Source organism: Streptomyces sp. NPDC001770 (genome assembly GCF_053596135.1).
In genome coordinates, this window is record NZ_JBSFFN010000045.1 from 1 (window position 1) to 51603 (window position 51603).

General features: G+C 71.7%; 44 protein-coding genes and 1 riboswitch. Of the genes, 9 read left to right on the top strand and 35 right to left on the bottom strand.

Features of this window, described 5'->3' with window-relative positions; all coding sequences use genetic code 11:
• The 6 genes from ACWCSV_RS30195 to ACWCSV_RS30220 all read right to left on the bottom strand — a co-directional run.
• A partial coding sequence (locus ACWCSV_RS30195) for an HAD-IC family P-type ATPase (protein WP_451147694.1) occupies positions 1-869 on the bottom strand: 869 nt, incomplete at its 3' end.
• Between the two features lie 26 nt (positions 870-895).
• Positions 896-2560, bottom strand: coding sequence for a potassium-transporting ATPase subunit KdpA (gene kdpA / locus ACWCSV_RS30200; RefSeq protein WP_451147611.1), 1665 nt, complete (start codon positions 2558-2560; stop codon positions 896-898).
• 6 nt (positions 2561-2566) lie between these two features.
• A complete protein-coding gene (gene kdpF / locus ACWCSV_RS30205; protein ID WP_078075662.1) occupies positions 2567-2656 on the bottom strand; it encodes a K(+)-transporting ATPase subunit F in 90 nt (29 codons plus the stop codon).
• Positions 2657-3026: 370 nt separating this feature from the next.
• On the bottom strand, positions 3027-3797 hold the full coding sequence (locus ACWCSV_RS30210; protein ID WP_390958132.1) for a DUF3710 domain-containing protein: 771 nt from the start codon (positions 3795-3797) through the stop codon (positions 3027-3029).
• 1 nt (position 3798) lies between these two features.
• A complete protein-coding gene (gene dut / locus ACWCSV_RS30215) occupies positions 3799-4329 on the bottom strand; it encodes a dUTP diphosphatase (protein ID WP_451147613.1) in 531 nt (176 codons plus the stop codon).
• Positions 4326-4910 carry a PaaI family thioesterase gene (locus tag ACWCSV_RS30220; protein WP_451147615.1) on the bottom strand — a complete coding sequence of 195 codons (585 nt, stop codon included), beginning with the start codon at positions 4908-4910 and terminating at the stop codon, positions 4326-4328. The genes dut and ACWCSV_RS30220 overlap by 4 nt, the downstream gene beginning before the upstream one ends.
• A 58-nt stretch (positions 4911-4968) precedes the next feature.
• Here ACWCSV_RS30220 and ACWCSV_RS30225 point away from each other — a divergent pair, with 58 nt between their 5' ends.
• Positions 4969-5436, top strand: a complete 468-nt coding sequence (locus ACWCSV_RS30225) for a DUF3093 domain-containing protein (protein ID WP_451147617.1) — start codon at positions 4969-4971, stop codon at positions 5434-5436.
• A gap of 53 nt (positions 5437-5489) precedes the next feature.
• On the opposite strand, the gene ACWCSV_RS30230 is transcribed toward ACWCSV_RS30225, so the two are convergent.
• The 4 genes from ACWCSV_RS30230 to ACWCSV_RS30245 all read right to left on the bottom strand — a co-directional run bounded on the left by ACWCSV_RS30230 (position 5490) and on the right by ACWCSV_RS30245 (position 9077).
• On the bottom strand, positions 5490-6458 hold the full coding sequence (locus tag ACWCSV_RS30230) for a hypothetical protein (protein WP_451147619.1): 969 nt from the start codon (positions 6456-6458) through the stop codon (positions 5490-5492).
• Positions 6459-6470: 12 nt separating this feature from the next.
• The gene (locus ACWCSV_RS30235) at positions 6471-6767 is read right to left on the bottom strand and encodes a DUF4193 domain-containing protein (RefSeq protein ID WP_003965732.1); all 297 of its coding nucleotides are present in this window, start codon (positions 6765-6767) and stop codon (positions 6471-6473) included.
• A gap of 406 nt (positions 6768-7173) precedes the next feature.
• Positions 7174-8415, bottom strand: coding sequence for a sensor histidine kinase (locus tag ACWCSV_RS30240; protein ID WP_451147621.1), 1242 nt, complete (start codon positions 8413-8415; stop codon positions 7174-7176).
• Positions 8416-8423: 8 nt separating this feature from the next.
• Complete coding sequence (locus ACWCSV_RS30245) at positions 8424-9077, bottom strand: response regulator transcription factor (RefSeq protein ID WP_450779201.1); 654 nt, start codon at positions 9075-9077, stop codon at positions 8424-8426.
• 381 nt (positions 9078-9458) lie between these two features.
• On the opposite strand from ACWCSV_RS30245, the gene ACWCSV_RS30250 reads away from it, so the two are divergent.
• Positions 9459-9632: a hypothetical protein gene (locus tag ACWCSV_RS30250; protein ID WP_266709942.1), complete on the top strand. Its 174-nt coding sequence runs from the start codon at positions 9459-9461 to the stop codon at positions 9630-9632.
• A gap of 163 nt (positions 9633-9795) precedes the next feature.
• Here ACWCSV_RS30250 and ACWCSV_RS30255 read toward each other — a convergent pair whose 3' ends face one another.
• Positions 9796-10596 (bottom strand): inositol monophosphatase family protein, encoded by an 801-nt coding sequence (locus ACWCSV_RS30255; protein ID WP_451147623.1) that lies wholly within the window; start codon positions 10594-10596, stop codon positions 9796-9798.
• A gap of 91 nt (positions 10597-10687) precedes the next feature.
• Positions 10688-11815, bottom strand: a complete 1128-nt coding sequence (locus ACWCSV_RS30260; protein ID WP_451147626.1) for a ferrochelatase — start codon at positions 11813-11815, stop codon at positions 10688-10690.
• A 257-nt stretch (positions 11816-12072) separates the two neighbouring features.
• On the opposite strand from ACWCSV_RS30260, the gene ACWCSV_RS30265 reads away from it, so the two are divergent.
• Positions 12073-13389: a D-arabinono-1,4-lactone oxidase gene (locus ACWCSV_RS30265; RefSeq protein ID WP_451147628.1), complete on the top strand. Its 1317-nt coding sequence runs from the start codon at positions 12073-12075 to the stop codon at positions 13387-13389.
• Between the two features lie 86 nt (positions 13390-13475).
• On the opposite strand, the gene ACWCSV_RS30270 is transcribed toward ACWCSV_RS30265, so the two are convergent.
• Positions 13476-14585 (bottom strand): hypothetical protein, encoded by a 1110-nt coding sequence (locus ACWCSV_RS30270; RefSeq protein ID WP_451147630.1) that lies wholly within the window; start codon positions 14583-14585, stop codon positions 13476-13478.
• Between the two features lie 529 nt (positions 14586-15114).
• On the opposite strand from ACWCSV_RS30270, the gene sepH reads away from it, so the two are divergent.
• A complete protein-coding gene (gene sepH / locus ACWCSV_RS30275) occupies positions 15115-16152 on the top strand; it encodes a septation protein SepH (protein WP_451147632.1) in 1038 nt (345 codons plus the stop codon).
• A 67-nt stretch (positions 16153-16219) separates the two neighbouring features.
• Here the strand turns inward: sepH and ACWCSV_RS30280 are convergent, their stop codons facing one another.
• Positions 16220-17050, bottom strand: coding sequence for a sulfurtransferase (locus ACWCSV_RS30280; protein ID WP_451147634.1), 831 nt, complete (start codon positions 17048-17050; stop codon positions 16220-16222).
• Between the two features lie 258 nt (positions 17051-17308).
• Between ACWCSV_RS30280 and ACWCSV_RS30285 the strand changes: the two genes are divergently transcribed.
• On the top strand, positions 17309-18085 hold the full coding sequence (locus tag ACWCSV_RS30285; protein ID WP_451147636.1) for a VOC family protein: 777 nt from the start codon (positions 17309-17311) through the stop codon (positions 18083-18085).
• A 34-nt stretch (positions 18086-18119) separates the two neighbouring features.
• Here the strand turns inward: ACWCSV_RS30285 and ACWCSV_RS30290 are convergent, their stop codons facing one another.
• From ACWCSV_RS30290 to ACWCSV_RS30320, 7 genes are all read right to left on the bottom strand, one after another.
• Positions 18120-19088 (bottom strand): Lrp/AsnC family transcriptional regulator, encoded by a 969-nt coding sequence (locus tag ACWCSV_RS30290; protein WP_451147638.1) that lies wholly within the window; start codon positions 19086-19088, stop codon positions 18120-18122.
• Between the two features lie 128 nt (positions 19089-19216).
• Positions 19217-20776, bottom strand: a complete 1560-nt coding sequence (locus ACWCSV_RS30295) for an MFS transporter (RefSeq protein WP_451147696.1) — start codon at positions 20774-20776, stop codon at positions 19217-19219.
• 246 nt (positions 20777-21022) lie between these two features.
• A complete protein-coding gene (locus ACWCSV_RS30300) occupies positions 21023-21973 on the bottom strand; it encodes a sugar ABC transporter substrate-binding protein (protein WP_451147640.1) in 951 nt (316 codons plus the stop codon).
• An 893-nt stretch (positions 21974-22866) separates the two neighbouring features.
• Positions 22867-23517 carry a thymidine kinase gene (locus ACWCSV_RS30305; protein WP_451147642.1) on the bottom strand — a complete coding sequence of 217 codons (651 nt, stop codon included), beginning with the start codon at positions 23515-23517 and terminating at the stop codon, positions 22867-22869.
• A gap of 58 nt (positions 23518-23575) precedes the next feature.
• Positions 23576-24763 (bottom strand): alkaline phosphatase family protein, encoded by a 1188-nt coding sequence (locus ACWCSV_RS30310; protein WP_451147644.1) that lies wholly within the window; start codon positions 24761-24763, stop codon positions 23576-23578.
• A complete protein-coding gene (locus tag ACWCSV_RS30315) occupies positions 24763-25377 on the bottom strand; it encodes a DUF5998 family protein (RefSeq protein ID WP_451147646.1) in 615 nt (204 codons plus the stop codon). Before ACWCSV_RS30315 ends, ACWCSV_RS30310 begins: the two co-directional genes overlap by 1 nt.
• A gap of 58 nt (positions 25378-25435) precedes the next feature.
• Positions 25436-28399 carry a bifunctional acetate--CoA ligase family protein/GNAT family N-acetyltransferase gene (locus ACWCSV_RS30320; RefSeq protein WP_451147648.1) on the bottom strand — a complete coding sequence of 988 codons (2964 nt, stop codon included), beginning with the start codon at positions 28397-28399 and terminating at the stop codon, positions 25436-25438.
• A 515-nt stretch (positions 28400-28914) separates the two neighbouring features.
• Here ACWCSV_RS30320 and ACWCSV_RS30325 point away from each other — a divergent pair.
• Complete coding sequence (locus ACWCSV_RS30325; protein WP_451147650.1) at positions 28915-29196, top strand: HPr family phosphocarrier protein; 282 nt, start codon at positions 28915-28917, stop codon at positions 29194-29196.
• Between the two features lie 166 nt (positions 29197-29362).
• On the opposite strand, the gene ACWCSV_RS30330 is transcribed toward ACWCSV_RS30325, so the two are convergent.
• The 4 genes from ACWCSV_RS30330 to ACWCSV_RS30345 form a co-directional block, all read right to left on the bottom strand.
• Positions 29363-30058, bottom strand: a complete 696-nt coding sequence (locus ACWCSV_RS30330) for a GntR family transcriptional regulator (RefSeq protein ID WP_451147652.1) — start codon at positions 30056-30058, stop codon at positions 29363-29365.
• Positions 30059-30351: 293 nt separating this feature from the next.
• Positions 30352-31116 (bottom strand): M23 family metallopeptidase, encoded by a 765-nt coding sequence (locus ACWCSV_RS30335; protein ID WP_451147655.1) that lies wholly within the window; start codon positions 31114-31116, stop codon positions 30352-30354.
• Positions 31117-31129: 13 nt separating this feature from the next.
• Positions 31130-31297: riboswitch (cyclic di-AMP (ydaO/yuaA leader) on the bottom strand.
• A gap of 213 nt (positions 31298-31510) precedes the next feature.
• Positions 31511-32893 carry a M16 family metallopeptidase gene (locus tag ACWCSV_RS30340; protein ID WP_451147698.1) on the bottom strand — a complete coding sequence of 461 codons (1383 nt, stop codon included), beginning with the start codon at positions 32891-32893 and terminating at the stop codon, positions 31511-31513.
• A 26-nt stretch (positions 32894-32919) separates the two neighbouring features.
• Positions 32920-34287 (bottom strand): M16 family metallopeptidase, encoded by a 1368-nt coding sequence (locus ACWCSV_RS30345; RefSeq protein ID WP_451147666.1) that lies wholly within the window; start codon positions 34285-34287, stop codon positions 32920-32922.
• 394 nt (positions 34288-34681) lie between these two features.
• On the opposite strand from ACWCSV_RS30345, the gene ACWCSV_RS30350 reads away from it, so the two are divergent.
• Positions 34682-37132 carry a DNA gyrase/topoisomerase IV subunit A gene (locus ACWCSV_RS30350; protein WP_451147668.1) on the top strand — a complete coding sequence of 817 codons (2451 nt, stop codon included), beginning with the start codon at positions 34682-34684 and terminating at the stop codon, positions 37130-37132.
• 160 nt (positions 37133-37292) lie between these two features.
• Here ACWCSV_RS30350 and ACWCSV_RS30355 read toward each other — a convergent pair whose 3' ends face one another.
• Both ACWCSV_RS30355 and ACWCSV_RS30360 read right to left on the bottom strand, forming a co-directional pair.
• On the bottom strand, positions 37293-38522 hold the full coding sequence (locus ACWCSV_RS30355; RefSeq protein WP_451147670.1) for a CobW family GTP-binding protein: 1230 nt from the start codon (positions 38520-38522) through the stop codon (positions 37293-37295).
• 43 nt (positions 38523-38565) lie between these two features.
• A complete protein-coding gene (locus tag ACWCSV_RS30360) occupies positions 38566-39783 on the bottom strand; it encodes a citrate/2-methylcitrate synthase (protein WP_451147672.1) in 1218 nt (405 codons plus the stop codon).
• 125 nt (positions 39784-39908) lie between these two features.
• Here ACWCSV_RS30360 and ACWCSV_RS30365 point away from each other — a divergent pair, with 125 nt between their 5' ends.
• Positions 39909-41438, top strand: a complete 1530-nt coding sequence (locus ACWCSV_RS30365) for a citrate/2-methylcitrate synthase (RefSeq protein ID WP_451147674.1) — start codon at positions 39909-39911, stop codon at positions 41436-41438.
• Positions 41439-41445: 7 nt separating this feature from the next.
• Here ACWCSV_RS30365 and ACWCSV_RS30370 read toward each other — a convergent pair whose 3' ends face one another.
• From ACWCSV_RS30370 to ACWCSV_RS30400, 7 genes are all read right to left on the bottom strand, one after another.
• Positions 41446-42465 (bottom strand): LacI family DNA-binding transcriptional regulator, encoded by a 1020-nt coding sequence (locus ACWCSV_RS30370; protein ID WP_451147676.1) that lies wholly within the window; start codon positions 42463-42465, stop codon positions 41446-41448.
• A 341-nt stretch (positions 42466-42806) separates the two neighbouring features.
• Entirely contained in the window at positions 42807-44399 is a 1593-nt protein-coding gene (locus ACWCSV_RS30375) for a solute symporter family protein (RefSeq protein ID WP_451147678.1), read from the bottom strand.
• A complete protein-coding gene (locus ACWCSV_RS30380) occupies positions 44396-44872 on the bottom strand; it encodes a DUF485 domain-containing protein (RefSeq protein ID WP_451147680.1) in 477 nt (158 codons plus the stop codon). Before ACWCSV_RS30380 ends, ACWCSV_RS30375 begins: the two co-directional genes overlap by 4 nt.
• 96 nt (positions 44873-44968) lie before the next feature.
• Positions 44969-45736, bottom strand: a complete 768-nt coding sequence (locus ACWCSV_RS30385) for a response regulator (protein WP_451147682.1) — start codon at positions 45734-45736, stop codon at positions 44969-44971.
• Complete coding sequence (locus ACWCSV_RS30390; protein WP_451147684.1) at positions 45733-46896, bottom strand: sensor histidine kinase; 1164 nt, start codon at positions 46894-46896, stop codon at positions 45733-45735. The genes ACWCSV_RS30385 and ACWCSV_RS30390 overlap by 4 nt, the downstream gene beginning before the upstream one ends.
• Positions 46893-47444: a DUF1453 domain-containing protein gene (locus ACWCSV_RS30395; RefSeq protein ID WP_451147686.1), complete on the bottom strand. Its 552-nt coding sequence runs from the start codon at positions 47442-47444 to the stop codon at positions 46893-46895. Before ACWCSV_RS30395 ends, ACWCSV_RS30390 begins: the two co-directional genes overlap by 4 nt.
• A 223-nt stretch (positions 47445-47667) precedes the next feature.
• Positions 47668-49800, bottom strand: a complete 2133-nt coding sequence (locus tag ACWCSV_RS30400; RefSeq protein WP_451147688.1) for a DNA gyrase/topoisomerase IV subunit B — start codon at positions 49798-49800, stop codon at positions 47668-47670.
• 445 nt (positions 49801-50245) lie between these two features.
• Here ACWCSV_RS30400 and ACWCSV_RS30405 point away from each other — a divergent pair, with 445 nt between their 5' ends.
• On the top strand, positions 50246-50479 hold the full coding sequence (locus ACWCSV_RS30405) for a DUF7455 domain-containing protein (protein ID WP_451147690.1): 234 nt from the start codon (positions 50246-50248) through the stop codon (positions 50477-50479).
• A 119-nt stretch (positions 50480-50598) separates the two neighbouring features.
• On the opposite strand, the gene ACWCSV_RS30410 is transcribed toward ACWCSV_RS30405, so the two are convergent.
• Positions 50599-51426 (bottom strand): S1 family peptidase, encoded by an 828-nt coding sequence (locus ACWCSV_RS30410; RefSeq protein ID WP_451147692.1) that lies wholly within the window; start codon positions 51424-51426, stop codon positions 50599-50601.
• Positions 51427-51603: the final 177 nt, after the last annotated feature.

Below are 51603 nucleotides of genomic sequence, written 5' to 3' on the forward strand. Positions count from 1 at the left end.
TCCATACCGGCGATACCGATCGCGGAGAGCAGCGCACCGATCGTGGTCGGGATCAGACAGACCAGCAGAGCGGCCAGCACGATCATCGACTGCTTGCTGCCCGCGTAGATCGCGAACGGCTGCAGGGTCACCACGGCGAGCAGGAAGACGATCGTCAGCGACGCCAGCAGGATGTTCAGCGCGATCTCGTTCGGCGTCTTCTGCCGTGCCGCGCCCTCGACCAGGTTGATCATCCGGTCGATGAAGGTCTCGCCCGGCTTCGTCGTGATCTTGATGACGATGCGGTCGGAGAGGACCTTCGTACCGCCGGTGACGGCACTGCGGTCTCCGCCGGACTCACGGATCACGGGTGCCGACTCGCCGGTGATGGCGGACTCGTCGACGGAGGCGACACCTTCGGCGACGTCACCGTCGCCGGGGATGATGTCACCGGCCTCGCAGACCACCAGGTCGCCGATGCGCAGCTCGGTGCCGGGCACGCGCTCCTCACGGGGCCCGTCCAGCCGGCGGGCGACCGTGTCGGTCTTGGCCTTGCGCAGGGTGTCGGCCTGCGCCTTGCCGCGGCCCTCGGCCACCGCCTCGGCGAGGTTGGCGAAGATCGTCGTCAGCCAGAGCCAGGCCGTGATGGCCCAGCCGAACCAGTCCGTGGGGTCCGTGGCCGCGAGCACGGTGGTGAAGACCGACCCGATCAGGACGACGAACATGACCGGGGACTTGACCATCACCCGGGGGTCGAGCTTCCGTACCGCCTCCGGGAAGGAGGTGAGCAGTTGCTTCGGGTCGAAGAATCCTCCGCCGACGCGGGCCGCCGGCTTCGGGTCCGCCTGTTCGTCCGGGGTCGGCGCGGGGGCCGTGGTCAGGGTGGACATCGTGTCCTCTTGCGGGGTTCGTGTGGTCATGACGCCAGCCCCTCGGCGAGCGGGCCCAGGGCCAGGGCCGGGAAGTAGGTCAGGCCGGTGACGATCATGATGGCGCCGACCAGCAGGCCGCTGAAGAGCGGCTTGTGGGTGCTGAGGGTGCCGGTGGTCTCCGGTACGGGCTTCTGCTCGGCCAGCGAGCCGGCCAGGGCCAGCACGAAGACCATCGGTATGAACCGGCCGAGGAGCATCGCGAGACCGATCGTGGTGTTGAACCACTGGGTGTCGGCGTTCAGGCCCGCGAAGGCGGAGCCGTTGTTGTTCGCGCCGGAGGTGTAGGCGTAGAGGATCTCGGAGAAGCCGTGCGCGCCCGAGTTCGTCATGGAGTTGGGCGGGGTGGGCAGCGCCATCGCCACGGCGGTGAAGCCGAGCACCAGGGCGGGGACGATCAGGATGTAGCAGGCGGCGAGCTTGATCTCGCGGGTGCCGATCTTCTTCCCCAGGTACTCCGGCGTACGGCCGACCATCAGACCGGCGATGAACACCGCGATGATCGCCATGATCAGCATGCCGTAGAGGCCGGAGCCGACACCGCCGGGCGCGATCTCGCCGAGTTGCATGCCCAGCAGGGTGATGCCGCCGCCGAAGCCGGTGAAGGAGGAATGGAACGAGTCGACCGCGCCGGTGGAGGTGAGGGTGGTGGCGACCGCGAAGATCGAGGAGCCGCCGATGCCGAACCGGTTCTCCTTGCCCTCCATCGCGCCGCCCGCGAGGTCGAACGCGGGGCCGTGGTGGGCGAACTCCGTCCACATCATCAGGGCGGTGAAACCGACCCAGATGACGGCCATCGTGCCGAGGATCGCGTACCCCTGCTTGAGCGAGCCGACCATCCGCCCGAAGGTGCGGGTGATCGCGAAGGGGATGACGAGGATCAGGAAGACCTCGAAGAGGTTGGTGAAACCGTTGGGGTTCTCGAAGGGGTGGGACGAGTTGGCGTTGAAGTAACCGCCGCCGTTCGTTCCCAGCTCCTTGATGACCTCCTGCGAGGCGATCGCTCCGCCGTTCCACTGCTGCGAGCCGCCCATGAACTGGCCGACCCCGTGGATTCCGGAGAAGTTCTGGAGGGCGCCGCACGCGACCAGTACCAGCGCGCCGATCACCGCGATCGGCAGCAGGATGCGGACGGTGCCGCGGACCAGGTCGGCCCAGAAGTTGCCGAGCTCACCGGTGCGGGACCGGGCGAAGCCGCGGACGAGCGCGACGGCGACGGCCATGCCGACGGCGGCGGAGACGAAGTTCTGCACCGCGAGGCCGCCGGTCTGCACGACGTGGCCCATGGCCTGCTCGCCGTAGTACGACTGCCAGTTGGTGTTGGCGACGAAGGACGCCGCCGTGTTGAACGCCTGGTCCGGGTCGATCGAGACGAATCCGAGGGAACCGGGCAGGCTGCCCTGCAGCCGCTGGAGCAGGTAGAGGAAGAGCAGGCTCACCGCGGAGAAGGCGAGGACGCCGCGCAGATAGGCGGGCCACCGCATCTCCGTGTTCGGGTTGGCGCCGATGGCCCGGTACATCCACTTCTCGACGCGCAGGTGCTTGTCGGAGGAGTAGACGCGTGCCATGTGGTCGCCGAGAGGGCGGTAGGCGAGGCCCAGCGCGACGATCATCGCGAGCAGCTGGAGCACACCGGCAAGGACGGGACTCATGTCGGGCTAGAACCTCTCCGGGTACAGAAGGGCGAGGACGAGGTAGCCCAGCAGGGCGACGGCCACGACGAGGCCGACGATGTTCTCGGCAGTCACAGCTTCGCCACCCCCCTGGCGATGAGGGCCACCAGCGCGAAGACCGCGATCGTGGTGACGACGAAGGCCACGTCGGCCATCGTGTGCTCCTAGATGAGGTTCGGTTTCTCTGACCTCATGAGCAAACCTCCGGCCAGAGCTTCCGACGCCTCCGTTGATGCCTTCCATACGAGGACGGGCGCTCCCTTGACGGCGCCCTTACGTGGCCGATACGCGCCCCTGACACCGGCCGGCCGCGAGGCCTGGTGGCACGCGAAACCACCCGCACGACCGCATGCGAAAGGCCGGTGGGCCGCACCCCCCGGTGTGAAGGGGTGTGCGGCCCACCGGCCTGAAAAAGCCGTACGTCCGTACGGAACGCGCGAGGGATCTAGCGGATCTCGCTGATCTCCGGTCCGCGCTGGAGCTGGCCCATGCCGCCGGAGAACTTGGAGCTCTCCTGCTCCTCCTGCTGGACGCCCTCGGGCACCATCTGGGCATCGTTGGGGAGCTTGAGGACGATCGGGTCGCGGGGGGCCATCGGGCCCTCGCCGCGGACGACCACGGTGTCCCGGAAGATCTGCTCCAGGAGCCCGGCCGCCTGCGGCTGCACGGCACCCTGGCCCGAGATCACGCCGCGCAGGAACCACCGGGGTCCGTCGACGCCGACGAAGCGCACCAGCTGGACGCCGTTCTTCCCGTCGGGAAGCTGTACGGGTACCTGGGCACGCAGCTCCCAGCCGAGCGGGCCCTCGACCTCGTCGATGATCCCGCCCTGCTTGGTGATGCCCGAGGCGATCTCCTCGCGGACCTCGCCCCAGATGCCCTCCTTCTTGGGGGCGGCGAAGGCCTGCAGCTGGATCGCGCTGTCGCGCAGCACCACGGTGGCGGCGACGATCGCGTCCCCGGCCACCTCCACCCGGAGTTCCATGCCCTCGACTCCGGGCACGAAGACCCCGCCCAGGTCCACTCGGCCCTCGCCGGGCCTGGAGACCTCGGAGACGTCCCAGGGTCCGTCCGGCCGCGGGGCCGGCGGAAGGTTCGTCCGACGGGCGCTCACCGCGTCGTCGGCACCATCGAGCTCGTCGGCGACCTGCTCGGTCTCGCGCGCTTCGTCCACCGCGTCCTCGGCGGAACCACTCTTCTTGCGACGTCCGAACACGTCACTGTCCTTCCCGGTCGGATACGACCGAAGCGTAGTTGTTCCCACCCGGGGTGATACCGCCCCCGACACCGTCCACCGCGGCATGACCACCGGTGGACCCGAATCCCCCTTCGGCCCGTGCCGAGCCGGGAAGTTCCGCGACCTCGTGGAAGCGCACCTTCTCGACCTGCTGGACGATCAACTGGGCAATCCGGTCGAAACGCTCGAACCGCACGGTCTCGCGCGGGTCGAGGTTGACGACGATCACCTTGATCTCTCCACGGTACCCGGCATCCACCGTCCCCGGGGCATTCACGAGGGCTACTCCGCAGCGGGCCGCGAGGCCGGAGCGGGGGTGCACGAAGGCCGCGTAGCCGTCCGGCAGGGCGATCGACACGCCGGTCGGCAGCACCGCGCGCTCCCCCGGGGCGAGTTCCGCCGCCTCGGTGGTCACCAGGTCGGCGCCGGCGTCGCCGGGGTGGCCGTACGCGGGAACCGGGACCTCCGGGTCCAGGCGCCGGAGAAGGACGTCGACGGGAGAGCGGGTCACGGGTTCACCTCGAAGGCTCGGGCACGCTTGATCTGGTCGGGGTCGGCCATCGCCGCGCGGATCTCGTCGGAGCGGCCGTTGTCGATGAAGTGGTCGACCTTCACCTCGACGAAGAGAGCGTCGGCCCGCACCGCGACGGGGCCCTCGGGGCCACCGATCCGCCCGGTGGCGGTGGAGTAGATCTTCCTGCCGTGCACGGCGACGACCCGCGCGTCCAGGTGCAGCACGGTCCCCACCGGCACGGGCGCCGAGAAGTCGGTCTCCAGCCGGCCGGTGACCGCGATGACCCGCAGCAGCCAGCTCAGCGAGCCGAGCGTCTCGTCCAGCGCCGTCGCGAGCACCCCGCCGTGCGCCAGACCGGGCGCGCCCTGGTGCTCGGGGCGCACGGTGAACTCGGCGGTCACGCTCACGCCCTCGCCGGCCCGGGCCGCGAGGTGCAGGCCGTGGGGCTGCTCGCCGCCGCAGCCGAAACAGTGTTCGTAGTGCGAGCCGAGAAGCTGCCCGGGCGCGGGCGCCTCGGGATGCCGCACGGGTGCCACCGCGTCGGCCGGGGGTGTCAGAGCTGCAGATGTTCCACTCACACGCGCAGACCTTACCCGCGAGCCCGACCGCGGGTCTCGCCGTGCCAAGCTTGTTCCCATGCAGCCTTCCGTACCGCCCTTCGACGAACGCCTCACCGCACCCCGCACCTGGTGGCTCATCGCCTTCGGGGTGGGGGTGGCCTGCGCGCTGATGCTCCTGCCGCTCGGCGGTCTGTTCCTGCTCGCGGGGCTGGTCGGCGGCACGGCCGCGACGGCGGTCGTGGTCAGTTCGTACGGCTCCGTCCGCATCCGGGTGGTCGCGGACTCCCTGGTCGCCGGGGAGGCGCGGATCCCGCTCTCGGCGCTCGGGGACGCCGAGGCGCTCGACGCGGAGGAGGCCAGGGCCTGGCGCACGCACAAGGCGGACGCCCGCGCCTTCATGCTGCTGCGCGGCTACATCCCGACGGCAGTGAAGGTGAAGGTGACCGACCCCGCGGACCCCACGCCGTACCTCTACCTCTCCACCCGTGAGCCGGAGGCTCTGATCGCGGCACTCTCCACGACACCGGTCGCGGCGCAGGACTGAGCGCGCGACGCCGGAGACCGGCGCGGGAGTGCGGACGACGGCTCGCACGGCCCTCAGCGTCCCTCCGCCTCCGGAGGGACGACGGCGGGGTCGGCGGGCTGCTCCAGCGCCGGGAGCCCGGTGAGCCGGTCCCAGGGGACCTGGTGTTTCCGCAGGTCCTTCCTGATGTGCGCGGCCAGCTTCCTGGTGTCGCGACGGTTCATCGCCGCACCCACGACCGCCCCGATCATCAGGGGGATGAGGTTGGGCAGGTCACGCGCCATGCGCTTCATGATCTGCTGGCGCAGCTCGCGTTTCATCTGGCCGCCCAGGGCCGCGTTGAGCGTGACGGGGCGGGTGACGTCGACGCCGCGCTCCTCCGTCCAGGACGTGAGGTAGGCGGTGGTGCGCTGGGTGAGATTGCCCGGAGGGCGTCTGCCGTAGATCTCGTGGAGTTCGGCGACGAGCTTCAGCTCGATCGCGGCCACCCCGGTGATCTCAGCCGCCAGCTCGGCGAGCATGGCAGGGGGTACGGGAAGCATGGCCGCGGCCCCGATGCCGGCGCCCACGGCCGCGGTGGCCTTGCTCGCGCCCGCGATCAGGCGGTCCGCGATCTCCTCGGGACCGAGTCCCGGGAAGTGGCGGCGGAGCGTGGCGAGGTCGCGCACGGGGACACGGGGAGCCGTGTCGATGATCCGGTCGGCCAGATGTCCGGCGACCGCCCTCGCGCTCTCCCCGCCCTTGTGCACTCCCCGTTTCAAAGTGTTCAGCGGCCCGGTCGGGGCCGCTCCGGGTGCCGGGGACCCGTGGTCGCCGGTCTCCCCGGCCTGTCCGGCCCCGTCCGGCAGGCCGGCCGCCGGGGCCACTTCGAGCGAGGCCGGGTGGCCCCGCTCGTCGTCGGTCGTGCCGGAGGGGTCGTGCGGGGCCTTGTGACGCCCGTCAGGGGCACTCAAGCCTTCTGCCGGGCCCGTACCGCCCTCATTCGCCTCCGGCCCTTCACTGCGCCGTGAGCGCCGCTTCCGGAACGGTCTGTCGCCTGTCACGGCGGCCCTGCCTCAGTCGCAGTCGCGGCAGATCGGCTGGCCGTTCTTCTCACGAGCCAGCTGGCTGCGGTGGTGCACGAGGAAACAGCTCATGCAGGTGAACTCGTCGGCCTGCTTGGGCAGGACGCGAACGGCGAGTTCTTCGTTGGACAGGTCCGCGCCGGGCAGCTCAAGGCCCTCCGCGGCGTCGAACTCGTCGACGTCGACGGCGGACGCGGTCTTGTCGCTCCGCCGTGCCTTCAGCTCTTCCAGGCTGTCCTGATCGACGTCGTCGTCGGTCTTGCGTGGGGTGTCGTAATCCGTTGCCATGTCGCTCTCCCCCTCTTGGGTGTCTGCGGGTGTCTCAGCGCACGTAACGCGTGAGAGGCCGGACTTGTGCCCGACCTGAGGCGGAGATTTTGCCTCACATCAAGGTCTGTTACTCAATCGACACCCGAACCGGCCGCCGCTGAGCGGTCGGCTTGGGTGGCGAAGGGGACCGTACACGGTCCGGATGCCGGGCTTCACGGGTGCCACCCCGTGTACTTCCCGTGATACCACCCCCCGAAAACCCGGGCGTTTCCCGGCTTTACGCCCGTAGGGGGCTCACGGAGAGTAGATGCGCCCCCTGAGGCCCCTGTGATCGATCACACAGGGACAAACCGGTGACGCATCACGAAAATTCCGCTCAAAGCGAAAGCGATGGACCCTCCCCCTGATCGCTTCGTGACGCTTTTCAGACGGGCAGAGTGACGCGCATCACGAGACCGCCCCCCTCTCGGGGCTCCGCGATGATACGGCCTCCGTGGGCCCGCGCCACGGATCTCGCGATCGACAGGCCGAGACCGACCCCCTTGTCGCTCCCCGTCCGCTCCGTTCGGAGCCTCCGGAACGGCTCGAAGAGGTTGTCGATCTCGTACGCGGGCACCACGGGACCCGTGTTAGAGACCACCAGCAGCGCCTGCCCCGGGCCGAACTGGGTGGTCACCTCCACCCAGCCGTCCTCCGGGACGTTGTAGCGCACCGCGTTCTGTACGAGGTTCAGGGCGATCCGCTCCAGCAGGACACCGTTGCCCTGGACGACGGCGGGCGCGCGCTCGCCGCGGATCTCCACGCCCTTCTGAGCCGCCTCCGCGCGTGCCTGGTCGATGGCGCGGTCGGCGACCTCGGCCAGATCGACAGGTTTCCGCTCGACGATCTGGTTCTCGCTCCTGGCGAGCAGCAGCAGGCCCTCCACCAGCTGCTCGCTGCGCTCGTTGGTGGCGAGCAGCGTCTTGCCCAGCTGCTGGAGTTCGGGCGGGGCAGCGGGGTCGGAGAGGTGGACCTCCAGCAGGGTGCGGTTGATCGCCAGCGGGGTCCGCAGCTCGTGCGAGGCGTTGCCGACGAAGCGCTGCTGTGCGGTGAACGCGCGCTCCAGGCGGTCCAGCATCTCGTCGAAGGTGTCCGAGAGCTCCTTGAGCTCGTCGTCCGGTCCGTCCAGTTCGATCCTGCGCGACAGGTCCGTCCCTGCCACCCTGCGGGCGGTACGGGTGATCCTGCCGAGCGGGGAGAGGACGCGGCCCGCCATCGCGTAACCGAAGGCGAACGCGATGATGCTGAGCCCGACGAGCGCCAGCAGGGCCCGGTTCAGCAGACTGTCCAGCGCGTGCTGGCGCTGGGAGGCCGTGCAGGCCTTGATGGCGTCGTTGAGCTGGTCGTTGTTCTGCGAGGCCGCCAGCTGCGGGCACGTCGTGCTGGAGATCCGGACGTTGGTGCCGGACACCTGGAAGGCGGGGCCTCCCGCGTCGTGCAGGGCCTGCGCGGCCAGCATGTAGATGATCGCGAGCAGCAGGATGCCCGCGATCAGGAACATCCCGCCGTAGAGGAGCGTCAGCCGTATCCGGATGGTGGGACGCAGCCAGGGCGAGGTGGGGTCCTGCTGCTTGGGGTCCCAGGTGGGTTTCGGAGGCGCCGGCAGCGGCGCCGGGAACGTGGCCATCGGGTCGCTCAGATCCGGTAACCGGAACCGGGGACGGTGACGATGACCGGGGGCTCACCGAGTTTGCGGCGCAGCGTCATGACGGTCACCCGTACGACGTTGGTGAAGGGGTCGGTGTTCTCGTCCCACGCCTTCTCCAGCAGCTGCTCGGCCGAGACCACCGCGCCCTCGCTGCGCATCAGCACCTCCAGCACGGCGAACTCCTTCGGCGCGAGCTGGATCTCCTGCTCGCCCCGGAAGACCTCGCGGCGGTTGGGATCGAGCTTGATGCCGGCCCGCTCCAGGACGGGTGGCAGCGCCACCGTCGTACGCCGGCCCAGCGCGCGGACCCGCGCGGTCAGCTCGCTGAAGGCGAACGGCTTGGGGAGGTAGTCGTCGGCCCCCAGTTCCAGTCCTTCGACCCGGTCGCTGACGTCCCCGGAAGCGGTGAGCATGAGCACCCGGGTGGGCATGCCCAGCTCGACGATCCTTCGGCAGACGTCGTCCCCGTGGACGAGCGGGAGGTCCCGGTCGAGGACCACGACGTCGTAGTCGTTGACCTCGACCCGTTCCAGGGCCGCCGCTCCGTCGTAGACCACGTCGACGGCCATCGCCTCGCGGCGGAGTCCGGTGGCCACCGCGTCGGCGAGCAGCTGCTCGTCCTCGACGACGAGTACGCGCACGGCACTGTCCCTTCTCAGATGTCGTTCCCGCGGACGTTACGCACGTCCGGGAAGGGCCCGGCCGGCCCCTTGTCGGAGCACGTCGGGCCGACTGTTCGCGACCATCCTGCCCGCAACACCCATAAACCGGCGGTAAGGCGGCCGCCCGCGACCTGCGGGTTCGAGAGGAATCGAAGAAGGGGGCATATTCGCGGGCGAGTTGAGGTTTCTCCTCCTGCGGGCCCGGGGAGGACGCATTTACACCCGCGATCACGCCACGTATGTGGCTCGCCACTGCCGTCCCTTTTCCCGGAGGGGCCGCGTGACCGACGGCACTCGGGACCAGGCCCGAGAAATCACGGCACACCCCCGTGCCACCGACCCACGCCGAGGGGGCGCTTCATGGACGCTTTCACCGCAGGTCTGCTCCACCGCATCAGGACGACCGAGTCCGACCTCACCCGTGCCCGCGAAACGGGCGACGACTTCCTCGCGGACGTCGAGCAGAGTGAGCTGGACGATCTGCTGCGCCTCGCCGCCGAACACGGCGTCGAGACCGGCGTCACCACCGTCTGACCCGAGAACGACCCGCACACCGCACCCGGGAGCCGCAAGCACCACCGAGCCGCAGCAGACGAGAGCCTGAGCACCACGGATCAGCCGCATCACGCGAGAACGCCCGCCGGACCTCCCCAGGAGGATTCGGCGGGCGTTCTCGCGTGTCCGGGCCGGGACGGCATCAGTCGTGCCAGGCACCCAGCTCCTCGAGGATGGCCTGAAGCGGCTCGAAGACGCCCGGCGAGGCGGCGACCGTCAGGTCTCCGTCGGCCGGCAGCCCCGGACGCCCGCCGGTGAGCGCGCCCGCCTCGCGGGCGACGAGGTCGCCGGCGGCCAGGTCCCAGGGGTGGAGTCCGCGTTCGTAGTAGCCGTCGAGCCTTCCCGCGGCCACGTCGCACAGGTCGATGGCGGCCGAGCCACCGCGCCGGATGTCCCGCAGCCGGGGAATGAGCCGCTGGGCCACGTCGGCCTGGTGGGTGCGGACGGTGGCGACGTAGTTGAAGCCGGTCGACACGAGCGCCTGGTCCAGCGGTGGCGCGGGGCGGCAGCGCAGCGCGGTGCCGTTCACGTAGGCGCCGCCGCCGCGGACCGCGTGGAACGTCTCGCCGCGCATCGGCGCCTCGACCACGCCCACGACCCGCTCCCCGTCGAGTTCGGCGGCGATCGAGACCGCCCAGGTCGGCAGGTTGTAGAGGTAGTTCACCGTCCCGTCCAGCGGGTCGATGACCCAGCGGACACCGCTGGTGCCTTCACGGCTCGCACCCTCCTCGCCGAGGAAGCCGTCCTGGGGCCGGTGCTCGGTGAGGAAGCCGGTGATCAGCTTCTCGGCCGCGATGTCCATCTCGGTGACGACGTCGATGGGGCTCGACTTGGTGGCGGCCACGCCCAGGTCGTCGGGGCGGCCGTCGCGCAGCAGGGCGCCCGCGCGGCCGGCGGCGGTCCGCGCGAGGTCGAGGAGTTCGGCGAGCAGGGGGTCGGTCACGGCGCTCCCAGGAGGTCGGGGTCGGGCATGGGCGTCGGCGGTGGGACGGCGGGTCGGCTCCCGCCCGGCTGTCCGGGGCGGGGCGGCGCGGTCAGGAGAACGGGCTGTCGGCGCCCGCGGCGGCCGGCTTCGGCGCGCGCGCCGGGCAGCAGCCGACCGGGCAGAGGTCGTGCGAGGGGCCGAGGGCGCCGAGCGCACAGCGGTCCACGCGGTACCCCTGTTCGGTGGCGGCGCGCTCCAGCACGAGGTCGCGGACGGCGGCGGCGAAGCGCGGGTCGGCTCCGACGGTCGTGGACCGGCGGACGGGCAGCCCGAGCTCGGCGGCCTTGGCGGTGGCCTCGGTGTCGAGGTCGTAGAGGACCTCCATGTGGTCGGAGACGAACCCGATGGGGACCATCACGACCGCCGGGACGCCGTCACCGTGCAGGGTCTCCAGGTGGTCGCAGATGTCGGGTTCCAGCCACGGGATGTGCGGGGCGCCGCTGCGGGACTGGTAGACGAGCTGCCAGGGGTACGCGACGCCGGTCTCCTCGCGCACCGCTTCGACGATCGCCCGGGCGACGTCGAGGTGCTCGGCGACGTAGGCGCCGCCGTCGCCGTGGTCCTCCAGTGGCCCGGAGGTGTCGGCCGCCGACACCGGGATGGAGTGGGTGGTGAACGCCAGGTGGGCCCCGGCGCGCTCCTCGTCGCCGAGGCTCGCGAGCGAGGCGAGCACCCCGTCGATCATGGGAGTCACGAAGCCCGGGTGGTTGAAGTAGTGGCGCAGCTTGTCCACGCGCGGCACCGTCAGTCCCTCGGCCCGCAGGGTCTCCAGTGCGTCTGCGAGGTTCTCGCGGTACTGCCGGCACCCCGAGTAGGAGGCGTAGGCGCTGGTCGCGAGGGTGAGGATGCGGCGGTGTCCGGCCTCGGTCATCTCACGGAGGGTGTCGGTCAGGTACGGGGCCCAGTTGCGGTTGCCCCAGTACACCGGGAGGTCCAGGCCGTGGCCGGCGAAGTCCTTGCGCAGGGCTTCCAGAAGGTCCCGGTTCTGGCCGTTGATGGGGCTGACGCCGCCGAAGAGGAAGTAGTGCTTGCCGACCTCCTTCAGCCGCTCCTCGGGGATGCCCCGGCCGCGGGTGACGTTCCGGAGGAACGGAACCACGTCGTCCGGGCCTTCGGGGCCGCCGAAGGAGAGCAGCAGCAGGGCGTCGTAGGGAGCGGGATCGCGCAGATCGGACATGGCTCCGATCCTGCCATCCGCCGGCCGGAGCATCGCAACCGACATCCGCCCGGACCGCCGGGGCGGGGTGGGCGGGGGGTGCGCCCCGCGGCCGTGAGTATGATCCCCCTCCAACTGGCCGGGAACATGCCGTTCCTGGCCGTGACGTTCCCTGCCCCGGGCCTGGCCGCCGCACCGCCGGCGGATCACCACGAAGGCCCTTGCCGCGCCGGTTCCGGCGGCTCGCGGGCCGGCGCAGACGGGAAGGCGTGGGGAAGATGACCAGCACCGACGCGACGACGACCACGTGGCGCAACTGGGCGGGGAACGTCACCGCCCGGCCGGTACGGGAGGTCTCGCCGGCCTCCGTGGACGAGCTCGCCGCCGCCGTACGCCGGGCCGCCGAGGACGGGCTGCGGGTGAAACCGGTCGGTACCGGTCACTCCTTCACGGCGGCGGCCGCCACCGACGGGGTGCTCGTCCGCCCCGACCTGCTCACCGGCATCCGCGGGATCGACCGCGAGGCGATGACGGTCACCGTGGAGGCGGGCACTCCGCTCAAGCGGCTCAACGCCGCTCTGGCCCGGGAGGGCCTGTCGCTCACGAACATGGGCGACATCATGGAGCAGACGGTCGCCGGGGCCACTTCCACCGGCACCCACGGCACCGGCCGCGACTCGGCGTCCATAGCCGCGCAGATCCGGGCCCTGGAGCTGGTCACCGCGGACGGCACGGTGCTGCGCTGCTCCGAGCGGGAGAACCCGGAGGTCTTCGCGGTCGCGCGGATCGGGCTCGGCGCACTGGGTGTGATCACCGCGATCACCTTCGCCGTGGAACCGGTCTTCCTGCTGACCGCCCGCGAGGAGCCGATGACGTTCGACGCGGTGACCTCCCGCTTCGACGAACTGGTCGTCGAGAACGAGCACTTCGAGTTCTACTGGTTCCCGCACACCGGGAACTGCAACACCAAGCGCAACAACCGCAGCGCCGGCCCCACCGCCCCGCCCGGCCGGATCAGCGGCTGGATCGAGGACGAGCTCCTCTCCAACGGGGTCTTCCAGGTGGCCTGTTCGGTGGGCCGGGCCTTCCCGGCGGCCATCCCCTCGATCGCCCGGATATCCAGCCGCGCCCTGTCGGCCCGTACGTACACCGACATCCCCTACAAGGTGTTCACCAGTCCGCGCCGGGTGCGGTTCGTGGAGATGGAGTACGCCCTTCCGCGTGACGCGGCCGTGGCCGCGCTGCGGGAGGTCAAGGCGATGGTGGACAGGTCGCCGCTGCGGATCAGCTTCCCGGTGGAGGTCCGCACCGCGCCCTCCGACGACATCGCCCTCTCCACGGCGTCGGGCCGGGAGAGCGCCTACATCGCCGTCCACCTCTACCGGGGCACGCCCCATCAGGCGTACTTCACGGCGGTCGAGCGGATCATGGCGGCGCACGGGGGCCGCCCGCACTGGGGCAAGGTGCACACCCGGGACGCCGGGTACCTCGCGGAGGCCTACCCGCGCTTCGGCGAGTTCACGGCGGTACGCGACCGGCTCGACCCGGACCGGGTGTTCGGCAACGACTATCTGCGGCGCGTGCTGGGCGACTGATGGGCCGTCGCACAGGACGGAGCCCCGGCCGCCGCCCTCACGGGCCGGCGACCGGGGCTCTGCCGGTGGCTGGGTACGGGTGCGGGTCACTCCCCGCCGGTGCCGCCGTCGGCGGCCGGGTCCTGCGTGACCGTGCCGGTGCCGTCGTCGGTCTGCCCGGGCGCGGTGCTCGCGCCGTCGCCGGACGACGTGGGCGCCGGCGTCTGCGAGGGCGCCGGGGTGGTGGCGCCGTCGGTCGGCGAGGGGGCGGGGGTGGTGGCCGCGCCGCCGTCGTCGGTGGTCGCCGGGGCCGACGCGCCGTCTCCGTCCTGGCCGGTACCGGTGCCGGGGGTGGCGCTCGGTCCGGTGCCGGGCTCGTCGTCACCGGTGCCGGCGCTGGATTCCGTACCGGCCGGCGGCTGCGGATCGGCCGTGCGCGCGTCGCCGCCCCGGACGACGGAACCCACGGTCGTACCGTTGCCGCCGCTGAGGTCGTTGCCCGAGACCAGCTCGAACCCGGTGATCCCGAGCATCGACACCGCGAAGACCACGACGGCCGCCACGACGGGCTTCCGCCGGCTGCGGCGGGTGGTGCCGTGGGTGGTCGCCGCCGAGAACCCCTCGTCCGGTCCGCTCTCCTCCGGCGGCAGGCCGGGCCCGGTGATCCGCAACTGCCGGGTGGCGTCGTCCGGCTCGTCCGCCGGGGCGGGGACGGCCCGCAGCGAACGGGTCCGGTCGTCCTCCACCCCGGCGGACGGGCGGAGCATCCGCGTCCGGTCAGCATCGGCCGGCCAGGTGCGCTCGATCAGCCGGGTGCGCTCCGTCAGCCGGGTGCCGTCGATCGCCTGCGCGCGGTCGATCACCCGGGTGCCGGCCCGATCGCCGTCGGCACCTCCCATGACGTACGTGGCTCCGCGGCGGCCGCGCGTCGTCTCGCGGGTCCGTACGGCGACCTGACGGCCCCCCGGGTTGGTCACCTGCACGGTGACCTCACGGATCTGCTCGCCGGTGCGGCGGAAGAAGTGCTGGAAGACGGAGCCTCCGCAGGTGGCGACGATGCTCATCACGCCCGCGCCCAGGATCGTTCCGTACACCCCCAGCTGCGAGGCCGCCACGGCGGCCGCGACCGCGGCCACGGCACTGCCGGCGACCTGCGGCACATTCAGATCTATGCGCCTTTCCTTCGGTTTTATGTCGCTTTCCGGCTTTTCAACCATGACCAGCCCTTGCTTGACATCTCTCCCACCATGCAACAGGAAGAGACCTTTGGGCGGAGTGGATAGTTCCGTTTCTGGTGATTCTGTGAAGCAGGACACGCGTCAGGGGCAAACGGGCGGCGAACGGGTATCTCCACCCTCATGCCCGCCGTCAACCTCCGTCGCCGAGGACACCCGTCGACAACTCGGACGGCGTGCCGGTCCACCCCGGTGGCCCGAATGGAGTACTGTGACGAGCCCTGGGGCCGGACTCCCGCAAGGGTGATCCGGGTCCTGCGGGAGGGGGCCGAAGTCGGCACTCGAACCGGCGGCGCCGACGCATCGCACGGAGACTCGTTGCACAGGGCGACCGCACCAGTCGTTCTGCGTCACCATGGGTAACCGTGTCACGAAGGCGTACCAGGGCCAAGGCCCGACACACGCCGGGCAACTTGGCAAGGTTGTGGCAGGCTGCACCCGGGCAGGCCACACTCGACTAGCGGAAGCAGCGACGCACGTGACGTCGGCAGGCACCACCCGGGAGGTCCCCATGCCCGAACTGCGTGTCGTGGCCGTCTCCAACGACGGCACACGACTGGTGCTCAAGGCTGCGGACAGCACGGAGTACACGCTTCCGATCGACGAGCGTCTCCGTGCCGCGGTGCGCAACGACCGCGCGCGGCTCGGACAGATCGAGATCGAGGTGGAGAGCCACCTCCGCCCGCGGGACATCCAGGCCCGGATACGAGCCGGTGCCTCCGCCGAGGAGGTCGCCCAGTTCGCCGGGATTCCCGTCGACCGTGTCCGCCGCTTCGAGGGCCCCGTGCTCGCGGAGCGCGCCTTCATGGCCGAGCGGGCCCGGAAGACTCCCGTACGCCGTCCCGGCGAGAACACCGGCCCCCAGCTCGGCGACGCGGTGCAGGAGCGTCTGCTGCTGCGGGGCGCGGACAAGGAAACGGTTCAGTGGGACTCCTGGCGCCGCGACGACGGCACCTGGGAAGTACTGCTGGTCTACCGCGTCGCGGGCGAACCGCACTCGGCGAGCTGGACCTACGACCCGCCGAGGCGGCTGGTCCAGGCCGTCGACGACGAGGCGCGCTCGCTCATCGGCGAGTCGGACACCACCGCTCCGGAGCCGAGCTTCCCGTTCGTGCCGAGGATCGCCCGGCTGCCCCGGGACCGGCCGCTGGACCGCGCCCTGGACCGGCAGATGGACCGGCACGCCGAACCGGAGGAGTTCTCCGCCCCGACGGCCGCCGAACGCGATTCGCTGACCAGCCTGCTGGAGGCGGTGCCGAGCTTCCGGGGCGACATGGTCGTACCCGAGCGCCCCTCGCAGCCGGAGCCCGCGGCGATCGAACCGGCCATCGAGGAGCCCGCGGCGGACGAGCCGCCGGCCGCGTCAGCGGGTGCAGGCTCCGCGTACGCCGATGTACTGATGCCGCGCGCGGTCGCGGGGCACCGGGACCGGCTCACCGGGACCACCGACCGCCAGGCGGAGGCGGACGGCGTCCGCCCGGGCCGCCGGGCCGCGGTGCCCAGCTGGGACGAGATCGTCTTCGGCACCCGGCGCAAGAAGCAGGACTGAGGCTCGGGGCTCGCCCCCAGCGGCGGGAGGCCCCCACGCGCAACGCGTGGGGCCTCCCGCCGTTCGGCTACTGGGGCTCCGGTCCGGTCGCGACCGGGCGCGACTCGTCGGAGGACCACTCCGACCAGGAGCCCGGGTACAGCGCCGCCCGCAGGCCCGCGATTTCCAGGGCGAGCACCTCATGGGCGCCGGAGACGCCCGAGCCGCAGTAGACGCCGATCTCCTCGTCCCCCCGGGCGCCGAGGGCGGCGAAGCGGTCGGCCAGCTGCCCGGCGGGAAGATAGCGCCCGTCCTCGCCCACGTTCTCGCCGGTCGGGGCGGAGAGGGCGCCCGGGATGTGGCCGCCCACCCGGTCGATGGGTTCGACGTCGCCCCGGTAGCGCTCGCCGGCGCGCGCGTCGAGCAGGACGCCGGTACGGGCCAGGGTCGCCGCGCCGTCGGCGTCGAGCACCGGAAGCGCCCCGGGCTTCGGCCGGAAATCGCCCTCGTGGGGGCGCGGAACGTCGATGGACAGCTCGCCGTCCCACGCCGCGAGACCCCCGTCCAGCACCCGGACGTCCTCGTGGCCGGCCCAGCGCAGCAGCCACCAGGCGCGGGCCGCGGCCCAGCCCTGGCCGCCGTCGTAGACCACCACGGGCCGGTCCGGGGATACGCCCGCCCTGCGCATCGCGGCGCCGAAGCTCTCGGGGTCGGGCAGCGGGTGACGGCCACCACCGGCTCCGGCCGGACCGGCCAGTTCGGTGTCCAGGTCGACGTAGACGGCGCCGGGGAGATGGCCCTCCTCGTACGCGGCCCGGCCGTTGGGGCCGCCCAGCTGCCAGCGGACGTCGAGGAGCACGGGCGGGCGGGGCCCCGCCGACTCGCCCGCGTATTCGGATGCGGTGATGATGGGCTTCATGAGGGCCATCCTCGCGCAGCGACCGGCCCCACCGTGTGGCGTCCGCGTGAACGCGGACGAGAAAACCGTCGTAGCGGACAAATCGGTCAGGTTCAGCCGAGAACGTGCCTCGCGCGGCGCGGCCGGTGGGCACTGGGCCCCAGTGGTGCGAGCATCGGGACGGGGCGGGACAGCGTTTGCGAGCCGTACCGCGCCCCTGGACGGCGGACCGGCCCCGATCTGCCGCACGGCCACCGATGGTCCGAGGAGAGAAAGACGATGACCGAGGCTGTCTCCCGGCGCACGCCCGGCACACCCTGCTGGGTGAGCCTGATCGTGCACGGCCTGAGCGCCACCCAGGACTTCTACGGCGCGCTCTTCGGGTGGGAGTTCAAGCCCGGCCCGGAGCAGCTCGGCCCGTACGTGCGCGGCAGACTCCAGGGCGAGGAGATCGCGGGCATCGGCCAGTTGCCTCCGGACCGCCATCTGCCGATCGCCTGGACGACCTATCTCGCCACCGACGACGCGGACGCCACCGCCGAGACGATCCGGTCCTGCGGCGGCACGGTGGCGGTCGGCCCCCTCGACGCGGGCCCGGCGGGCCGTCTGGCCATCGCCTCCGACCCGAACGGAGCGGTCTTCGGCCTCTGGCAGGCCGCCCGGCACGCGGGGACGCGGATCTGGGGCACTCCGGGCACCCCGGTCTGGAACGAGCTGGTCACCCGGGAGACGTCCTCGGTCGCCAAGTTCTACCAGGCGGTGTTCGGTTACGAGATCCAGGCGGTCGTCTCGGCCGACTTCGACTACCAGACCCTGCACCTGGACGGCCGTCCGGTCGCGGCCCTGCACGGAGTCGGGCACGCCCTGCCGCGCGACCGGGGGCCGCACTGGATGACGTACTTCGAGGTCGAGGACACCGACGAGGCGGCCGCCCGGGTCGTCGAGCTCGGCGGGCACATCCTCCAGCCGCCGCGCGAGGGCATGAGCGGCCGGCTGGCGACGGTCTCGGACCCGGAGGGCGCGGTCTTCACCCTCCTCAGGAGCAGCGAGAGCTGACCGACGGCCCATCGGTCCCAGAGACCGGCGCGGGTCAGCGGCGGGGGTCGTAGGTCAGCGCCTTGACCTGACGCAGGGTCAGTACGGTTTCGGCGTCGCGCACCCCGGGGATCGCGCCGATGCGGTCCGTCAGGTAGGCGTACAACTCCTGAGTGGTCCGGCACTGGACGGCGGTGACGAGGTTCGCGCGGCCGCTGACCGCCGCCGCGAACCGCACCTCGGGGTGGGCCGCCAGGGTTCTCCCCACCGTGACCAGGTCGCCGGGCGCCACCGTGAGCCAGAGCATGGCCCCCACGTCGTGGCCGAGCGGTTCGTGGTCGTACTCGATGTCGAAGTAGAGGACTCCGGTGCGGCGCAGCCGGTCCAGCCGCCGCTTGACCACCGATTCGGACTGGCCGGTCCTGCTCTGGAGTTCGGCCATCGGCGCCCGCCCGTCCCGGCGGAGCACGCCGATCAGCGACTCGTCCACGGCATCCAGGACCACGGGCCCGGCGGAAGGCTCGCCGAGTGCGGGTCGCAGCGCCTCCTCCTGTGCGGCGGTCAGGGCGCTGATCTTGCTCAGCCAGCCCAACGGGCCACCGTAGAACGGGTTCAGTACGCAGTGGGCGCTGACCGAGACGACGTGCGGGGTACGCGGCAGCCGTCCGAGCAGGAGTTCGTCGCATTCCTGCTGGGTGCGCGGCCTCATGGCGCACATGACCTCGGTGCCGCCGGACATGAGCCCGATGTAGGAGGTGTCCTCGCGGCGCGCGAGTGCGGTGGCGAGTGGTTCCGCGGCATCGGGCGTGCAGCGCAGCCGGACGATCCAGCTCGGTCGCCCGAGCCTGGTCTCGTCGGTCATCCCGAGCACCCGGAACCCGGTGTCGCGGCGCAGCCCCGTGAAGCGGCGCGCGACGGTCTTGTCCGAGACGCCGAGGACTTCGGCGATCCGTACGAAGGAGGCCCGCCCGTCCAGTTGAAGGGACTGCATCACCTTTAGGTCCAGGGCGTCGGGCAGGGCCACCGTCGTTCTCCGATCCGTCTCGTTGCCGTCCGGGCCGTGCGACGGCCCGCCCCCAGCATGCCTGCTCGTCCGGGACATGGCGGTGGGGGCGGGGCGCCGGTCGGGGGTGTGGGCGCCGCGCGGGTTCGTCAGGCGCTGGTGCGTGCCTCCCCCGCGGTGACCTCGGCGCTTCCGTGAGTGCTTCCGGCGGTGCTTGCATCGGCGAGCACCGGGGTCGCGGGCCGGCGGGGGCGCAGGGTGACCGCCGCGACGATCGCGCCGCAGAGCATGAGGACGGCCGAGACGACGAGGCAGAGGTGGAGGCCGTCCACGAAGGAGAGTGAGAGCGCGTGGAGGGCACGCCCCGTGTCGGCGCCCAGCGGCATTCCGGCGACGGCTTCGAGGCCGCCGCGGTCGACGGCCTCGGCGATACGGGTGCCGGTCGCCCCCGTCAGCCCCTGATCGGTGAGATGCGCGGGGAGGGCTCCCACGGCCTTGGTGGTCAGCAGCGCGCCCAGGATGGCGGGGCCGAGAGCGGCGCCGACCTGGCGGAAGGCGTTGTTGCCGGCCGCCGCCATGCCGGCCTGGTGCGGCGGTACGGCGCCCACGGCGGTGGCGGTGATGCAGGGGAAGGCTATGCCCAGGCCGATGCCGAGCAGCGCGAGCCGCCAGGCCAGAGAGGCGAAGGTGGTGTCGATGCCGATCGTGGTCAGCGTGCAGAGCGCCACGGTGGTGATCAGCAGGCCGCCGGTGATGAGAAGACGGGCCGAGAGCCGCTGGGTGAGCCGGCCGAAGACGGCGCCCAGCAGGATCGGCATGATCGTGACCATGAGGAGGCGCAGACCTGCTTCCAGGGTGCTGAGCTGCTGCACCATGCCGAAGTAGAGGCTGAGCACGAAGAAGAAGCCGATCAGCCCCAGGAAGCTGATCATGACCACCAGCGTGGAGCCGGTGAAGGCCGGACTGCGGAAGATCCCCAGGTCGAGCATCGGGCTGTCGCTGCGGCGCTCCGCCAGCACGAAGGCGGTCCCGCCGATCACCGCGAGCGCCAGGGCGACGACGACCTGCGGCTCGGTGAAGGAGGTGGCGCCGCCTTCGATGACCCCGTAGACGAGGGCCGTGATGGCCACGGCCGCGGTGATCTGGCCGGGCCAGTCGAGCTTGCGGGGGTACGGGGACCGGGACTCGTCGAGCAGGCGCGCACCGGCGGCCATGGCGGCGAGGGAGAGCGGGATGGGCAGGAGGAAGATCCACCGCCACTGGGCGTGGGCGGTGATCGTGCCGGCGATCAGCGGGCCGACGGCGAGCGCTCCCATGAGGCAGGTCGTCCACAGCCCGATGAACTTGCCGCGTTCACGGTGGTCCGGCACGACGTGGCTGATGAGCGCGAGGGTCATCGGCAGCAGTGCGGCGGCTCCGGCGCCGGAGAGGGCCTGCCCGACCCAGATCACGGCGATCGACTGGGCGCAGAGCGAGACCGCGGCACCGACGGCGCAGAGGGCGAGCCCGGCCTGGAAGACCTTCTTGCGCCCGTGCACGTCGCCGAAGACTCCGGCCGTCAGGATCAGGGCGGCCACCGGCAGGACGAAGGCGTCCGAGACCCACGAGAGGTCCGAGGTGGAGGCTCCGAGCGCGCCCTGGATGACGGGCAGGCTCACCGACACCGTCGTGACCGGGAAGTAGGCCACGAACACGCCTGTGCAGGCCATGATCAGGGTGGCCGCGCGCCGGTCGGGGGCGCGGCCGGCGGTTCGGGGTGTGCTGTTCACGAAAGCTCCTCTGCGGCGACCCGCCGCTGTCTGTCGATGCCAGACGGAACTATGCGGACGGAACCCGCCCCGGAGCCAGTCAGCGGGCCGGGGAGCCGGATTCCCGACGTTCGCGGGCCCGGAACCCCGAATTCTCGACATCCCGGGAGGGGCGCCGGCCTGTCGCCGGTGGACTCCCCCGGGCCGTCAGGAACAGTACGCGGGCGCCTCGTCCACGTTGTCCCGGGTGACGAGGCGGATCGGGGCGGAGGCCACCTTCTCGACCGCCTCGCCGGCCATCAGGCCGAGACTGTTCCGTACGGCCAGCTTTCCCAGGCCGGCGGCGGAGTTGGCCACCGTGGCGGAGAGCTGCCCGTCCTTCACCGCCGCGAGCCCCTCGTCGGTGCCGTTGACCGTGACGATCTTGACGTCGGCACCGGCGGCGTCGAAGACCTGGCGGGCGCTCAGAGCCATCTCCTCGTTCGCCACGAAGGCGTAGTCGAGTTCCGGATGGGCCTCGATCATGTCTCCGGCGGATTCACGGGCCTTGGCCGGGTCGAACAGCCCCGGGAGGTCCGAGACCAGCTTCGCGTTGGCGGGGAGAGCCTGCTCGAACCCGGCGACCATCAGGTCCGAGGCCGCACCGGGGGCTCCGGCGATCACCCCGACCTCGACGTTCCGCCCCGCCGCGTCCTTCTCCACCCACCCCGCGTCGAGCGCGCCGAGCCTGCCGAGGTCCACGACCACCGCGCCGAGCACCCCCGAAAGGTCGTCCGCGTTCACCGAGGTGAGGAAGATCGGAACCCCGGCGGCCCGTGCCTTGGCGACGTCCACGTCGAGGGTGTTCACGTCGACGGTCTGGACGATCAGCGCGTCCACGCCCCGCGCGATCAGATCCTCGATGTTGGAGAGCTCGGTGACCGGGCTCTGCCGCGAGTTGGCGACGACGAGGTGGACGTTCCGGGATCTCGCGGACTGCTCCATCGCCTTCTGCAGGCAGGTGTGGAAGACGGTGCCGGCTCCGTTGACGAAGCCGATCGTCGTCGAGCCGTCGTCCCCGCCCGTACCGGAGTCGGCCGAGGAACACCCAGCGACCAGGGCGGCCAGGGCGGCTGCCGCGGCGAGCCGTCCGGGGACACTGTGCGGCGGAGGAATCATGGTTCGGCCTTTTCTGGGTGGGCGGACGGCACGAGGGTGGGGTGTGGGCCGCGCGGCCGGTCCGGGGCCGGTGTACGGCCCGGGAGCGGCCGGGGACGCGCCCGGGGACGGCCGGGTACGACGGGGTGCGGCGGGGTGCGGCGGGACCACCTGCCGGACGTGCCGAAGGAGCCGGCGCGGTCGCTCGGCCGCCCCCGACGTCCGTCGGCGGCGCACAACGTAACGCGCGGAAGGCCCGGCCAACCCCCGCACGGCGCGCAAGGTGTGCTTGCGGGGCACGGGACGGAGGGCGGGCACGGCGGGGGCGGGCGCGCCGAAGGGGCGGGAATCGGCGCGGAAGCGCGGAAGCGCCAGGCACGGAGGCGGGACGGCACGGAGACGGACAGCACGGAGACGGTACGCGGGAGCCGGGGCGGCGGGCGTGGGTCTACGGCCGTGGGTCTGTGGCCGTGGGTCTGTGGTGCCGGGGATGGCATGGGCGCTCCCGGGCGGCGCCGGACCGGCCCAGGGCCGCCGCGGGGCCCGGCCCGGCGGTCGTACGGGGTGGAGCAGGTCAGCTACGCGGCTTCTGGAGGGAGTCGTAGGAGTAATCGTCCCCCATCAGGACCGGGGTGACGTGCGCGGGCAGCCCGTCGGTGTTCCTGGCGGAGCGCCGGAGCGCCCCGGGGCTCGCCCCGGACCTCGGGCACGGTGGCGAGCACCTTGTCGGGCGTCATGCCCAGCAGGATCGGCGCGACTCCGCGCGGCGGGTCGCGTACCGGGTCCATGGCCCGTCCCCAGTCCTTCGGCGCCTGCGCCTCGTTGTTCCAGCCCGTCGTTCCAGGGCTCGACGCGTCGTCAGCCCCCTGAAGCGTGGCCCGGAACTCCTCGCTGTGCCGCGGGCTGCCGTGGGGTCAGGCCGGGTTGACCGGGAGGACGTCCGGCGAAAGCGCGCCCGCGTGGGCGGCGGCGGAGGTCGTGCGGCGCAGGTGGTGACGGCGGCACAGCACCTCGTAACCGACCTCCTTGGCCGGGCGGTTGACGTCACCGACCACGACCTGTTCGCCCTCGACGACCATCTCGCCCTCCACCGTGCGGGCGTTGTGCGTGGCGCGGGCACCGCACCAGCAGAGCGCCTCGACCTGGAGCTGTTCGAGGCGGTCGGCCAGCTCGATCAGGCGCTGCGAACCGGGGAAGAGCTTCGTGCGGAAGTCCGTGGTGATCCCGAAGGCGAAGACGTCCATCCCCAGGTCGTCCACGATCCGGGCCAGCTGGTCGATCTGTCGCGGGGCCAGGAACTGGGCCTCGTCCACGATGACGTAGTCCGCCTTGCCGCCCTGGGACAGCCGGTTCACGACGTACGCGTAGAGGTCCAGGCCGTCGGCGGCCTCGACGGCCTCCGTCACCAGCCCCAGCCGCGAGGAGAGCTTCCCCTCCCCCGCCCGGTCGTCACGGGTGAAGATCACGCCCTGGAGACCGCGCGCGGACCGGTTGTGCCCGATCTGGAGGGCCAGCGTGCTCTTTCCGCAGTCCATCGTTCCGGAGAAGAACACAAGCTCGGGCATGAGAGGTCGAACGCCTTTCGAAATGGGGGGAAGGGGACGCGCCGGTGGAGCGGCAGCGTCAGGTGCGGACTTCGAGGAGGGGGACGAGCTGCTCCACCGGGGTCAGCGAACCGTGCATCCCGACCATCAGGGACTCGTGCGGCTCGTTGGACGAGGCGGTGATCACCACGTCGTCGTGAGCGGCGGCGACCACGTCGCCGATGCGGCCGTACACGCGCTCGTCGACCTCGGGGCCGAACCACCCGGCGGCAATCGCCTCGTCCCGGCTGGCCACCCAGAACTGCTCGCCGAGCACCTCCTGCCAGACCGTCAGGACGTCGGCCTGGGCTCCGGGCACGGCGTAGACGTGGCGGGCGCGGCCTTCTCCGCCCAGCAGGGCGACGCCCGCGCGCAGCTCCCAGTCCTCGTCGAAGTCGATGCGGGACTGCTCGTCGAACGGGATGTCGATCATGCCGTGGTCGGCGGTGATGTACAGCGCCGAGCGGGGCGGCAGCTGCTCGGCGAGGCGTCGGGCGAGTCCGTCCACGTACATCAACTGCCCGCGCCAGGCGTCGGAGTCGGTGCCGAAGCGGTGTCCCGCGCCGTCGACCTCGCTGTAGTACGTGTAGACCAGCGAGCGGTCCCCGGCGGCGAGCCGCTGCGCCGCGACGTCCATGCGCTCCTCCCCGGCGAGCCGGCCCAGGAACGAGCCACCGCTGAGCGCGACCTTGGTCAGCGGGGTCTGCTCGAAGTCGGGCGCCGAGACCTGGGCCGTTCGCACCCCCGCCGCGTCGGCGAGGCTGAAGACGGTGGGGTACGGCTGCCAGACCTTCGGCGAGGTCCAGGGCTTCCAGCGGAGCTGGTTCATCAGCCCGCCGGTGGCCGGATCGCGCACGGTGTACCCGGGCAGTCCGTGCTTCCCGGGCGGCAGGCCCGTACCGACCGAGGCGAGGGAGGTCGCCGTCGTGGCGGGGAAGCCCGCGGTGAGGGGACGCCCGGTGCCGCCGCGCGAGGTGGACAGCAGGGAGTGCAGGAACGGGGCTTCGTCCGGGTGCGCCCTGATCTGCTCCCAGCCGAGTCCGTCGATCAGGAAGACGCAGTTGCGGTCGGCCGGGGTGAGCTCCGGGATCGACGCGGTGAAGCCGGGCACCTCCTGCCCGGCGACGAGGGTCGGCAGCAGATCCGCGAGGGAGCCGGTGCCGTACTCGGGTACGGGAGCCGAGTCGAGCGGGAGGAGTACGGGGTCCTGCCAGGCGGGCTGGGCCATCAGCGGTTGGCCGCCGGGTTGGCCGCCGTCGCCGCGGTGGCCGCCGTGGCTTCACTGAGAGCCTGGGCGAAGGCGAGCGTCTGCCGGACGGTGTCCGGGCCGTCGCCGGCCTCGCTGACCCGCAGGCTGAGGTCGTCGGCGGTGGAGCTGCCGGTGTAGCCGTGGTCGGCGTCGCAGTCGGGGTCGCCGCAGGCGGCCGGCTCCAGGTCGATCCGGGAGACCGCGCCCCAGCCGATGGTCAGGACGACCTCGCGGGGCAGCGAACCGGGGACGTACTTCTCGGGGTCCGCCACGACACGGCTCACCACGACGGACGAGATCCGGCCGAGGTGCACGGACTCCGTGGAGGTCGTCGCGTACGGCGTCGGGGACTCCGTCTCGGAGGTCTGCTCGTCGGTGTGGCTGACGATGAAGCGGGTGTCCGTCAGGACCAGGACCGTGGCATGGCGCCGGACCTCGTTGGAGTCGAAGGTCGTCTCCTGGTGCACGAGGTACGAGGCGACCGGCTCCCCGCCGACGGCGGCCTCCACCGCCTCGGCCACGAGGGCCGGGTAGTAGCCGCTGCGCTCGATCGCCGCGCGCAGCCCCTGGGTCGTCGTACCGGTCTTTGCCATGACCCCCATCTTACGGGCCCCGGTGACCGCCGGGGACGCTACGGGCAGGGGCGGCCGGTCAGTAGTTCGGGAGCCGGCGCGGGCCGAGGTCGGTCCGCGTGGGAGGCGGGGCGAGCCGCACGCTCGCGCCGAGGACGGTCAGCCCGTGCGTGGCGACCACGACCGGCTCCAGGGTGACCGAGACCACCTCGGGATGGTCGTCGACCAGGCGGGAGACCCGCAGCAGCAGCTCTTCGAGCGCCCGGGTGTCGACGGGCGAGGAGCCGCGCCAGCCGAAGAGCACGGGCGCCGCGCGGATGGAGCGGATCAGCTCGGCGGCGTCCCGGTCGGTGGCCGGAACCAGCCGGTGGGCGATGTCCCCGAGGAGTTCGGAGGGGGTGCCCGCGAGGCCGAAGGAGAGTACTGCTCCGGCGGCGGCGTCGATCGCGGCCCGCACCACGGTGTCGACACCCCGGGGTGCCATGGACTGCACGACGGGCTGGAGTTCGGCGGGCTTGCCGAGGAGTTCGGTGAGTTCGCCGTAGGCCCGGCGCAGCGCGTCCTCCCCGGCGAGGTCCAGGCGGACGCCGCCCAGGTCGGCGCGGTGGCGCAGATGGGGTGCGGTGGTCTTGAGGGCGACCGGCCAGCCGAGCAGGGCGGCGGCGGCCACGGCGGCGTCCGCGTCGGGGGCGGGGAGCGTCGCCCGTACGCCGATGCCGTAGCCGCCCAGCAGCTCACGGGCCTCGTCGTGGCCGAGCGGCCGGCCGCGCGGGTCGGGGGCCGGGCCCAGCAGCGCGTCGATGAACGCGGCGGTGCCGGGCTCGTCGATGGTGTCGTCGAGGAACTCGGGCACCCTGCCCGGCGCGGCGGCCTGGCGGCGCCACTGGGCGTACTTGACCGACTCGCTCAGCGCGCGGACGGCCCGTTCGGCGGCCGGGTAGGCGGGGATGCGGCCGGTGGGGGCGGGCGTGTGGGTCCCGGGTTCCGCGGGTGATCCGGCAGCGGTGGGCGGCGGTACGGGGGCGGGCGTGCCGTCGGGGGTGGGCGGGCGCGTCGCCCTCGTACCGGATGCCGTACGGGAGGACGGGGAGCCCGCCGGGTCCGTGTCCGGGTCCGGGCGTCCGGGGGTCCCGTCGCCCCCGGGCGCCGCCGCGGGCGGGCGCGTGCCCGCGGCGGCCGCCAGGGCCTCGGCGAGACCGCCGATCTCCAGGTGCACGACGGCCACCGGCTTGGCCGGTCCGTCGGTCCGGGCCGCCACGGCCTCGTGCAGGGCCGCCGCCAGCACCTCGCCGTCGCCGCTCTGCAGCTCCCCCTCGCCCCCGACCAGCGGGATCGCGGTCACGATCACCGCATCGCACGCCGGGTCGGCGAGCGCCTCTGCCAGTGCGGCACGGAAGTCCGCGGGGCCTGCCGCCGTGGTCAGGTCGCGGGGCGGCCGGGGCCGCAGTCCCTCCGTGAGGCAGGCGTCGTACGTGAGCAGCCCGAGCGACTCCGAGTTGCCGAGGATCGCCACGCGGGGGCCCGCGGGCAGCGGCTGGTCGGCGAGGAGGAGCGTCGCGTCGATCATCTCGGTCACCGTGTCCACCAGGATCACACCCGCCTGCCGCATCAAGGCGGAGACGGTGGCGTCGGGGATGCGGCTGACGGGTACGGCGTGGCCGGGCGGGGTGGCGCCGCTGTGCCGGGCGCCCTTGACCACCACGACCGGTTTGACGGCGGCGGTGCGGCGGGCGAGCCGGGTGAACTTGCGCGGGTTGCCGAGCGACTCCAGGTAGAGCAGGGCGACATCCGTATCGGGGTCGTCGAACCAGTACTGGAGGAAGTCGTTGCCGGAGATGTCGGCACGGTTCCCGGCCGAGATGAAGGTGGAGAGCGCGGCGCCGCGCCGGTGGAGACCGGAGAGGAGCGCGATACCGATGGCGCCGGACTGGGTGAAGAGGCCGATGCGGCCGGGCGCGGGCGATTCGGGGGCGAGTGAGGCGTTCAACCGGACGGCGCCGGAGGTGTTGATGATGCCGAAGGCGTTCGGTCCGATGATCCGCATGCCGTAGGAGCGCGCCTGGCGCAGCAGCGCGCGCTGGCGCTCGCGGCCCTCGGCTCCCCGCTCGGCGTAGTCGGCGGAGAGGACGACCAGGCCCCGCACCCCGTGCTCCCCGCAGTCCGCGACGGCTTCGGGGACCCGTTCGGCCGGGACGGCGATGACGGCGAGGTCGACCGGTTCGCCGATGGAGCCCACCGAGCGGTGCGCGGGGACCCCGTCGACGCAGCCCTGATCGGGGGCGAAGGCCTGGTTGACGGCGTACAGGCTCCCGGTGAAGCCGGAGTGCTGGAGGTTGCGGAGCACGGTCCGACCCACTCCGCCGGGGGCCCGGCCGGTGCCGACCACGGCCACCGAGGCGGGGGCCAGGAGCCGCTGGACGGAGCGGGCTTCGGCGCGCTGTTCGCGGGCGCGCTGCACGGCGAGCGACTCGGCCGTGGGTTCGATGTCGAGCGTGAGGTGGACCGAGCCGTCCTCGAAGCTCCGCTGCTGGGTGTAGCCCGCGTCCCGGAAGACCTTGATCATCTTCGTGTTGGCGGGCAGCACCTCGGCGGCGAACCGGCGGATGCCCCGCTCCCGGGCGACCGCGGCGATGTGTTCGAGCAGCACGGAGGCGACACCGCGGCCCTGGTGGGCGTCCTGGACGAGGAAGGCGACCTCGGCCTCGTCGGCGGGCGCGGAGGCGGGCCGGCCCCGGTCGTCGATCCGGTCGTAGCGGACGGTGGCGATGAACTCCCCTCCCACCGTGGCGGCCAGCCCCACCCGGTCGACGTAGTCGTGGTGGGTGAAGCGGTGGACGTCCCGGTCGGAGAGCCGGGGGTAGGGGGCGAAGAAGCGGTAGTACTTCGACTCGTCGGAGACCTGCTCGAAGAAGCTGACCAGCCGTCCGGCGTCGTCCGGGGTGATGGGCCCGATCCGGGCGGTGCCGCCGTCCCGCAGCACCACGTCCGCCTCCCAGTGGTCGGGGTACGCGTGATGCGGACTCTGCTCCGGCGTGGGCTGCATGGGCAAAGCCTACGGCGGCTCCGCGCTCCGGGAGAGGTCCGCGCTGGCCGCCCCGCGCGCTCGGGGCATACGGACGGGTGGCCGGCCACCGGTACCGCCGCCGGACCACTATCCGCACGACCGCCCCCCGCGGTCGTCCGTACGACTGCTGCCCCTGCGGCCGTCCGTCGGGTTGGGGGCCGGTTACCCGTCCGGCCACGGTCCGGCCGACCCTGCGGACACCGTCAGGCCGCCGCACGGACACCGTCCGGCCGTCCGTGCGGTCACCGTCCGGCCGTCCGCACGGTCACCGTTCACCCCGGCCGCCGGACCGCCGTCCGGGGTGAACGTCCGGGCCGTACGGGCAACGTCGCGGCCTGGCACGGGTCGCGGCGGATTCGGTGCCGGGGCAGGCTGGGAAGCCCACCGGGCGCCTCCGCCGCCGGGAGGGTACGCAGGTCCGCACCCCCATGCCACAATGGTCTAGACAAATCAATTACCGGTCAGGACATCGCAGATTCACGAAGGGCAGAACCATGGTTGAGCGCCGCGTCAACGTCGGATGGGCCGAAGGCCTGCACGCCCGCCCCGCTTCCATCTTCGTCCGCGCCGCCACGGCCTCCGGGGTCCCGGTGACGATCGCCAAGGCCGACGGCAGCCCGGTCAACGCCGCGTCGATGCTCGCGGTTCTCGGACTGGGCGCGGAAGGCGGCGAGGAGATCGTGCTCGCCTCCGAGGCGGAGGGCGCGGACGTCGCTCTGGACCGGCTGGCCAAGCTGGTCGCCGAGGGGCTCGACGAGCTTCCGGAAACGGTCTGATCCCCCTTCCGCCGGACTCCGCGACGGAATTCCCCGCTCGACCGGGCCGCACCGTTCCTCACGGACGGGGCGGCTCAGTCATTTCTCGGGCAGCCGCGAGGACGGAATTCCGACAGCACGATAAAGCACATGCAATTCGCTCTGCTCTTTGTATACGGCGCCATTGTTAATGGCGGACACCCGAGGTGTTTACGGGATGTTGCAAAGTGCTCACCCTGGACTGTTTCACCGCTCGGAGCGGGCGGCGCGGCCGGTGTGCGGCCAGCGAACGCTCCGCGTGCTGCACGGCCAGCCCCCTGGCGCGCTCCGCGTCGCCCCGGGCCACCGCGTCCACGAGGGCGCCGTGCTCGGCCCACGACTCGACGGGGCGGACCGGCTGCTCGACGGCGTACATCCAGGCGATCTTGTGCCGGAGCTGAGTCAGCAACGCGATGAGCCCGGGGCTGCCGGAGGCCTGGGCGAGCGTCTCGTGGAACCAGCCGCCGAGGGAGCGCAGATCCTCCCCCTCACCCCGGCGGGCCCTCTCCTGTCCCAGTTTGACCAGTCCGCGCAGGACCTTGAGGTGCGCCTCGGTGCGGCGCTGCGCGGCCCGGGCCGCGCCCAGCGGCTCCAGCAGGAGCTTCACCTCCAGGAGGTCGGCCGCCTCTTGCTCCGTCGGCTCGGCGACGCAGGCACCGGCGTGTCTGCGGGTGACCACGAACCCCTCCGACTCCAGGGTCCGCAGCGCTTCGCGCACGGGCACGCGGGAGACGCCGTAACGCCGCGCCAGGAGCTCCTCGGTCAGGCGACTGCCGCGTTCGTAGACGCCCGAGACGATGTCGTCACGGATTGCCGTGCATACCGAGTGCGCGGGAATGCGCATGTCCGAACCTCCGCCTTAATCCCCGCGAAACGCGGCCGATCGAAGCCTGCACCGTGACTCTATTGCAATCTGAGTGAATTTCCGATGGCGTACCGGAATTCGCACATATCTTTTGCCTGCGGAGCGGGTGGCCGGAGAGGTTTCGGGTGATATGCCGAAGCCCCGGCGAGGGCCGGGGCTTCGGGACGATCCGGGGCTGCCCCACGGCTGCCCCACGGCCGCACCGCGAAGCCGAACAGCAAGGCGGCGGGGTCGGACCGCGAGGTCACGGGGTCGGACGGTGAGGCCGCAGGTCAGACGGTGAGGCCGCGGGCCCGCAGATACGCCACGGGATCCATGTCGGTGCCGTACTCCGGGCCGGTGCGCGCCTCGAAGTGCAGGTGCGGGCCGGTCGCGTTGCCGGTGGCACCGGAGAGGCCGATGCGCTCGCCGGAGGAGACGCGCTGGCCGACGAAGACACCGAGGGAGGAGAGGTGGCCGTACTGGGTGTACGTGCCGTCCGTCATCCGCAGCACGATGTTGTTGCCGTACGCGCCGCCCCAGCCGGCCTCGACGACCGTACCCGCGCCCACGGCGAGGACGGGGGTGCCGGTGGCGGCGTGGAAGTCGACGCCCGAGTGGCTGCCGGAGGACCAGAGCGAACCGCCCGACTGGTAGCCGGTGCTGATGTATGAGCCCGCGATGGGCAGGTGGAAGGAGTTCAGGCGGGCGCGCTCGGCGGCGCGGGCGGCGCGCGCCTTCTCCTCGCGGGCCTCCCTGGCCCGTGCGGCGGCTTCGGCCTTCGCCTTCGCTTCGGCCTTCGCCCTGGCCTCCGCCCCGCGCTGCTGGGCCGCCGCCTGGTCGGCTATCCGGTCCGCGATGGAGTCCCCGAGCGACACCGCCTCGATGAGGCCGGTCCTGCCGGGCGACGGAACGGTGGAGTCGGCGGCGAGGGCCGGCGAGGCGATCGAGCCGACGACGCCGGTGGCGGCGAGGGCCGCGACGCCGGCGAACCTGGCGGTGGAGCGCGTCGGACGGCCCGGGGCACGATGCGTCCCGGTGGCACGGGTGAACGCCATGGAGGAGCGGGTCCTTTCCTTCCTTCTCGCCTACCGGGTTAGCTGACGGGTTCGGAGCAGGAAGGTCTCCTACGGGCGTTCGCGCCTCTCACGAGACGCGGGTGCCCGATTCACCCCAGGGACTTCACGGGTCCCCGGCTCCCCAGGCTCGCGCCTGACGGGGACTCGGCGATGACTGCCCGGCACCGCGAGTGCGGTACACAGTCGGCGGACAGCCGGATCGACGCTAGGCCGCAGCGCTTTCGATCACCAAACGGACAGGAAGTTTTGTAGCGTATCCCACAGGGCAGACAGCCACTCTTCCTTCCAAAGAGGACAAACGCCGCGACCCCGGTGGGATCTCTCCCACCGGGGTCGCGGCCGGGGCGTACCCGGTCGTGTGGTTGACGGCCGGTCAGCCGCTGACGACCGTCACCTCGCCGATGCCCAGCGCACGGACCGGATCGGCGATCTGCGCCGCGTCGCCCACCAGAATCGTCACCAGCCGGTCCACCGGGAAGGCGTTGACCACCGCGGCGGTCGCCTCGACCGTGCCGGTCTCGGCGAGCCGCGCGTACAGGTGGGCCTGGAAGTCGTCGGGCAGCTGCTGCTCGACCTGGTCGGCGAGGGTCGCCGCTACGGAGGCGGCCGTCTCGAACTTGAGCGGGGCCACCCCCACGAGGTTCTGCACGGCGGTCTCGCGCTCGGCGTCGGTCAGCCCGTCCGCCGCGAGGGTCCGCAGGACCTTCCAGAGGTCGTCGAGCGCGGGGCCCGTGGACTCGGTGTCCACCGAGCCGCTGATGGCCAGCATCGCCGCACCGGCGGGGCCGGAGTCCGGACCGCCGGCCGTGGAGCGGAGCACCTGGGCGAAGGCGCGCACGCCGTAGGTGTAGCCCTTCTCCTCGCGCAGCACCCGGTCGAGCCGCGAGGTGAGCGTGCCGCCGAGGCAGTACGTCCCGAGGACCTGGGCGGGCCAGACGCTGTCGTGCCGGTCCGCGCCGATACGGCCGATGAGCAGCTGCGTCTGCACAGCTCCCGGACGGTTCACGATGACCACGCGGCCGGTGTCGTCCGCGGTGATCGGCGCCACCGGGCGGGGGCTGCCGGCGTTGCCCGACCAGTCGCCGAGGGTGTCGGCGAGCAGGGCGTCGAGGTCGATGCCGGTGAGGTCGCCGACGACGACCGCGACCGCGGTGGCGGGGCGGACGTGCGCGTCGTAGAAGGCGCGCACGGCGGCCGCGTCGATCCGCCGCACGGTGTCCTCGGTGCCCAGACGCGGGCGCGACATCCGGGCGGTGGCCGGGAACAGCTCCTTGGAGAGCTGCTTGGCGGCACGGCGCGCGGGGTTGGCCTGCTCGTGCGGGATCTCGTCGAGGCGGTTGCCCACCAGACGTTCGATCTCGCTGTCCGCGAAGGCGGGGGCCCGCAGCGCCTCGGCGACCAGCCCGAGCGCCTTCGCCAGGCGGGAGGCGGGCACCTCCAGGGAGACCCGGACACCCGGGTGGTCGGCGTGCGCGTCGAGCGTGGCACCGCAGCGCTCCAGCTCGGCGGCGAACTCCTCGGCGCTGTGCTTGTCCGTCCCCTCGGAGAGGGCGCGCGCCATGATGGTGGCGACGCCGTCCAGGCCCTCGGGTTCGGCATCGAGCGGTGCTTCGAGGTGGATCTCGACCGCGACGACCTGCTGGCCGGGGCGGTGGCTGCGGAGCACGGTCAGCCCGTTGGGCAGGGTGCCGCGCTCGGGGGCCGGGAAGGCCCAGGGTCGGGCGTCGCCCGGGGCGGGCTGAGGGTGGAAGTCCATGGCTACTCCAGTCACGGCGGCGTCGCTCACTTGGCGGCCTCCTCGTGGGCGTCGGCGTCCGCGCCGTCCTCGGCACCCGTCTCGTCGGCCGGTTCGACCGGCTCGTAGACCAGAACGGCGCGGTTGTCGGGACGCAGCGTGGCCGCGGCGACCTCCCGCACCTCGTCGGCGGTGATGTCGAGGACGCGCCCCACGGCCGTCAGCGCGAGCTGCGGGTCACCGAACAGCACGGCGAAGCGGCAGAGTTCGTCGGCACGGCCGGCGACCGTACCGAGACGATCCAGCCACTCGCGCTCCAACTGGGCCTGCGCGCGCTCCATCTCCTCCGGCGTGGGGCCCTCGGCGGCGAACCGCGCCAGCTCCTCGTCGACCGCGGTCTCGATGCTCTCGACCTCCACGCCGCCGGACGTCTTGACGTCCAGCCAGCCCAGCGAGGGCGCTCCGGCCAGCCGCAGCAGCCCGAACCCGGCGGCCACCGCCGTACGGTCGCGGCGCACCAGGCGGTTGTGCAGCCGGGAGGACTCGCCGCCGCCGAGGACGGTCAGGGCCAGGTCGGCGGCGTCCGCCTCGCGGGTGCCGTCGTGCGGCAGCCGGTAGGCGGCCATCAGCGCGCGGGCCGGGACCTCCTCGTGCACCACTTCGCGCAGCTGCCCGCCGATGGTGCCGGGAAGGGTGCCGTCGCGCGGGGGCTTCTTCCCGTCGTGGGACGGGATGGAGCCGAAGTACTTCTCGATCCAGGCGAGGGTCTGCTCGGGGTCGATGTCACCGACGACGGAGAGGACCGCGTTGTTGGGCGCGTAGTACGTACGGAAGAACGTCCGCGCGTCCTCCAGCGTCGCCGCGTCCAGGTCGGCCATGGAGCCGATCGGCGTGTGGTGGTACGGGTGGCCCTCCGGGTAGGCGAGCGCGGTGAGCCGCTCGAACGCGGTGCCGTAGGGGACGTTGTCGTACCGCTGGCGGCGCTCGTTCTTGACGACGTCCCGCTGGTTCTCCATCGACTCTTCGTCGAGCGCGGCCAGCAGCGAGCCCATCCGGTCGGCCTCGAGCCAGAGCGCGAGCTCCAGCTGGTGGGTCGGCATGGTCTCGAAGTAGTTGGTGCGCTCGAAGCTGGTCGTGCCGTTGAGCGAGCCGCCGGCGCCCTGGACGAGCTCGAAGTGGCCGTTCCCCTTGACCTGCTTCGACCCCTGGAACATCAGGTGCTCGAAGAGGTGGGCGAGCCCGGTCCGCCCCTCCACCTCGTGGCGGGAGCCGACGTCGTACCAGAGGCAGACCGCGGCGACCGGGGTCAGATGGTCCTCGGAGAGCACCACGCGCAGGCCATTGGCCAGACGGTGCTCGGTCGCTGTCAGGCCGCCGGAGCCGGCCTGTGCGGTGGCCGTGTGACCCATGGGCATGTACGTCCCTTCGATCGCGGTACTGGACTTTCTGCCAGACCTGCCACTGTAAGCAAGCGCACGGGTACCTGGCGAAGTTCCCGTTCCTTCGATGTTGTGCTCGTTGGTTTGTTCTTGACGACTGATGTTGACGCGTGGTGCCGGCGCCCGCGTACGGGGGGTCGGTCCGAAGCGCCTGCTCCGGGCTCCGGCACGGCCTCCTGTGCGGCCTCCGTGACGGCCCTTCCGACGGCCCTTCCGAAGGCCTGGGAACCCGTGGGAACGGGCGCCCCGGCGGGTCCCGGCGGGGCGCTTGGGACGGGTCGAGGTCGGCGCTGTCGGCGGGGCGGTCCACAATGGTCCGCGTCAGAACCTCAGGTTGCCCGACAGAATCTGTGAAGGAGTCGCAGCCGCGATGGCCCGCCGCAGCACGAAAACCCCGCCGCCGGACGACTTCGAGGAGAAGATCCTCGACATCGACGTCGTCGACGAAATGCAGGGCTCCTTCCTCGAGTACGCGTACTCGGTGATCTACTCCCGGGCCCTGCCCGACGCGCGCGACGGCATGAAGCCCGTGCACCGCCGCATCGTGTCCCAGATGAACGAGATGGGGCTGCGCCCCGACCGCGGGTACGTCAAGTGCGCCCGCGTGGTCGGCGAAGTCATGGGCAAGCTCCACCCGCACGGCGACGCGTCGATCTACGACGCCCTGGTACGCATGGCTCAGCCGTTCTCCATGCGGCTCCCGCTGGTGGACGGACACGGCAACTTCGGCTCCCTCGGCAACGACGACCCGCCGGCCGCCATGCGGTACACAGAATGCCGGATGGCCGACGCCACGTCCCTCATGACGGAGTCGATCGACGAGGACACCGTCGATTTCCAGTCGAACTACGACGGCCAGGAGCAGGAGCCCGTCGTCCTTCCGGCCGCCTACCCGAACCTGCTGGTCAACGGCGCGTCCGGGATCGCGGTCGGCATGGCGACCAACATGCCTCCGCACAACCTCGGTGAGGTCGTCGCCGCCGCGCGCCACCTCATCCGGTACCCGAACGCCGACCTCGAAGCGCTGATGCGGTTCGTCCCCGGTCCCGACCTGCCGACCGGTGGCCGGATCGTGGGCCTGAGCGGCATCAAGGACGCCTACGCCGCCGGGCGCGGCACGTTCAAGATCCGGGCGACGGTCGCCGTGGAGAGCGTCACCCCGCGCCGCAAGGGCCTGGTCGTCACCGAACTGCCCTTCACGGTCGGTCCGGAGAAGGTCATCTCCAAGATCAAGGACCTGGTCTCGTCGAAGAAGCTCCAGGGCATCGCCGACGTCAAGGACCTCACGGACCGCTCGCACGGACTGCGCCTGGTCATCGAGATCAAGAACGGCTTCGTACCGGAGGCCGTGCTCGAGCAGCTCTACAAGCTGACGCCGATGGAGGAGTCCTTCGGCATCAACAACGTCGCGCTCGTCGACGGACAGCCGCTCACCCTGGGGCTCAAGGAGCTCCTGGAGGTCTACCTCGACCACCGCTTCGAGGTCGTGCGCCGGCGCAGCGAGTTCCGGCGCACCAAGCGGCGTGACCGGCTGCACCTGGTGGACGGGCTGCTCGTCGCCCTCGTCGACATCGACGAGGTCATCCGGATCATCCGGGACAGCGACAACTCCTCGGCCGCGAAGGAGCGGCTCATGGAGCGCTTCTCGCTGAGCGAGATCCAGACGCAGTACATCCTGGACACCCCGCTGCGCAGGCTCACCCGGTTCGACCGGATCGAGCTGGAGAGCGAGCGCGACCGGCTCAACTCCGAGATCGAGGCGCTGACCACGATCCTGGAGTCCGACACCGAGCTGCGCAAGCTCGTCTCGTCCGAACTCGCCTCGGTGGCCAAGAAGTTCGGCACCGACCGGCGCACCGTGCTACTGGAGTCGGCGGGTTCGCAGGTCTCCGCCGTACCGCTGCAGGTCGCGGACGCCCCGTGCCGGGTGCTGCTCTCCTCGACCGGTCTGCTCGCCCGGACGGCCAACGCCGACCCGGTCGCCGAGGACGAGGACGCCAAGCGCGCGAAGCACGACGTGATCGTGTCGGCCGTACCGGCGACGGCGCGCGGCGAGGTGGGGGCGGTGACCTCCACCGGACGGCTGCTGCGCGTCGCGGTGATCGATCTGCCCCAGCTCCCGGACACCCACGCGGCGCCCAACCTCTCGGGCGGGGCCCCGGTTCCGGAGTTCCTCACGCTGGAGGATGGCGAGGACCTGATCTGCCTGACCACGCTCGACGAGACGTCGCAGGGGCTGGCGATCGGCACCCTGCAGGGCGTGGTGAAACGCGTCGTGCCGGACTATCCGGCCAACAAGGACGAGCTGGAGGTCATCTCCCTGAAGGAGGGCGACCGGATCGTCGGAGCCGTGGAGCTGCGTACGGGCGAGGAGGACCTGGTCTTCATCTCGTCCGACGCGCAGTTGCTGCGCTACCCGGCGGCTCAGGTGCGCCCGCAGGGGCGCCCGGCCGGGGGCATGGCCGGGATCAAGCTCACGGACGGTGCCGAGGTGCTGTCCTTCTCCGCGGTCGAACCGGCCGCGGACGCCGCGGTGTTCACGGTGGCCGGCTCGCACGGCACGCTGGACGACTCGGTGCTCACGTCGAAGCTGACGCCGTTCGACCAGTACCCGCGCAAGGGCCGGGCCACCGGTGGGGTGCGGTGCCAGCGCTTCCTCAAGGGTGAGGACGTGCTGGTCTTCGCCTGGGCCGGTCCCACGCCCGCCCGGGCCGCGCAGCAGAACGGCACCCCTGCCCGGCTGCCGGAACCCGACCCGCGCCGCGACGGCTCGGGCATCCCGCTGACCGACCCGGTCGCCGCGATCGCGGGGCCGGTGTAGGTGCGGGTGTAGCGACGGCGCGAGCTACATCGCCCGGAGGCGGTGCAGCGAGAGCGCGAGCGGTATCGCCTGGAGGACGGGTGCGGCGCGGCGGGCCCCTGCCCCCGTCCTCCCGGCGTACGTGGGCCGGGCCGGCGCGCCCGGCCCACCGCGTGAGTCGCTACACCGGGTCCGGCCCGGCGTCCGGCCCGTCGTCCGGCCCGACCCTTTCGGCGGGCCGGTCGTCGGCCACGTAACGCAGCACGCCCCACATGGCGCGTTCCAGCTCGTCCGCGTCGGTGGGCCCGGTCTCCGGTGCACGGTCGAACGGGCCCGGGTCGCCCGGGGAGGGTACCCGGCACTCCTCCAGTTCCCGCAGGAGTCCCTCCGCGTCGAACCCCGATCCGATCAGTACGAGCTGGGTGAGCCGCGGTTCGCCGCGGCCCCACGGACGCGGTACGAACCTGAGGAACCGGCCCACCGCGTGCAGCAGGTAGGTGTTGCGGGGGTCGGCCGCGCCGAAGTCCACGAAGCCCTTGATCCGGTACAGCCCCTCCGGCCGTGAGTCGAGGACCCGCATGAAGCGGCGGGGGTCCAGGGGCGTGCCGGTGGAGAGCTCGACGCTCTGGTACGCGGCGTGGGGATGGGCCCCGCCGTGGTTCCCCGCCCCGCCGTGGTCCGCCTCCCCGGACGGCCGGTCCTCCGCCGTCCGGTCCTCCGCCGTCCGGTCCTCCGCCAGCAGGTCCTCGAAGGTGAGCTGGCGGGCTGTCCGGTCCGTGTCGGGGCGGAGCGCGGGGTCGAAGAGCAGTGCCGGATCGATCCGTCCGTGCTCGGTGGAGACGACGGCGGCGCGGTCGGTCAGCGCGGCGACCGCGGCGCGCAGCCGGTCGTGTTCGGCTCCGTCGATCCGGTCGGTCTTGTTGAGCACGACCAGATCGGCGACGGCGAGGTGCCGGTCAGTCTCCGGGTGCCGCTCCCGGGTGCGGTCGAACTCGGCCGCGTCGACGACCCCGACCAGCCCGCCGTAGACGATCCGGGGGTTCTCGCTCGCCAGCAGCATCCGTACGAGTTCCTGCGGCTCGGCGAGTCCGCTGGCCTCGATCACGATCAGATCGAGGCGGACGGCGGGCCGGGTCAGGGTCTCCAGATAGGAGTCCAGTTCGCTCGCGTCCACCGCGCAGCACAGGCAGCCGTTGCCGAGCGAGACCGTCGAGCCGACCTGCCCGGCGACCGTCATGGCGTCGATCTCGATGGCCCCGAAGTCGTTCACGATCACGCCGATCCGGTTGCCGGCGCGGTTGTGCAGCAGGTGGTTGAGGAGCGTGGTCTTGCCCGAGCCGAGGAAGCCTGCGAGCACGATGACCGGGATCTGCGGGACGCGGGCATCCCGGGGCGTGGCCGAAGCGGGCAAGACGGACCATCCTCACGGAACAGCGGAGCGGAGCAGCCGTCGGTCAGGGGGCCGGGACCGGCTGCGGCGGAGGCGTCCCGACATAGCGGGCCGCCGGGCGGATGATCTTCGAGTCCGCCGCCTGCTCCAGGATATTGGCACTCCAGCCGACCACCCGCGCCGCACAGAAGGTGGGCGTGAACATCGTCCGCGGCAGCCCGCAGAGCTCCATCACGACCCCGGCGTAGAACTCCACGTTGGTGTGCAGCTCACGGCCCGGCTTGAGCTCGGCGAGGATGGCCTCCACCTGGCGCTCCACCTCGACGGCGAAGTCGACGAGCGGGCCGCCGAAGTCCTGGGCGATCCCCCGCAGCATGCGCGAACGCGGGTCCTCGGTGCGGTAGACGGGGTGGCCGAAGCCCATGATCCGGCCGCCGGAGAGGACCTGTTCGCGGATCCAGCCGTCGATGCGGTCCGGAGTTCCTATCGCGTCCAGGGTGTCCAGGGCTCGGCTGGGCGCGCCGCCGTGCAGCGGGCCGGAGAGCGCGCCGACCGCCGCCACCAGGCAAGCGGTCATGTCGGCCCCGGTGGAGGCGACGACCCTGGCGGTGAAGGTCGACGCGTTGAACCCGTGGTCGACGGTGGAGATGAGGTAGCGCTCGACGGCCCGTGCGCGGACGGGGTCGGGTACCTCGCCGGTGAGCATGTAGAGGTAGTTGGCCGCGTGCGGCAGGTCGTCGCGCGGTTCGACCGGGTCGAGCCCTTCACCGAGCCGGTGCAGCGCGGTCAGCAGGGTGGGCACGGCCGCGCAGACGGCGAGCGCGTCCTCACGGCGGCGGCCGGGCTCGATGTCGTACAGCGGGCGGTATCCGGCTGAGGCCCCGAGCAGCGAGAGCGCGGTACGCAGCCCGGCCAGCGGCCCCGACACCGCTCCGGCGCGGGCGATGGCGGGCAGCGCCGCGCGGACCTCCTCCGGGAGGTGGCGCAGTTCCGCGAGGCGCGCGGCGAACGCGGCACGGGCCGGGGCGTCCGGCAGCTCACCGTGGAACATCAGGTACCAGACGTCCTCGAAGCTCCGGGTCTCCGCCAGCTCGATCGCCGAGTACTGGCGGTAGTGGTAGAAGCCCTCGGTCCCCCGGACGTCGCCCAGAGCCGTGTCGGTGACGACGACCCCCGCGAGACCGCGCGGGACGCCGGACGGGGCGGGGCTGTGGGTCCGGGTCGCGCTGCTGGGCTCGGTGGGGCTGTGGGTCTCGGGGCTGTGAGTTGTTTCGGTCGGCATCGCCGAGCTCCTCTTCGGATGTTCCTGTTCAGATCTTCCTGACTATTGATTCGACTATCCATGCTTGACTTTGAGGGCGTCAATATTGATTGGATCAATATAGGACGACTGGATACGGTGAGTGCATGACGGATCAAGAAGCAGGCGGCTTCGACCCGGCGGGCGCGGAACGGCGCGACACGGACAGGCCCGGCGCGTCACGGCCCGGCGCGGACCAGCCCGGCGCGGAACGGCTCAGCACCCGCGAGACGGCCGCGCTGCTCGGCGTGAAGCCAGAGACTGTGTACGCCTACGTCAGTCGCGGCCAGCTCAGCAGCGTGCGCGCGCCCGGGGGGCGAGGCAGCACCTTCGACGCCGACGAGGTCAGGGCCCTGGCCCGGCGTACGGGCAGACGCGAGGCCGTGCCGGTGGGCGGGGCCGATCTGGTGTTCCGCACCGGCATCACCCTCATCGACCAGGACCGGTACTTCTACCGGGGCGTCGACGCAGGTGCACTCGCCCTGAACCACAGCTACGAGGAAGTCGTCGAATGGCTGTGGACGGGCGACCTCAGACCGGGTGTCCGCTTCTCCGCTCCGGCACAGGCCCTGACGGCAGCGCGGCAGGCCGTCGCCGCCCTCCCCGCGCACAGCGGGGCGACGGACCGGCTGCGGGTCGCCGTCATCGCGGCGTCGGCGGCCGACCCGCTGCGGTTCGACCTCTCCCCCGCCTCGGTCCTGGGCGCCGCCCGAGGCCTGATCCCGACTTTGGTGGAGGCGCTGCGCCCGGCCGGTACGGGGTCGGGCGCGATGGCGGACGGTACGGCCCCGGCCGCTGCGGGGTCGGGTGTCGCGGGTCCCGGCGGCACGGGTCCCGGCGGCACGGAACCCGGCGGCACGGATCTCGGTGCCGCGGGTCCCGGCGGCACGGAGCTCGGTACCGCGGACGCCGCCGGTGACGACGGCCCCGGCATCGCAGCCCGGTTGTGGCCCGCGCTCACCGCGCATCCCGCCGATGCCGCGTCACTCGCCGTTCTGGACACCGCGCTTGCGCTGCTGATCGACCACGACCTCGCGGCATCCACCCTCGCCGTCCGCGTGGCGGCCTCTGCGCACGCGCATCCGTACGCCGTCGTCTCGGCGGGGCTCGGGGTGCTGGAGGGACCGCTGCACGGCGCGGCCAGCGGGCTCGCCCACCGTATGCTCCGCGAGGTCGTGGAGCGGGGCGGTGCCGCACCGGTCGTCGCCGAACACCTACGGGCCGGACGGCGCGTCCCCGGCCTTGGACACCGTCTCTACAGCGGCGAGGACCCCCGGGCGCGGGTCCTGTTCACCCTCCTGGAGGACATGCCCGAGGCCGCGCCGGTGCTCACCGCGGCTCGCGACGTGGTGTCCACCGCCGCCCGGTACGTACCGCTGCACGCCAACATCGATCTCGCGCTGGCCGTGCTCTCGGTCTCCACGGGCATGTCCGCAGAGGCGGGCGAGACCGTTTTCGCGGTGGCGCGGACGGCAGGCTGGATCGCGCACGCCCTGGAGGAGTACACGGAGCGCCCGCTGCGCCTGCGGCCGCGCGGCCAGTACACCGGACCGCCCCCGCCGCAGGCGCTGCCCGCCCCGACCTCTTACTCGCCCGCCCTCTCACCCCGGACGGACGGCCCAGGGGACGCAAAATAGCGACAGCTCAGCGTGAATTCTCGCGCGGTGGCGGGGCGGTCGAGCCGCGCACCACCAGTTCCGGCTCGAAGAGCAGCTCGTCCGAGGGCACCGCTTTGCCCCCGATCTGCACGGACAGCAGCTCGACCGCCGCCCGGCCCATGGCCTCGATGGGCTGACGAACCGTCGTCAAGGGAGGTTCGGTGCAGTTCATGAAGGCGGAGTCGTCGTAGCCGACCACGGAGATGTCGTGCGGCACGGAGAGCCCCCGGCGGCGGACCGCACGGACCGCGCCGAGCGCGAGCGGGTCGCTGCCGCAGATGATGCCGGTGACCTCGCGGTCGAGCAGCCTCGATGCCGCCGCCTGGCCGCCCTCCAGCGAGAACATGGCCCGCGCGACATGTTCGTCCGGGATCGTCGCCCCGTACTCACGCGCCAACTGCCGTGCGGCGTCGAGCTTGCGCTGGGAGGGGACGTGGTCGCTGGGGCCGAGCACCAGGCCGATCCGCTCGTGCCCGAGCGAGGCGAGGTGGCGCCACGCCTGCTCGACCGCGACGGAGTCGTCGCAGGAGACACCGGGGAAGCCCAGCTCGGCAATGGCCGCGTTGATCAGGACGACGGGGATGCGCCGGTCGGCGAGCACTTTGTAGTGATCGTGTGCGGCGTCGGCCTGGTGGTAGAGGCCGCCGGCGAACACCACGCCCGACACCTGCTGCTGGAGCAGCAGGTCCACGTAGTCCGCCTCGGAGACCCCGCCCTTGGTCTGCGTACAGAGCACGGGCGTGAGTCCCTGCTGGGCGAGCGCGCCGCCGACCACTTCGGCGAAGGCCGGGAAGATGGGGTTCTGGAGCTCGGGAAGGACGAGCCCGACCAGCCTGGCCCGCTCGCCCCGCAGCTGGGTCGGGCGCTCGTATCCGAGCACGTCCAGCGCGGAGAGCACCGCCTGCCGGGTAGCGTCCGAGACACCTGGCTTACCGTTCAGGACCCGGCTGACCGTGGCCTCGCTGACCCCAACCTTCTGTGCCACCTGAGCAAGTCGTCGCGTCATGAGCGCAAGATTAGCGCAAGGCGCGCAAACCGATTGCGTGCCTGCGAAATCCTGCCGCACTCCTCGGCTCGACTCCCCTGCCCGGCTCGGCTCGCACTGCCCAGCTCGGCTCGCGCTGCCCAGCTCGGCTCGCACTGCCCAGCTCGGCTCGCACTGCCCAGCTCGGCTCGCACTGCCCGACTCGACTCCCCTGCCCGGCTCGCGCTGCCTTGCTCGGCTCGGCTCAGAACAACCCGCCCCGTTCCCGCCAACCTGCTCCGGTCACCTCGCTCGGCTCAGACCGACCCCCGCCCGGCCCGGATCCCACCGCCCCGGATCAGGTCACGCCGCGCCGACCCCGGTCATACGGCCCCGGCCCCGGTCAGTGACCTGACCTCGGTCTCGGCGTGCTTGTCCTGGTCGGGCGACTCGTCGGAGGTCACCGTGCCGATCCACCCCGCGAGGAATCCCAGCGGAATGGAGACGAGACCCGGATTCTCCAGCGGGAAGAGCTGGAAGTCGACCCCGGGGAAGAGTGAGTTGGGCCCGCCGGAGACGACCGGCGAGAGCAGTACGAGAACCAGCGCCGGAACCAGCCCGCCGTACACGGCCCAGACGGCACCACGGGTGGTGAAGTTCTTCCAGAAGAGCGAGTACAGCAGCGCCGGAAGGTTGGCCGACGCGGCCACCGCGAAGGCCAGTCCGACGAGGAAAGCCACGTTGAGGTCCTGGGCGAGCAGGCCCAGCCCGATGGCGACCGCCCCGATCCCCACGGCGGCCACCCGGGCGACCGCGACCTCGCCGAGAGGTTGGCCGCCCGGGCGGCGGAGCGAGGCGTAGAGGTCGTGGGCCACGGAGGCCGAGGAGGCGAGGGTGATCCCCGCGACCACGGCCAGAATCGTGGCGAAGGCGATGGCCGCGACCACGGCGAAGAGGATCGTTCCGCCGGTGGAGCCCTCTCCGCCGCCCAGCGCCAGCGCGAGCAGGGGAACCGCGGTGTTCCCGGCCTCGCTGGAGGACCGGACCGCCGCCGACCCGACGAGCGCGGCGGCGCCGAAGCCCAGCACGATGGTCATCAGGTAGAAGCTGCCGATCAGACCGATCGCCCAGACGACGGACCGGCGGGCCGCGCGGGCTGTCGGGACGGTGTAGAAGCGCGACAGGATGTGCGGCAGGCCGGCCGTACCGAGCACCAGCGCCACCCCGAGGCTGATGAAGTCGAAGCGAGCCGTCCAGCCTCCGCCGTACTTGAGGCCCGGCGCCAGGAACTCCGCCCCTTGGCCGCTGTGTTCGGCTGCGGAGTTGAGCAAAGCGTTGACGTTCCCGTGGAATCGCACCAGCACGGCCACGGTGAGAGCGATCGTGCCGGCCATGAGGAGCACCGCCTTGACGATCTGGATCCAGGTGGTGGCCCGCATGCCGCCGAGGGAGACATAGACGACCATGAGGGCGCCGACCCCGACCACGGTCCAGGAGCGGGTGGTGCCGCTGGTGCCGCCGAGAAGCAGGGCGACCAGGCTGCCCGCGCCGACCATCTGGGCGACGAGGTACAACACGGAGACGGTCACCGAAGAGGCGCCGACCGCCGTGCGTACGGGGCGCTCCGCCAAGCGCGCGGCGACCACGTCGGCGAGGGTGAACCGGCCGCAGTTGCGAACGAGTTCGGCCACCAGGAACAGAACGACCAGCCAGGCGACGAAGAAGCCGACCGAGTACAGCATCCCGTCGTAGCCGAAGAGCGCGATCAGCCCGGAGATCCCGAGGAACGAAGCGGCCGACATGTAGTCGCCGGCGATGGCGAAACCGTTCTCCATGGGAGAGAACAACCGGCCCCCGGCGTAGAACTCCTCGGCGGAGCCCTTGCGGCTGCGGCCGACCCAGGTGGTGATGCCGAGGGTGACGGCGATGAACGCGCTGAACAGCACCAGCGCGAGTGTCTGGTGGCCCCCGCTCATCGCTCGGCCCCTCTCGTCAGCTCCTGTGTCTCCCAGCGCAGTTCGAGCGCCGCCCGGTCCCGGCGGAGCCGCGCGTGCCGCGCGTACGCCCAGGTCAGCAGGAAGGTGGTGAGGAACTGGCCGAGCCCCGCGACCATGGCGACATTCACCGCACCCGCCACCGGACGGGCCATCAGCCCGGGCGCTCCGGTGGCCGCGACCACGTAGGCGAGGTACCAGAGGAGGAACACGCAGGTCGCCGGTGCGACGAACCTCCGGTACCTGCGGCGCACTTCGCGGAAAGCCTCGCTCCGCTGAACCTCGCGGTAGATGTCGGCAGCGCTGTGGCCGCTCTGTGGAGCCTCGGGCACGGGCCGCGCGTCGCTCGTCGCGGTCCCCGTACCGTCCTGCTCGCCCCATCCGGGGGTCAGTGCGTCATACCACGGGTCGTCGAGCCGCGGCGCCGCGACCTCCCGCCCTGCTTCCTTCTCCACCGAGCAACTCCCTTGTCCGCGAACCTTTTCGGCCGCTCGGTCAAGAGTGTCCGGACAGGGTGGATCTCGGTTGCGGCATGCACCGCTTTCACCTGTTCAGGTGATATCCGTACCAGGTGCCCGTGTGAGCCCCTGTACGTATGCGTAGCGCACCGCCTGCGCCCGGTCCCGCACCCCCGTCTTGGCGAACAGGTTGTTGATGTGTGTTTTCACCGTGGCCTGCGAGACGTGCAGCCGACGTGAGATTTCGGCGTTGGAAAGCCCCTCGGCGATGAGCACCAGCACCTCCGCCTCACGGGGCGTCAGCCCGTCGGGAAGCCGCTTCCGGCCGTGCCCCAGTCCCTGCCCCACTCCCCGCCCCACTCCCTGCCCCTGAAGTTGCCCCGGGCTCTGCCCCGGGCTCTGGCCCTGGCCTCGGGAGGACGCCGGCAGGGGCTCGTCGGGCTCGCCGGCCAAGCGCTCCAGCAGACGCCGCTGCACGGCGGGCGAGAGACCCGCTTCACCGGACAGTACGGCCGAGATGGCCTGCACGATCTCCTCGCCGCCCGCGTCCTTGGTGAGGAAGCCGCGCGCACCCGCCCGTAGCGCCGCGAAGAGCGATTCGTCGTCGTCGAAGGTGGTGAGGACCACGACCTGGGTACCGGGGTACTCCGTGCGAACCCGCTTGGTCGCCTCGACACCGTCGCAACGCGGCATCCGCAAGTCCATGAGGACCACGTCAGGTGCGTGCTCCGCGACGAGCGCCACCGCCTCCTCGCCGTCCCTGGCAGCCCCGACCACATCGACGCCCAGCAGCCCGAGCAGCATCACGATGCCTTCACGGACCGCCGACTGGTCGTCGGCGACCACCACCCGCGCGCTCACGCGGGAACCCGCAGACTCACCACGAATCCCTCCTCACCCGGCCCGGCCTCCAATGTCCCGCCGAGAATCTCGGCGCGCTCCCGCATTCCGGTCAGACCGTAGCCCGGCCCACCGGTCATCAGTTCCTCGTCCGGTGCCCCTCCTCCGGAGTCCCGCACCTCCAAGGTCACCGTGTCCGGCAGATATTCCAGCCGTATCCGAACATGCGCCCCAGGGGCGTGCTTGCGCACATTGGTGACGGCCTCCTGCGCGACCCGCCGCACCACCTGCGAGGCTCCGGCCGACAGAGGGCGCCGAGGCCCCTCCATGCTCAGTTCGACCGGTCCGGTGGAGACCAGGTTCCGCAGGAACTCCTCGACGGGTGTCATCTCGCCTCGGAGCGCGGAGAGCGCCTGCCGAGTCTCGGTCAGCCCTTCCCGGGCCATCGAGCGGGCCGAGACGACCCTTTCCAGTACCTGGTCACGGAACGCGCCGGACGGCTCACGCTCGATCAGCAGTCTGGCCGCCTCCAGATGCACCATCTGGGCCGACAGACTGTGCGCGAGCACGTCGTGGATCTCCCGGGCGATCCGGGAACGTTCGTCCAGTGCCGCCCTCGCCGCCTCCGCCGCCCGGGCGGCACGCTCCTGGGCGAGCAGCCGCTGAGCGCTCCCGCTCGCCTCCGCGTCCAGTCGGGCCGCGTAGCCGCCCAGGCAGAGACCTGCGCCCGTGAGCAGGGTGGTCATCCACCCGCCACTGGCCAGGGCCGCGAAGCACGCCAGCGTGAGTGCCGCCGCCGGCACCGCTGCCCGGAGCGGGAGCCTCGCCATGGCGAGCACGGTACTGCCGCACCAGAGGGCGGTCGCGAGCGCCGTCGTGCCCGCCCCGTACGCGACCAGTGCCAGTCCCGCCAGGAGAAGCAGCAGGGTCAGTGACGGCCACAGCCGGTGCTCCCGGGTGAACCGGTGGTACCCCCGCGCCACCCGGAAGCAGCAGGCCGTCACCACGAGCGCGACAGGGAGGGTGGCGGGACCCGACCGGCTGTCGCTCAGAGTTGCCCAGAGCAGTCCTGCGGCGACCAGGGCCCAGACGAGGAGGGACAGAACGGTCCGGGCAGTTTCCCTCGGCTTGCGCGTGAGCGCTTCGCGGGAGGGCCAGGAGGTCCAGCTCACCCCAGTCACGGAAGCTCCTTTCCCGCCGCCGGCGTCGGTATCCCGTCGACAGGACCGATCCCGGCGAGTGATCTGCCCCCGAGGCTCGAGGCGGGCCCCGCCTCGGGTGAGAGTCCCGCGAGGCGCCAGGCCAGGACTCCCTCTCGCGCCAGCAGGGTTACGGCCAGGGCGAGCAGGAGACCGTCACTGCCCTGTTTCACCCCTGCGGCCGCCCCAGCGGCCCAGAGCGCGACACGGAGCGCCAGACCACCAGCCCAGACGAAGGCCGCGGCACGAGTGCCCCTGGACCACGGAGTGCCGTCCGGCTCCCGCCAGACCCGGGTCGCCCGTCCCCAGCCGAGGCCGAGGACGAGCCCGAGGGCAAGCTCGGCCGCCAGCACCTCCGCCGAAAGGGTCTGGTGACGTGCGTCGAGCAACTCCCCGCCACGCAGCGACACCACCGCCAGGATCGTGGGAAGGAGCCACCACCGGGCCGGCAGACGACGCGCGGAGAACTGGCGCAGCAGCGTCCAGCCGGCAACGGCGACGACCACGAGAACACTGACAACGCCGGACATGGCGTCCTCCGGAGAACGGGAAGATCGGACGCCTTCGACGCTACGGACGGAGGACAGGCGGCGGATCGGTCCCCGGGTGGATCACGGGTGGAGAGCGCCTCTCCACCCACGGGTGGAGAGGCGCTCGGCGCAGAGAGGCGCTCGGCCCGGAGCACTCGCCGCGAAGAGTGCCGGGCCCGGAGAAGCACTGGCCCCCGAGAGACGCTGAGCGGTACCGAACGGCTCAGGCGTCGATGCGCGAGCGGTCCAGAGTGGCCGCCGAGCTCGTGATGAACTCCTTGCGGGGCGCGACCTCGTTGCCCATCAGCAGGTCGAATACCTTCTCCGCCGACTCCAGGTCGCCGATGTTGATCCGCCGCAGGGTCCGGAACCGGGGGTCCATCGTGGTCTCGGCCAGCTGGTCGGCGTCCATCTCGCCCAGGCCCTTGTACCGCTGGATGGAGTCCTTGAAGCGGATGTTCTTGCGCCGCAGGTCCACCAGCGTCTGGCGCAGTTCGCCGTCCGAGTACGTGTAGATGTACTTGTCCTGGCCCTTCTTCGGCTGGACCAGCTCGATGCGGTGCAGCGGGGGCACGGCCGCGAAGACCCGGCCCGCTTCCACCATCGGCCGCATGTACCGCTGGAAGAGCGTGAGCAGCAGGATGCGGATGTGCGCGCCGTCGACATCGGCGTCCACCAGCAGGACGATCTTGCCGTAGCGGGCGGCCTCGATGTCGAAGGTCCGCCCGGACCCGGCTCCTATGACCTGGATGATCGCCCCGCATTCGGCGTTCTTCAGCATGTCCGAAACGGACGCCTTCTGCACATTGAGGATCTTGCCCCGGATGGGCAGGAGGGCCTGGAACTCGCTGTTGCGCGCGAGCTTGGCCGTCCCGAGCGCGGAGTCCCCCTCGACGATGAAGAGCTCGCTGCGCTCCACGTCGTCGCTGCGGCAGTCGGCCAGCTTCGCGGGGAGGGACGAGGACTCCAGAGCCGTCTTGCGGCGCTGGGCGTCCTTGTGCTGACGCGCCGCGATGCGCGTGCGGGCCGCAGCCACCGCCTTGTCGAGCACGGCCCTGGCCTGCGCCTTGGCATCGCGCTTGGTCGACGTCAGGAATGCCTTGAGTTCCTTGGCCACCACGTTGGCGACGATCCGGTTGGCGGCCGAGGTACCGAGCACCTCCTTGGTCTGCCCCTCGAACTGCGGCTCGGCGAGCCGGACCGTGACGACCGCCGTGAGGCCCTCCAGGGCGTCGTCCTTGACGACGTCGTCCTCGGCGACCCTGAGCAGCTTGGCCGAACGCAGCGCCTCGTTGACCGTACGGGTCAGCGAGCGCTCGAATCCGGCCACGTGGGTGCCGCCCTTGGGGGTGGCGATGATGTTCACGAAGGACTTGACCACGGTGTCGTACCCGGTGCCCCAGCGCAGAGCAATGTCGACGCCCAGCTCGCGGGTGACCTCCGTCGGGGTCATGTGCCCGCGGTCGTCGAGGACCGGGACGGTCTCCTTGAAGGTGCCCTGCCCGGTCAGCCGCTGCACGTCGCAGACGGCCTTGTCCTGGGCGAGGTACTCGCAGAACTCGCTGATGCCGCCGTCGAAGCGGAACGTCTCCTCGGTCTTGCCCTCGCCGTCCAGGCCGCGCTCGTCGCGCACGACGATGGTGAGGCCGGGCACGAGGAAGGCGGTCTGGCGGGCACGCTGGTACAGCGTCTCCAGGTTGAGCTTGGCATCCTTGAGGAAGATCTGCCGGTCGGCCCAGTACCGCACCCTGGTGCCGGTGCGCGCCTTGGGCACCCGCTTGGTCCTGCGGAGCCCGTTGGCCGGGTCGAAGGGGCTGTCCGGCCCCTGCTCGACGAAGATGCCCGGCACCCCGCGCCGGAAGCTGATCGAGTGGGTCGAGCTGTTCCGGTCGACCTCCACGTCGAGCCGCGCGGAGAGTGCGTTGACGACCGAGGCGCCGACGCCGTGGAGGCCGCCGGAGGCCGCGTAGGACCCACCACCGAACTTGCCGCCCGCATGGAGCTTGGTCATGACGACCTCGACGCCGGAGAGGCCCGTCTTGGGCTCGACGTCGACGGGAATGCCTCGGCCGTTGTCGCGGACCTCGACCGAGGAGTCGTCGTGGAGGATCACCTCGATGTGGTCGCAGTACCCCCCGAGGGCTTCGTCGACCGAGTTGTCGATGATCTCCCAGAGGCAGTGCATGAGGCCGCGGCTGTCTGTCGACCCGATGTACATACCGGGGCGCTTACGGACAGCCTCCAGCCCCTCGAGGACGAGAAGGTGCCGCGCGGTGTAGTTGGAGCTGTCCTTGTCGACGACGCCGCCGGCTCCGGTCAGCAGCGCAGTGGACGGCACGGACGTATCGGCGGTCACGCGGTTCGCTCCTCGCTGAATTTCAATGGGGGCCCGTTTGGGTATGGGGCGCGGCCGTGGTGGCCGCTGAAAGCCTACCGAGGCCTGGTAGAGCGGTTGTCACGCCACCCTCGGGGAATCATCATGCTAGTCGAGCCCCCCAGTAGGTCGCATGGATGTTCGAACACTCCTCGGAGTGACGTGCACATCACGTTCCATTTGAGGCATGAACCATTTAGGCTCCGGGCACGTCCTCATGAACAACCGGCAAGCCAGCCGGAGGACCGACCCGACACCAGCAACGCGAAACCGTAGCGCTCCGCATTACGGCACCTTCGCCGCCAACCGTCGGCAGCCCAGCCACCTGAAAAGAAGTTTTCGAAGAAATGCCACGAGCGGGAACGTTTTCGGCCTGGTTGGATGTTGACCCTGGTACGACAGCTCGTCGAGCTAGAGAAGAGGCGACGTGACTACTGTTCTGACCCCCGCGAGCCCGCTGACCGCAGCAGACCGCTGTGACCGTTGCGGCGCCCAGGCCTATCTGCGCGTCGTCCTCACCAGCGGCGGTGAACTGCTCTTCTGCGCCCACCACGGGCGCAAGTTCGAGCCGGAACTCAAGAAGATCGCCGCGGAAATACAGGATGAGACGGATCGGCTCACCGCCGTACAGGCCGGTGTCGCCGACGAGGCACAACACTGACACCTCGCATCCACGACGAGCCATGGGCCGGTCCCTGACCGTCCGACGGGCGGCTTCCCCGGTGTGGGGGAGGCCGCCCGTTCTCATGTCCGCCCTGCTCCCGCCTGCGGCGGGGAGGCTCAGATTTCGCCTTCCGCCCAGGTGACCGCGGCGGAGGCCCTCGTGTAGACCCCAGGGCTGTCGGCGCGCGCACAGCCGTTGCCCCAGGAAACCAGCCCGATGAGGCGCCCGTCGACCACAAGCGGCCCTCCACTGTCCCCCTGGCATGCGTCGTAGCCGCCCTCGGGGTCGCCGGCGCAGACCATCGAGGAGGCGTCGTACGTCCCGCGTGAGCCACCGGGGTAGGCGACGGCGCACGCCTCGTCCGACAGCATCTGCACCGAGGCCGCCCTGAGCGTCGACGCGTACGTGCCGTACCCGGTCGTGTCCCCCCAGCCGTAGACGAGAGCCTGCCCGCCCGCCGAGTAGGCCGCGTCACCGTCCCGGGCGACCGGGATCGAACTTCCTTCCGGCAGCGCTTCTGCCAGCGTCAGGACAGCGGCGTCGCCCACATTCGTGGCGGGGTCGTACTCGGGGTTGATCCACGCGTCCTTCACCAAGATCTCCTGGCCTCCGGTGCCGCGCAGATCGTCCCGGCCCGCGATGATCCGCAGGTCCGGCACGTCCGCCACCTCACCCCCGAGCACGTCGGACCCGAGGCAGTGGGCCGCTGTCAGCACCTTGGTGGGAGCGACCACCACCGCCCCGCAGAACTGCCCGCCGCGCGACTCCCCGAACAGGGCGCGGCTGGACAGAGCCACCACCCACGGGCTGTTCGCCACACTGACGGGCTCTCCTCCGATGATGATGCTGCCGGTCGCGGCCGACGCCTGGGATCCGGCCGCCAGAGCGGCGGCGGATGCCAGCGCGACCGCTCCGGTCAGGGCACGGGCAAACCTGTGGGACATGGACACTCCTGACTCCGAGGTGGATATCACCTACTCAGAGTCATCCAGTCCGAAGCGGCCCGCACCCTCAAACCGAATGGGCCGGGGGGCCGGCACAAGGAGCGTTAAGGGCCCCCGCCCCCACGGGTTGTATGGGGGGGGCACTGGAGGGATTGGCCGACAAACAAAGAAAAAGAA

Bases quoted from the DNA above. Each gene is read 5' to 3' on its own strand.
- ACWCSV_RS30410 (WP_451147692.1), bottom strand. From the start codon at position 51,426: ATGTCCCACAGGTTTGCCCGTGCCCTGACCGGAGCGGTCGCGCTGGCA.
- ACWCSV_RS30235 (WP_003965732.1), bottom strand. From the start codon at position 6,767: ATGGCAACGGATTACGACACCCCACGCAAGACCGACGACGACGTCGAT.
- ACWCSV_RS30340 (WP_451147698.1), bottom strand. From the start codon at position 32,893: ATGGACTTCCACCCTCAGCCCGCCCCGGGCGACGCCCGACCCTGGGCC.
- ACWCSV_RS30285 (WP_451147636.1), top strand. From the start codon at position 17,309: ATGACCGAGGCTGTCTCCCGGCGCACGCCCGGCACACCCTGCTGGGTG.
- ACWCSV_RS30280 (WP_451147634.1), bottom strand. From the start codon at position 17,050: ATGAAGCCCATCATCACCGCATCCGAATACGCGGGCGAGTCGGCGGGG.
- ACWCSV_RS30370 (WP_451147676.1), bottom strand. From the start codon at position 42,465: ATGACGCGACGACTTGCTCAGGTGGCACAGAAGGTTGGGGTCAGCGAG.
- sepH (WP_451147632.1), top strand. From the start codon at position 15,115: ATGCCCGAACTGCGTGTCGTGGCCGTCTCCAACGACGGCACACGACTG.
- ACWCSV_RS30335 (WP_451147655.1), bottom strand. From the start codon at position 31,116: ATGGCGTTCACCCGTGCCACCGGGACGCATCGTGCCCCGGGCCGTCCG.
- ACWCSV_RS30345 (WP_451147666.1), bottom strand. From the start codon at position 34,287: ATGCCCATGGGTCACACGGCCACCGCACAGGCCGGCTCCGGCGGCCTG.
- kdpA (WP_451147611.1), bottom strand. From the start codon at position 2,560: ATGAGTCCCGTCCTTGCCGGTGTGCTCCAGCTGCTCGCGATGATCGTC.
- ACWCSV_RS30315 (WP_451147646.1), bottom strand. From the start codon at position 25,377: ATGGCAAAGACCGGTACGACGACCCAGGGGCTGCGCGCGGCGATCGAG.
- ACWCSV_RS30395 (WP_451147686.1), bottom strand. From the start codon at position 47,444: ATGTCCGGCGTTGTCAGTGTTCTCGTGGTCGTCGCCGTTGCCGGCTGG.
- ACWCSV_RS30310 (WP_451147644.1), bottom strand. From the start codon at position 24,763: ATGGCCCAGCCCGCCTGGCAGGACCCCGTACTCCTCCCGCTCGACTCG.
- ACWCSV_RS30260 (WP_451147626.1), bottom strand. From the start codon at position 11,815: ATGTCCGATCTGCGCGATCCCGCTCCCTACGACGCCCTGCTGCTGCTC.
- ACWCSV_RS30325 (WP_451147650.1), top strand. From the start codon at position 28,915: ATGGTTGAGCGCCGCGTCAACGTCGGATGGGCCGAAGGCCTGCACGCC.
- ACWCSV_RS30330 (WP_451147652.1), bottom strand. From the start codon at position 30,058: ATGCGCATTCCCGCGCACTCGGTATGCACGGCAATCCGTGACGACATC.
- ACWCSV_RS30360 (WP_451147672.1), bottom strand. From the start codon at position 39,783: ATGCCGACCGAAACAACTCACAGCCCCGAGACCCACAGCCCCACCGAG.
- ACWCSV_RS30250 (WP_266709942.1), top strand. From the start codon at position 9,459: ATGGACGCTTTCACCGCAGGTCTGCTCCACCGCATCAGGACGACCGAG.
- ACWCSV_RS30240 (WP_451147621.1), bottom strand. From the start codon at position 8,415: ATGGCCACGTTCCCGGCGCCGCTGCCGGCGCCTCCGAAACCCACCTGG.
- ACWCSV_RS30295 (WP_451147696.1), bottom strand. From the start codon at position 20,776: ATGGCCTGCACAGGCGTGTTCGTGGCCTACTTCCCGGTCACGACGGTG.
- ACWCSV_RS30300 (WP_451147640.1), bottom strand. From the start codon at position 21,973: ATGATTCCTCCGCCGCACAGTGTCCCCGGACGGCTCGCCGCGGCAGCC.
- ACWCSV_RS30365 (WP_451147674.1), top strand. From the start codon at position 39,909: ATGACGGATCAAGAAGCAGGCGGCTTCGACCCGGCGGGCGCGGAACGG.
- ACWCSV_RS30320 (WP_451147648.1), bottom strand. From the start codon at position 28,399: ATGCAGCCCACGCCGGAGCAGAGTCCGCATCACGCGTACCCCGACCAC.
- ACWCSV_RS30225 (WP_451147617.1), top strand. From the start codon at position 4,969: ATGCAGCCTTCCGTACCGCCCTTCGACGAACGCCTCACCGCACCCCGC.
- ACWCSV_RS30305 (WP_451147642.1), bottom strand. From the start codon at position 23,517: ATGCCCGAGCTTGTGTTCTTCTCCGGAACGATGGACTGCGGAAAGAGC.
- ACWCSV_RS30265 (WP_451147628.1), top strand. From the start codon at position 12,073: ATGACCAGCACCGACGCGACGACGACCACGTGGCGCAACTGGGCGGGG.
- ACWCSV_RS30350 (WP_451147668.1), top strand. From the start codon at position 34,682: ATGGCCCGCCGCAGCACGAAAACCCCGCCGCCGGACGACTTCGAGGAG.
- ACWCSV_RS30270 (WP_451147630.1), bottom strand. From the start codon at position 14,585: ATGGTTGAAAAGCCGGAAAGCGACATAAAACCGAAGGAAAGGCGCATA.
- ACWCSV_RS30375 (WP_451147678.1), bottom strand. From the start codon at position 44,399: ATGAGCGGGGGCCACCAGACACTCGCGCTGGTGCTGTTCAGCGCGTTC.